51 protein-coding genes and 1 tRNA gene are annotated in these 57,671 nt (G+C 42.8%); 26 read left to right on the top strand and 26 right to left on the bottom strand.

The annotated features are described in order from the left end of the window. Positions 1 to 506: 506 nt before the first annotated feature. Entirely contained in the window at positions 507 to 2,564 is a 2,058-nt protein-coding gene (locus R7O12_RS10195; RefSeq protein WP_262656639.1) for a hypothetical protein, read from the top strand. A gap of 1,289 nt (positions 2,565 to 3,853) precedes the next feature. Here the strand turns inward: R7O12_RS10195 and R7O12_RS10190 are convergent. Continuing rightward, the gene (locus R7O12_RS10190; protein WP_140087459.1) at positions 3,854 to 5,038 is read right to left on the bottom strand and encodes a hypothetical protein; all 1,185 of its coding nucleotides are present in this window, start codon (positions 5,036 to 5,038) and stop codon (positions 3,854 to 3,856) included. 90 nt (positions 5,039 to 5,128) lie between these two features. On the opposite strand from R7O12_RS10190, the gene R7O12_RS10185 reads away from it, so the two are divergent. Beyond that, complete coding sequence (locus R7O12_RS10185) at positions 5,129 to 5,335, top strand: helix-turn-helix domain-containing protein (protein WP_318125796.1); 207 nt, start codon at positions 5,129 to 5,131, stop codon at positions 5,333 to 5,335. A 13-nt stretch (positions 5,336 to 5,348) separates the two neighbouring features. Further along, positions 5,349 to 6,140: a DNA repair protein gene (locus R7O12_RS10180; RefSeq protein ID WP_069504145.1), complete on the top strand. Its 792-nt coding sequence runs from the start codon at positions 5,349 to 5,351 to the stop codon at positions 6,138 to 6,140. A 544-nt stretch (positions 6,141 to 6,684) separates the two neighbouring features. On the opposite strand, the gene R7O12_RS10175 is transcribed toward R7O12_RS10180, so the two are convergent. Next, the gene (locus tag R7O12_RS10175; RefSeq protein ID WP_069504147.1) at positions 6,685 to 7,209 is read right to left on the bottom strand and encodes a DNA repair protein; all 525 of its coding nucleotides are present in this window, start codon (positions 7,207 to 7,209) and stop codon (positions 6,685 to 6,687) included. 142 nt (positions 7,210 to 7,351) lie between these two features. Between R7O12_RS10175 and R7O12_RS10170 the strand changes: the two genes are divergently transcribed. The 4 genes from R7O12_RS10170 to R7O12_RS10155 all read left to right on the top strand — a co-directional run bounded on the left by R7O12_RS10170 (position 7,352) and on the right by R7O12_RS10155 (position 12,892). Further along, positions 7,352 to 7,582, top strand: a complete 231-nt coding sequence (locus tag R7O12_RS10170; protein WP_069504150.1) for a helix-turn-helix domain-containing protein — start codon at positions 7,352 to 7,354, stop codon at positions 7,580 to 7,582. Between the two features lie 190 nt (positions 7,583 to 7,772). Continuing rightward, complete coding sequence (gene hsdR, locus R7O12_RS10165; protein WP_262656640.1) at positions 7,773 to 10,217, top strand: EcoAI/FtnUII family type I restriction enzme subunit R; 2,445 nt, start codon at positions 7,773 to 7,775, stop codon at positions 10,215 to 10,217. Between the two features lie 56 nt (positions 10,218 to 10,273). Next, positions 10,274 to 11,560 carry a hypothetical protein gene (locus R7O12_RS10160; RefSeq protein ID WP_318125795.1) on the top strand — a complete coding sequence of 429 codons (1,287 nt, stop codon included), beginning with the start codon at positions 10,274 to 10,276 and terminating at the stop codon, positions 11,558 to 11,560. Positions 11,561 to 11,563: 3 nt separating this feature from the next. Beyond that, the gene (locus R7O12_RS10155; protein ID WP_262656642.1) at positions 11,564 to 12,892 is read left to right on the top strand and encodes an MATE family Na+-driven efflux transporter; all 1,329 of its coding nucleotides are present in this window, start codon (positions 11,564 to 11,566) and stop codon (positions 12,890 to 12,892) included. An 82-nt stretch (positions 12,893 to 12,974) separates the two neighbouring features. Here the strand turns inward: R7O12_RS10155 and R7O12_RS10150 are convergent, their stop codons facing one another. Beyond that, positions 12,975 to 13,343 carry an elongation factor Ts gene (locus tag R7O12_RS10150; RefSeq protein WP_262656643.1) on the bottom strand — a complete coding sequence of 123 codons (369 nt, stop codon included), beginning with the start codon at positions 13,341 to 13,343 and terminating at the stop codon, positions 12,975 to 12,977. Positions 13,344 to 13,417: 74 nt separating this feature from the next. Between R7O12_RS10150 and R7O12_RS10145 the strand changes: the two genes are divergently transcribed. Then, positions 13,418 to 13,567 (top strand): hypothetical protein, encoded by a 150-nt coding sequence (locus R7O12_RS10145; protein WP_098416150.1) that lies wholly within the window; start codon positions 13,418 to 13,420, stop codon positions 13,565 to 13,567. A gap of 167 nt (positions 13,568 to 13,734) precedes the next feature. On the opposite strand, the gene R7O12_RS10140 is transcribed toward R7O12_RS10145, so the two are convergent. After that, positions 13,735 to 14,133, bottom strand: a complete 399-nt coding sequence (locus R7O12_RS10140) for a hypothetical protein (RefSeq protein ID WP_262656644.1) — start codon at positions 14,131 to 14,133, stop codon at positions 13,735 to 13,737. Positions 14,134 to 14,296: 163 nt separating this feature from the next. Here R7O12_RS10140 and R7O12_RS10135 point away from each other — a divergent pair, with 163 nt between their 5' ends. Further along, the gene (locus R7O12_RS10135) at positions 14,297 to 15,787 is read left to right on the top strand and encodes an N-6 DNA methylase (RefSeq protein WP_318125794.1); all 1,491 of its coding nucleotides are present in this window, start codon (positions 14,297 to 14,299) and stop codon (positions 15,785 to 15,787) included. After that, entirely contained in the window at positions 15,787 to 17,505 is a 1,719-nt protein-coding gene (locus R7O12_RS10130; RefSeq protein ID WP_262656646.1) for a restriction endonuclease subunit S, read from the top strand. The genes R7O12_RS10135 and R7O12_RS10130 overlap by 1 nt, the downstream gene beginning before the upstream one ends. Before the next feature lie 259 nt (positions 17,506 to 17,764). Here the strand turns inward: R7O12_RS10130 and R7O12_RS10125 are convergent, their stop codons facing one another. After that, the gene (locus tag R7O12_RS10125) at positions 17,765 to 18,667 is read right to left on the bottom strand and encodes a WYL domain-containing protein (protein ID WP_262656647.1); all 903 of its coding nucleotides are present in this window, start codon (positions 18,665 to 18,667) and stop codon (positions 17,765 to 17,767) included. Between the two features lie 173 nt (positions 18,668 to 18,840). On the opposite strand from R7O12_RS10125, the gene R7O12_RS10120 reads away from it, so the two are divergent. From R7O12_RS10120 to R7O12_RS10105, 4 genes are read left to right on the top strand one after another with little or no spacing between them, the layout of a single operon-like run. Next, positions 18,841 to 20,097, top strand: coding sequence for a nucleotidyltransferase (locus tag R7O12_RS10120; protein WP_262656648.1), 1,257 nt, complete (start codon positions 18,841 to 18,843; stop codon positions 20,095 to 20,097). Then, entirely contained in the window at positions 20,098 to 20,589 is a 492-nt protein-coding gene (locus R7O12_RS10115) for a hypothetical protein (protein ID WP_262656649.1), read from the top strand. Further along, positions 20,589 to 21,710, top strand: coding sequence for an SAVED domain-containing protein (locus tag R7O12_RS10110; protein ID WP_262656650.1), 1,122 nt, complete (start codon positions 20,589 to 20,591; stop codon positions 21,708 to 21,710). The genes R7O12_RS10115 and R7O12_RS10110 overlap by 1 nt, the downstream gene beginning before the upstream one ends. A gap of 11 nt (positions 21,711 to 21,721) precedes the next feature. Further along, positions 21,722 to 22,510, top strand: coding sequence for a competence protein CoiA (locus R7O12_RS10105; RefSeq protein ID WP_262656651.1), 789 nt, complete (start codon positions 21,722 to 21,724; stop codon positions 22,508 to 22,510). A gap of 197 nt (positions 22,511 to 22,707) precedes the next feature. Here R7O12_RS10105 and R7O12_RS10100 read toward each other — a convergent pair. Continuing rightward, positions 22,708 to 22,784 (bottom strand) — tRNA-Arg (locus tag R7O12_RS10100). Between the two features lie 203 nt (positions 22,785 to 22,987). On the opposite strand from R7O12_RS10100, the gene folD reads away from it, so the two are divergent. Then, on the top strand, positions 22,988 to 23,848 hold the full coding sequence (folD, locus tag R7O12_RS10095; protein WP_005382297.1) for a bifunctional methylenetetrahydrofolate dehydrogenase/methenyltetrahydrofolate cyclohydrolase FolD: 861 nt from the start codon (positions 22,988 to 22,990) through the stop codon (positions 23,846 to 23,848). Positions 23,849 to 23,916: 68 nt separating this feature from the next. On the opposite strand, the gene R7O12_RS10090 is transcribed toward folD, so the two are convergent. The 4 genes from R7O12_RS10090 to R7O12_RS10075 form a co-directional block, all read right to left on the bottom strand. Beyond that, positions 23,917 to 25,116 carry a NupC/NupG family nucleoside CNT transporter gene (locus tag R7O12_RS10090; RefSeq protein WP_005382298.1) on the bottom strand — a complete coding sequence of 400 codons (1,200 nt, stop codon included), beginning with the start codon at positions 25,114 to 25,116 and terminating at the stop codon, positions 23,917 to 23,919. A 257-nt stretch (positions 25,117 to 25,373) separates the two neighbouring features. Next, positions 25,374 to 26,318: a LysR family transcriptional regulator gene (locus R7O12_RS10085; RefSeq protein ID WP_017634801.1), complete on the bottom strand. Its 945-nt coding sequence runs from the start codon at positions 26,316 to 26,318 to the stop codon at positions 25,374 to 25,376. 87 nt (positions 26,319 to 26,405) lie between these two features. Beyond that, on the bottom strand, positions 26,406 to 27,377 hold the full coding sequence (locus tag R7O12_RS10080; protein ID WP_005388330.1) for a lytic transglycosylase domain-containing protein: 972 nt from the start codon (positions 27,375 to 27,377) through the stop codon (positions 26,406 to 26,408). 48 nt (positions 27,378 to 27,425) lie between these two features. Continuing rightward, positions 27,426 to 27,707 (bottom strand): YcgL domain-containing protein, encoded by a 282-nt coding sequence (locus tag R7O12_RS10075; RefSeq protein ID WP_005382303.1) that lies wholly within the window; start codon positions 27,705 to 27,707, stop codon positions 27,426 to 27,428. A gap of 197 nt (positions 27,708 to 27,904) precedes the next feature. On the opposite strand from R7O12_RS10075, the gene minC reads away from it, so the two are divergent. The 3 genes from minC to minE are packed head-to-tail and all read left to right on the top strand — an operon-like array spanning position 27,905 to position 29,663. After that, the gene (minC, locus tag R7O12_RS10070) at positions 27,905 to 28,567 is read left to right on the top strand and encodes a septum site-determining protein MinC (protein ID WP_005382304.1); all 663 of its coding nucleotides are present in this window, start codon (positions 27,905 to 27,907) and stop codon (positions 28,565 to 28,567) included. Positions 28,568 to 28,584: 17 nt separating this feature from the next. Continuing rightward, the gene (gene minD, locus R7O12_RS10065; protein ID WP_005388331.1) at positions 28,585 to 29,397 is read left to right on the top strand and encodes a septum site-determining protein MinD; all 813 of its coding nucleotides are present in this window, start codon (positions 28,585 to 28,587) and stop codon (positions 29,395 to 29,397) included. A 2-nt stretch (positions 29,398 to 29,399) separates the two neighbouring features. Then, on the top strand, positions 29,400 to 29,663 hold the full coding sequence (gene minE / locus R7O12_RS10060) for a cell division topological specificity factor MinE (protein ID WP_005388332.1): 264 nt from the start codon (positions 29,400 to 29,402) through the stop codon (positions 29,661 to 29,663). A 77-nt stretch (positions 29,664 to 29,740) separates the two neighbouring features. Here minE and rnd read toward each other — a convergent pair whose 3' ends face one another. The 7 genes from rnd to R7O12_RS10025 form a co-directional block, all read right to left on the bottom strand. Continuing rightward, a complete protein-coding gene (gene rnd / locus R7O12_RS10055; protein WP_031777213.1) occupies positions 29,741 to 30,859 on the bottom strand; it encodes a ribonuclease D in 1,119 nt (372 codons plus the stop codon). Between the two features lie 79 nt (positions 30,860 to 30,938). After that, complete coding sequence (fadD, locus tag R7O12_RS10050) at positions 30,939 to 32,630, bottom strand: long-chain-fatty-acid--CoA ligase FadD (RefSeq protein ID WP_005382216.1); 1,692 nt, start codon at positions 32,628 to 32,630, stop codon at positions 30,939 to 30,941. Positions 32,631 to 32,736: 106 nt separating this feature from the next. Continuing rightward, positions 32,737 to 33,591, bottom strand: a complete 855-nt coding sequence (locus tag R7O12_RS10045; RefSeq protein ID WP_318125793.1) for an alpha/beta hydrolase — start codon at positions 33,589 to 33,591, stop codon at positions 32,737 to 32,739. 6 nt (positions 33,592 to 33,597) lie between these two features. Further along, positions 33,598 to 34,155, bottom strand: a complete 558-nt coding sequence (locus tag R7O12_RS10040) for a Slp family lipoprotein (RefSeq protein ID WP_318125792.1) — start codon at positions 34,153 to 34,155, stop codon at positions 33,598 to 33,600. A 41-nt stretch (positions 34,156 to 34,196) separates the two neighbouring features. Next, entirely contained in the window at positions 34,197 to 34,502 is a 306-nt protein-coding gene (locus tag R7O12_RS10035) for a hypothetical protein (RefSeq protein WP_047102883.1), read from the bottom strand. 60 nt (positions 34,503 to 34,562) lie between these two features. Beyond that, entirely contained in the window at positions 34,563 to 35,264 is a 702-nt protein-coding gene (gene tsaB, locus R7O12_RS10030) for a tRNA (adenosine(37)-N6)-threonylcarbamoyltransferase complex dimerization subunit type 1 TsaB (RefSeq protein WP_104975959.1), read from the bottom strand. Positions 35,265 to 35,293: 29 nt separating this feature from the next. Then, complete coding sequence (locus R7O12_RS10025) at positions 35,294 to 37,234, bottom strand: ATP-dependent DNA helicase (protein WP_005382210.1); 1,941 nt, start codon at positions 37,232 to 37,234, stop codon at positions 35,294 to 35,296. Positions 37,235 to 37,452: 218 nt separating this feature from the next. On the opposite strand from R7O12_RS10025, the gene purU reads away from it, so the two are divergent. From purU to R7O12_RS10010, 3 genes are all read left to right on the top strand, one after another. After that, on the top strand, positions 37,453 to 38,286 hold the full coding sequence (gene purU, locus R7O12_RS10020) for a formyltetrahydrofolate deformylase (RefSeq protein WP_005382206.1): 834 nt from the start codon (positions 37,453 to 37,455) through the stop codon (positions 38,284 to 38,286). Positions 38,287 to 38,492: 206 nt separating this feature from the next. Then, complete coding sequence (locus R7O12_RS10015; RefSeq protein WP_005382202.1) at positions 38,493 to 40,112, top strand: S1 family peptidase; 1,620 nt, start codon at positions 38,493 to 38,495, stop codon at positions 40,110 to 40,112. A gap of 4 nt (positions 40,113 to 40,116) precedes the next feature. Next, positions 40,117 to 40,485: a hypothetical protein gene (locus tag R7O12_RS10010; protein ID WP_171343123.1), complete on the top strand. Its 369-nt coding sequence runs from the start codon at positions 40,117 to 40,119 to the stop codon at positions 40,483 to 40,485. A gap of 73 nt (positions 40,486 to 40,558) precedes the next feature. On the opposite strand, the gene R7O12_RS10005 is transcribed toward R7O12_RS10010, so the two are convergent. Beyond that, complete coding sequence (locus R7O12_RS10005) at positions 40,559 to 41,155, bottom strand: VOC family protein (RefSeq protein WP_017819945.1); 597 nt, start codon at positions 41,153 to 41,155, stop codon at positions 40,559 to 40,561. 220 nt (positions 41,156 to 41,375) lie between these two features. On the opposite strand from R7O12_RS10005, the gene argS reads away from it, so the two are divergent. The 3 genes from argS (at position 41,376) to R7O12_RS09990 (ending at position 44,314) form a co-directional block, all read left to right on the top strand. After that, complete coding sequence (argS, locus tag R7O12_RS10000; RefSeq protein ID WP_025517318.1) at positions 41,376 to 43,109, top strand: arginine--tRNA ligase; 1,734 nt, start codon at positions 41,376 to 41,378, stop codon at positions 43,107 to 43,109. 104 nt (positions 43,110 to 43,213) lie between these two features. Further along, the gene (locus R7O12_RS09995) at positions 43,214 to 43,642 is read left to right on the top strand and encodes an HIT family protein (RefSeq protein ID WP_005382194.1); all 429 of its coding nucleotides are present in this window, start codon (positions 43,214 to 43,216) and stop codon (positions 43,640 to 43,642) included. 150 nt (positions 43,643 to 43,792) lie between these two features. Next, positions 43,793 to 44,314 carry a YqhA family protein gene (locus R7O12_RS09990; protein WP_042523163.1) on the top strand — a complete coding sequence of 174 codons (522 nt, stop codon included), beginning with the start codon at positions 43,793 to 43,795 and terminating at the stop codon, positions 44,312 to 44,314. Between the two features lie 108 nt (positions 44,315 to 44,422). Here the strand turns inward: R7O12_RS09990 and R7O12_RS09985 are convergent, their stop codons facing one another. The 5 genes from R7O12_RS09985 to znuA all read right to left on the bottom strand — a co-directional run bounded on the left by R7O12_RS09985 (position 44,423) and on the right by znuA (position 52,453). Then, positions 44,423 to 44,653, bottom strand: coding sequence for a FeoC-like transcriptional regulator (locus R7O12_RS09985; RefSeq protein WP_005426709.1), 231 nt, complete (start codon positions 44,651 to 44,653; stop codon positions 44,423 to 44,425). Next, complete coding sequence (feoB, locus tag R7O12_RS09980; RefSeq protein ID WP_213893644.1) at positions 44,650 to 46,926, bottom strand: Fe(2+) transporter permease subunit FeoB; 2,277 nt, start codon at positions 46,924 to 46,926, stop codon at positions 44,650 to 44,652. The genes R7O12_RS09985 and feoB overlap by 4 nt, the downstream gene beginning before the upstream one ends. Then, the gene (locus tag R7O12_RS09975) at positions 46,926 to 47,153 is read right to left on the bottom strand and encodes a ferrous iron transport protein A (protein WP_005382190.1); all 228 of its coding nucleotides are present in this window, start codon (positions 47,151 to 47,153) and stop codon (positions 46,926 to 46,928) included. The genes feoB and R7O12_RS09975 overlap by 1 nt, the downstream gene beginning before the upstream one ends. An 832-nt stretch (positions 47,154 to 47,985) precedes the next feature. Further along, positions 47,986 to 51,363 (bottom strand): AraC family transcriptional regulator, encoded by a 3,378-nt coding sequence (locus R7O12_RS09970; protein ID WP_213893643.1) that lies wholly within the window; start codon positions 51,361 to 51,363, stop codon positions 47,986 to 47,988. A gap of 202 nt (positions 51,364 to 51,565) precedes the next feature. Continuing rightward, a complete protein-coding gene (gene znuA, locus R7O12_RS09965) occupies positions 51,566 to 52,453 on the bottom strand; it encodes a zinc ABC transporter substrate-binding protein ZnuA (RefSeq protein ID WP_176310841.1) in 888 nt (295 codons plus the stop codon). A 78-nt stretch (positions 52,454 to 52,531) separates the two neighbouring features. On the opposite strand from znuA, the gene znuC reads away from it, so the two are divergent. Both znuC and znuB read left to right on the top strand, forming a co-directional pair. Continuing rightward, positions 52,532 to 53,320, top strand: coding sequence for a zinc ABC transporter ATP-binding protein ZnuC (gene znuC, locus R7O12_RS09960; protein ID WP_017634809.1), 789 nt, complete (start codon positions 52,532 to 52,534; stop codon positions 53,318 to 53,320). After that, the gene (gene znuB, locus R7O12_RS09955; protein WP_005382183.1) at positions 53,313 to 54,098 is read left to right on the top strand and encodes a zinc ABC transporter permease subunit ZnuB; all 786 of its coding nucleotides are present in this window, start codon (positions 53,313 to 53,315) and stop codon (positions 54,096 to 54,098) included. Before znuC ends, znuB begins: the two co-directional genes overlap by 8 nt. A 119-nt stretch (positions 54,099 to 54,217) precedes the next feature. Here the strand turns inward: znuB and sucD are convergent, their stop codons facing one another. The 3 genes from sucD to odhB form a co-directional block, all read right to left on the bottom strand. After that, positions 54,218 to 55,090 carry a succinate--CoA ligase subunit alpha gene (sucD, locus tag R7O12_RS09950; RefSeq protein WP_005382181.1) on the bottom strand — a complete coding sequence of 291 codons (873 nt, stop codon included), beginning with the start codon at positions 55,088 to 55,090 and terminating at the stop codon, positions 54,218 to 54,220. Next, on the bottom strand, positions 55,090 to 56,256 hold the full coding sequence (sucC, locus tag R7O12_RS09945) for an ADP-forming succinate--CoA ligase subunit beta (RefSeq protein ID WP_005382179.1): 1,167 nt from the start codon (positions 56,254 to 56,256) through the stop codon (positions 55,090 to 55,092). The genes sucD and sucC overlap by 1 nt, the downstream gene beginning before the upstream one ends. Before the next feature lie 213 nt (positions 56,257 to 56,469). Then, the coding region (gene odhB / locus R7O12_RS09940) for a 2-oxoglutarate dehydrogenase complex dihydrolipoyllysine-residue succinyltransferase (protein ID WP_318074709.1) at positions 56,470 to 57,671 on the bottom strand (1,202 nt) is incomplete at its 5' end.

Raw genomic sequence — 57,671 nt, 5'->3', positions numbered from 1 at the left:
CAGTATATGAGCAGAAGTTAGTCAGAACTCTGTCCAGAGCACATATCATCCAAGAGTTTTATGTAAAACGACTTAGTGAAATAGACTAGTCGTAAATAGCCCAACGACATTGTTTGCGATATCTGGTGTAATGCTAAAACTCAAGAGCACACTATCGTTCGCAACTCAGAAGAGATCCTTCTTAGTTGCCTAAATCACCTTTGCCCCAATACGAGTTTGTATCGATGGATAGACTAAGCCTTACCAGCATTTTTACGATACATAAACTAATGAAAAAGCAAAATGCAAGTCTATTGATTGTTAATCAATAAAATCAGAAACCATTAAGAGATTTTAGTCACTTTAAACCATGATGCTTAAAGGATTCTATAGGTAGTGCTTTTCATGTTTTTTATGTATTATTTACTCTAACTTATTGTTTTAACTAGGTCATGAATAAGTGCGTCACTTTTGTAAGCTATTCAATTGATATCGCAGATTGTTCTTTAAATAGGAGACTTTTTACTATGAGTAGTAATGCTGGAGGTGCGGCTACAAATGCTGGTATAGACTTTCAACAACGAATATCTGCATTATTTTTGACACATATGTTTATGGATGTTGTATTTATTGATGATCTAGGTATGGATAAGAACTCGAAGATTGTTGAGTTAACATTTGAGTCTAATAACGAAATCGATGATCTTGTCATCAAAACAGAACAATCTACGATATTCATTCAAGCTAAGAGATCTATCACTTGTTCAGAGTCTGAAAGCTCTGAGTTTTATAAGGTCATAAAGCAGTTTGTTTCACAATATTTAACTAATACAAACAGTAACGATAGATTTGTACTTGCAACGACATCGAAATCATCATCGAAAATCACTGTCGAACTAAAAAAAATATTAGAAAGTATACGGTCTAATGACAAAGGTTTTCTAAATAACCCATTGAACAAATCAGAGCAAGATGTTCTTAGAATAGTTAAGAAAAACATTGCATCTAACTATAAAGACATTACGAATAAACCAGCCTCAGATGAAGTTGTAAATTCTATACTAGAGTTATCACATGTGTCTGTTATTGATATTGAAGAGGGAATGCCTCTAGAGAAAGCAATTCTTACTTTAATATCAGGAAAAGTTTCCGTATTGCCTGAGCTTTTTTGGTCGAACTTAATAAATATTGGACTAACGTTATCAAAAAAACGTTCTTCCATTAACCTAAAAGGACTTGAAGCCAGAATCGGTAAATTTATTGAACAAGAGAAAAAAGAAAACGGGCAAAACAACAGCCTTGATTTTACACTAAAAGGGGGTATCTCCTCAGGAAGGGAAGTTCTAATAATTGAGTCTTTTTCCGAAGATTTTGACTTTATGATTGTTGAATTTATTCGCTTTGAAGACGATGGGGAAAATAGACTTTCTTTTTCCAATAACAAAGTTGAATTGAAAAATGGAGATGAATGGAATGTAATTTATCGGGCTTCAACCTTTGCTGGTGTTGAGCGATATATAAAGGAAAATATAGGTATATTTGAAACCGCTAAAGTAGCTATTTTGGAAATTAATTCAGACGAAAGTGTTGACGAGATGAACGTTGCTAAAAGCCATTCTGAGTTATGCTTAAAGTTAATAAATGAAAACACAGCTCCTTTCGAATGTATAATTTGTGGTGATGACATTTCTGATGACAGCTCTCCGATAATTGAGATTGATGAGATAGGTTTACCTCATAATGTAGGATTAGCCCATAGGGGATGTTTATCTCCTTTGCATAGAATTTTAGGTGTAATAGACTCTGATTTATTCAGAAGCAATAAGAACTTAGTCAATTTTAACTATGATAAATGGTATTTATTGTCTGTTAAAGGGCAGGGATTATTTTCCAGTCTGGCTATGTTACCTAAAAGTCTAAAACCTCTATTCTGGAAACCTGATTATAATAGCCTATCTAAAGGGAAGTACTGTATAAAAATAAACTTGGATGACGGCAGCTCTAGATATGTACAAGATAGAGGCCGTATTCAAAGAGAGACGATTAGCTCCGCAAAAGATAAATCTCAGTGGTTTAATGAACGCTTTAAAGCTGCCTCTGATGAAAATAACCCACATTGCTACACTTCAGATAGTGGCATATTTACTACTTACTCACACGCATTACAATGTAAAAAAGACAATGAGAGTATACTTATATGTAAAGATGCTGAGCCAGTATTATTTACTCGAGCGATAGACAAATCACATTCAGTTTTTGAACGTTATTATGCACCACTAATGATTTTCCTTGATAAGGAAAATGGCCTTCCTATACTGATAAATGACGCAATGATATTTTTATCTAACCCTATTAATGTTGATTCTTTTATAAGAAACTGGGAGCTAGCTGGGGTTGCTTTACCTCCTTTCACAGTTTCAATAATTGAAAGTGACGAAGAATTTGACAAATTAATCATTAACCTAAAAAAAGATGAGGTTACCGTTTTAATTGACCCTGAAATTGACATGAATGGTCAATTAGTTTCAGGATTAATTGTCGAAGATTTTAATGACATGGAAACGTTAATCGAAAAATATAGTTAGAGGTTATCAATGTTTAAACCCTCTAGTTTTAATATGTTTGCACCTAATATTAATTAGGTGTAAACAAATATATTAGTTAAGGATCATTATTGGTTCAAAAATTCATTCAATAACTAGTCATATTAGTTACTGCTTTGATTTATATATCAAGCTAGATTTCAATAACCTCCCGATATATGATTTTTTGGTAACCCACTATAAATATAGTTATAAAAATTCAAATATTGATGTGGTAAGCTCAGGCAGTTAGTTCCATAAGAACAGGTTAGTTAATCTAACTCGAATAGGGTAGGTCTTTCATTTTACTATCTAGTTTAGCCAAACTTCAGCTAATCCGTATTTTTCTAAATTAGCAAAGCCACTGACACGTTTATGTCCAAACATGAGTTTGAATCTAGGCTAGGATTATCTAGGCTAGGATTAACTGACTAAGTAGAGCACTGGTCATTCTTAATAGAAAAGCTACAGAGCTAAGCTCTGTAGCCTAGCTAACTCTGCGCCAATAGATAGATTAGTAACTCTGAACAGGTGGGGAAATAGGCACTACAGGGCTTCTAGTGAGAACAATACCAAATTAAATCGTTATCGGTATTATCAAGAACACTGTTCTCGTAAATTCATAACTACATTAGTTTTTTGTTTTTTGTTTTTTGTTTTTTAATATGAAAAAACAAGTTATGTTTGAACACTGTTCTGAACATTTTCAGTCCTGAACTTACCTATTTACATCCCTAAAGTAATACTAGTCACCCTTATGGATAAAGGCTTTATGGAAACATAAACTACTTTAGTTATCCCTAAAAATCCGATGAAGAGCAAAGCGGATTTTTTCGATGCACGAAAAACCGCTTTGCGTGCAAACCCCAATGCACGAAAGTTCACTTTACGTGCGAAGCAATAGAAAATGTCACACGAAGCACTAAAACTGTCTTTTGCGACACAGCAATTGCTCTCTGCGACAACGAAAAAAAATCAACAAGAGCAAACTTTGCTCATTTATTTTTAATTTTTCGGTATTGCTCCTTATATTAAAGCTATAACCGTTATAATAGTTATAACAGTCATAATAGTTATAACATATTTTTTTGAGGGAATGTAGCCTTATTTAGGTCCAAGGATTAATAACTAATAAATAAAAACGACAATATAAAAAATTATTATTCAAATAAGAAAACTCAAGGCATTTAATAGAGACACTATTCCACGAAAAATCATGCTGCTTGCCAGCATGAATACATTTAGTTATTTACCTATTTGACAATCAAATTATTATAGTTGACCTTCTAGTGCTAAATAATTTTATTCTTCAATTTGTATACAGCAGTTCGTGACACACCTAATATTCTCGCAATCTCATTCATCGTAAGAGATGGGTCATCATCTCTTTCTTTTAATAGCTGTTTCAACTGTTCACGCTTCGCTATGTTAGGATTGGTGCCTTGTTTCGCTCCGCTTAAAACGGGGAAATTATTAACTATCATAAACGCTTCATATCTGCGTATACAGTTTAGGAGTGTCAACGATTTTTGAATGTTATTCGCACTCTTTAACCAGATCAGAGCATCCTTAATTTTCCACAAGTTTGCCTCAACGTCCCCTCCTAGCACCCTTGCAACGTTTACAATCCAATCGTCGTAGCAAGAAGTAATGTTGTCGATATCATTAATTTGCTCGTAAGCATGTGGGTAATGCTCCCGTGCAAATGCCAGTATAGCTTTCGCATAGCTTTGCCAGCCTGCGTTGTCTCGATCCAGTTTGAGTAGCTCAGACATCACCAATCGCGGCTCTACTGAGAATAAGTTGAGCCAAGAATAAAGAGTTCTTGCATCCAAGCGTTCTTTACCTTGTTTATAGTCTTCTAGCTTACTTTGCGCATCTTCATTATCACTATGGCGATAGACGGCAGAAATCAATCTTCTTGTGGCTTTCTTATATGCTAGAGCACTCCTAGAAGAGTGATGATCTCGACAATAGTATGGAGACTGATTCACTCGTTTGTAGCAAAGCGCACAGAAAGGTAAAGCCAAAGTAGTGTGTTTTGTTTGAGTATTGTCAGATGATGGCCTTTGAGGTGTCAATCCCTTCGCTTTAACGAGCATTTGCTCAATCACATCAATGTATTCGATAACTTCATCGTTTTGATCTTGAAGTAATCCTTTTGGTGAGAGATTCGATGTTGGGGTTCTGAAGCTAATAAGCTTATCAATTGATGCAGACAACCCTCCTGCAAAACGAACGAACTCCTTAATGGTATTCGGCTTTCGATCCGCAAAAGTCTTTAGAAAACGAAGATTTAACATTAACACTTCAGACACTTCTAACTCTAAATCAACATCAAATGCTTCAATAACAGATATACCATTTGGACTCTTCTTTTGAGTTAGCTTTTTGTTTTCACTTCTAGATCGTGCTTCAAGTTTCTTAAGGTTGTCCTCCAGTTTCTTTTCAAGTACTACCGCAGCTACCTTATCCATCAGTGTAAACCCCATTACGTCTTTTCTTTAATCTACAACACTTGCGTTTGTTTTCATACGATTACATCAAACAGAAACATAAAAACAAAAATGAGAACAATAAAAATGATAGATAGTAATTTTATAAGAGTTAGTGAGTTGGCTACGTACTTGAACATAAGCAAAGTAACAGTCTGGAGATGGAGGAAAGAAGGTCGCCTTCCTGCTGCTCGTGCAATCAGCCCGAAAATTGTGGGCTGGAAACGAGAGACTATTGAAAGATGGCTCGAAGAACAAACAACAGAGCTACCGTACTAAGGGGTGTAAGTGAATGAACATACAAACTAACGAACGCACTTACATTACAGACTTACGTACCAAGCTTAAGCAGCAATTTATTCAAGAGATGCATAACGCGAACAAGGATCCCGATAAGGGCATTATCTTCGACGTGATGTTTGACGCTTACGAAGCTGCAAAAGCAGAAGGAAAATGTTTTGAGAACCCAGCACAGTTGCAAGCAGCCGTTGGAGGGAGATATGTAAAAGCTCAAATAGCATTTCAAATTCTCGATTCTGCTCAACCTAATACGAATCGATATAATCGAGAAGTTCCCCAGTGGTTTTCCAGCCCGCTAGAAACTGCACTAAAACTCGACATAGCGGCTTTGTGGCAAGCTGTAGAGAGTGACATTGCTAGTATTGTAGAAAGTCGAGTAAAGATAGCTGAACACTGTTCTGAACAGAAACGCCTACAAGCATTACAATCTAGTGAGCTAGTCGAAGAGCTTCAAGACAAACTTGATGAGCTGAAAGAACTACCAGGACAACTGAGTGAACTAAAGATCGACAATGAGCGCTTAAAAACCGAAGTGAGCGTACTTGAAAACAGAGCCTCAACTTTGCAAGCCAGTTCAGACTCTTCATTTGCCTTACAGCGTGAAAACGCGATTTTAGAAGACAACAATGCGAAGCTTAAATCTGAAAATCAGAATATGAGAAAAGAACTTGAGCGAACTGCTGCCCTCTTGCAAGAAACGCTTATCAAGAAAGCTAACTTAGAAGGTCGCTTAGAAGAGCGCGGCGAGTTTTCTAAAACTACCAACAAACGGCATCCAAGCTAAAAATAATACACTTTGCATCACGATAACCTATTCCCACGATTGGGAATAGGTATGATATCTTCTTATCTATTCGAGATAACTGAAATTAGCAATGCCTCAATGCCGTAAGAAGTTAGCCCCACCTCCACAGATGAACACAAGCGAAATATTGAATGTTTTATCTAGGACGAAGTTTAATGCACTGAATGCTGTTCAGTGCGATCGCAAAGGTCAACTTTATGTGGATATTGGAATGAACAATGTTCGCGCTATCATTAACAGCGAGAAGACTCATGTTTCGTTTTTCTGTCGCTATTCCAACTACGTCGAAATCGTCGACTCAATTCTCGAAGCGTTTGCAGCCGAACAAAGCTTAGTCATTGAAAGCAGAGAAAATTCCCCCACAAATTAAAGCAAGATCCCATAGCACCTCACAAATCACTATCGAACCGCTGACTCATTCCCACGCATGGGAATGACTACAAAGAGAGTCCAATTCCGAACCTGGTTCTAGTTCCTAAAGTACGGACCGCAAGTCAAGAACCACCCTTATGTGTATGTAAGCTTAGCGCTTATCTTGACTAATAATCTTCTCCAAAATTTCTTGTTTATATTCAGTAAGTAATGCTTCACTCTCTAGCTTTTCTATTTCGTTGTTCAAATGTTCACCATGAACTGGAAACAGACCCAACAGTTCTTTATGTGCGACTATTTGAACATTAATTTCAACGATTTTGGTGTTTAACTGATCTTGGTATTGTCGCTCTTCGCTAACAGGCTCTGACTCTAAATACCCTTGGCCTACTCTATGCTTTTCTTGTGTGACTTTTGTGCCTCCGACTGCAACAAATTGAGCGTTATTTATTCGAGGGGGACTTAATCGCACAACCTTCCCTTCCTGTTCTAGTATTTTCAAAATTCGATAAGACTGATTATTAAAACGCTCAATATGTTCATCAATGCAGTAATGCGTCTCGAGAAAAGGCCTCAATAGCTTTCGGTAACTAAACAAACTGAAGTACTCTTCTTGCTCATAATGCTGAAGAGTTTCCAAACCGATTTTGTACAACTCTTTAGTACCTACTCTCATATACTTCCTTATCAAATGAGTAATATATTATCCAATCTACGAGTGGGTAATATATTACTCGCTCGTATTTAAGTCAAGTGATTATCATGGAGTCAATTCAATCACTGATGTAAACTGAAAAGAAACTTCGTCATGTAACGGTATGAATAATTTAGCGAAAGAAATAGCTCAAAATATCATTGATAAACGAACAAAAATCGGACTATCAAGCTCCGATGCGAGTATCAAGGCGGGCTTTAGTCGTGGCTACTTAGGTAAGGTAGAAAGAGATGGCGTTCGAATCACAGTTGAAAAGCTTTATCAGCTAGCTCGAGTCCTCGATTGTGAAGTGACTGATCTTTTACCCAAAGATCGATCTGACTTACTGGATTAGGAGAAGCTTAAGCCCTTAAGCTTTTTCACGAACAACTACACTGCTCTCGCAGTGTAGATTTCTACCTGTGTATTTCCTTTGCCAACTTTAGAAAACACCATCCACTTCACTGATAAGTCAGTATCTTTTCTGCTTTTATGCATCCTTTGGTATAGTCATGAAATGCATTTGTACTGAGCTGGCTAATCGCATGGAATCGACAATCAATAAATCAAAGCTATCTGAAACCGACATCATCACGAAATTCATTCTTCCTGCTATCAAAGATGCAGGATGGGATGATATGTCTCAAATCCGTCAAGAGGTTAAACTGCGTGACGGTAAGGTCATCGTTCGTGGTCAGGCAGCAGCGAGGAAAAAGGTAAAATCTGCGGACATCGTCCTTTACCATAAACCGAGCATGCCTCTAGCAGTTGTCGAAGCAAAAGCGAATAAGCATGAAATCGGCAAAGGTATGCAACAAGGACTAGATTACGCCAGCCTACTTGAAGTCCCTTTTGTCTTTGCCTCAAATGGCGACGGATTTATATTCCACGACAAAACCAACCCTGCTCAGCTCGAAACTGAAATTCGACTCGAAGATTTTCCAACACCTCAGCAACTATGGGACAAATACTGCGTTTGGAAAGGTTATAAAACCGAGCACCTTCCAGTCATTACTCAAGATTACCACGATGACGGTAGCGGAAAGTCTCCCCGCTACTATCAGCTACAAGCGATAAACAAAACCGTGGAAGCGGTGGCCGCAGGACAAAACCGTGTACTGTTGGTTATGGCAACGGGTACGGGCAAAACTTACACTGCATTCCAGATTATTTGGCGACTATGGAAGTCCCGAGCCAAAAAACGCATCCTGTTTTTGGCGGACAGAAACATTCTAGTCGATCAAACTAAGACCAACGACTTCCAACCGTTTGGCACCGCAATGACTAAAGTCACTGGGCGAACAGTCGATCCAGCTTACGAGATCCATCTAGCGCTGTATCAAGCTCTGACAGGCCCAGAAGAGCACCAAAAAGCATACAAACAGGTCGATCCTGATTTCTTTGACCTTATTGTTGTTGACGAGTGTCACCGTGGCAGTGCCGCTGAGGACAGCGCATGGCGCGAGATTCTTGAATATTTCGGTTCAGCGACTCAAATAGGGCTAACCGCGACACCAAAAGAAACCGACATCGTGTCTAACACCGAGTACTTTGGCGACGCCATTTATACCTACTCTCTAAAGCAAGGTATTGAAGACGGTTTCTTAGCACCATACAAAGTTGTGCGTGTAGATATTGATGTTGATTTGCAAGGTTGGCGACCAACCAAAGGGCAAGTCGATAAGCATGGTGAAGTCATCGAAGACAGGATCTACAACCAGAAAGACTTCGACAGAACCATGGTAATTGATGAGCGAACAGAGCTTGTTGCACAGACCATCACCAGCTACCTCAAGCGCACCGATCCTATGGCGAAGACCATTGTATTCTGTAATGACATTGACCACGCAGAGCGTATGCGCCGAGCACTAATCAACTGCAACCCTGAGCAAGTTGCTAAGAATGAAAAATACGTAATGAAAATTACAGGTGATGATGAAATCGGCAAAGCTCAGCTTGATAACTTCATCAACCCCAAAAAGGCTTACCCTGTTATCGCGACCACTTCAGAACTTATGACAACAGGTGTCGATGCAAAAACTTGCAAACTGGTTGTTCTTGACCAGGGCATTCAGTCGATGACTAAGTTTAAGCAGATCATCGGTCGTGGTACTCGTATTGATGATCGTTATGGAAAGCTATGGTTTACCATTCTCGACTTCAAAAAGGCAACTGAACTGTTCGCTGATGAGCGCTTTGATGGTGTACCTGAGCGAGTTAAAGAGACAAAACCAGAAGACTTCGATACCGATGAAGGACTCGATGAGATCATCGATGGTGAGGATGAGCTTGAACAAGATGATCCATTTGAAGGGGAAGATATCGACCCTGAAAGCATCCAAGAACCAGAAGCTTCATATGACTCTAGTTCATCTCCTTCAGGTGCTAGCAATGCCGATGATGATTGGCAGGATGAAAACCGAGTTAGAAAGTTCCATGTCAACGGTGTAACGGTGAAAGCCATTGCCGAACGTGTTCAATACTACGATGCCGACGGTAAACTCGTAACCGAATCGTTCAAAGACTATACCCGCAAGACGATGGCAAAACAGTTCACCTCGATGGATGACTTTGTTAAGCGCTGGCAAGATGCCGATAAAAAACGAGCAATCATTGATGAACTGGCAGAGGAAGGCATCATCTGGGAAGCGTTAGAGCTAGAAGTTGGCAAAGATCTCGACCCATTCGACATGATTTGTCATGTCGTGTATGACCAACCAGCACTCACCAGAAAAGAACGCGCTGACAACGTCAAAAAGCGCAACTACTTCACTAAGTACGGTGAAACGGCTCAGCAGGTGTTGAACAACTTACTAGACAAGTACGCAGACGAAGGCGTTCAAGAGATTGAAAATATTCATGTACTCAAAGTTAAGCCTTTTGACGAGATGGGACGCCCTGCTGAAATCGTCAAAAAGTGCTTTGGTGGTAAAGAGCAGTATTTAGAAGCAATTTCTGAGTTGGAAGCTGAGATTTATCAATTAGCCTAATCACCATTTAAACCAAGCTAGAGTTTCTTTAGCTTGGTTAACGACCTCAAGTCACAATGCATATCTATATTTTTGGTAACCTAAATTCAGGTAAAACAACGTTAAGTAAACAAATACAAGGACGTTTGCCTGAGTTCCTTTATTTATCTTTAGATGAGTATCGAATTCGCTTTGGCGATGGAACCGAGCAAGGTGAGCAACTTGCTTGTGAGCATTTCCTTGCTGCGGTTAAACAACAGGAAAACGCTATTGTTGAATTTACAGGATACGGTCAAACGGCTAGCCTTCTTACTAATCAATTAGATAGAAAAACAGGCATATTAATCTGTTGCACTAGAGAAATTGAGCAGAGCATCAATGCAATAGGTGGCGAGAAATACGCAGAAATCCCTTACACATCATCCTACAAAAAACTGCAAGCTGTTGATGAAACTATTAGATTTTTGAAAGATAAAATCATACCGACAGAGCTAGAAGCTCACTGGCAAAGACAGATTTGGCAGTCTTACTGTTTTGACTTCTCTGATAACTTTGATGCCTTCTGGGCGGCCTTCCCATTATCTCAACACACTTGGGTCAGTAAGCTGAATAAAGTATTAAGCACAGATACAAACGTACCTACAGCTCTACTTTACGGAAGCTTGGGGGCTAATCAGTTAACAAAGCGCTCTGATATCGATTTATTTATTCAGTCATCGATTTCGGTTCAGGAGTGGCATAAAAGGCTCCTCAGATTGTTCGGTGAACAATTGGCTCATACCGATATTTTGGGGTCGAAAATCACTCTTAGAACACAAGACCGTTTGCTTATAGAAATCGTTGTAGGCCAATCGCTGTCTGACATTTCTCTTTATTATCGTGAGTCACAAATCTACAACGTTCACTTCACTATTTTAAAGGGTGAACTTGGTCTTGCAGAACAATTAGACGCCGTTACCAAAACACATACAAGCGAGCGAAAGCAAGCCAAAGAGTTGGCCGCTCAGGTTTACTTTTTATTTTGCTCCTTACCGAACCTTATCGCTAACAACGACAGTTACAAGTACCACTTTCACTGCTCTATCATCCAGCACTATTGTGTTCAGCTAGAACATTTATTGCTAAGTGAGTTTAAACACAACTACCTTCCCAAACACGCTGCTACAACATTGATTGACTTCCCATGGCAAGTATTTAAAGGCTCAGCAACTCATATCAGTACAGTGCAATATACTGAACTTTATCAGTACCTCATCACACTGTTCGAACGGCTTAGAAAGAAACAACTGATTAAAAGTAATGGCTATTTCTCTGTGGAGAGTCGCTTTCTCCACGAGATCCCTAGTGAAGATAACAAGGCTTAAAAATTGAAAAATCATCAAATAAAAACAATCAACTACCAACTGTGGCTAGTGCTGATTCTGACAAGCTTAATACCATTAATCTACTCAACTACACGAATCCATTTCTTGGGCAGCATCCCTAGCCCATGGACTTTTAGCATTGCAGCACAAGTTGCATGGCTAAATGTAGGATATGAAGTCCTCAGCGAAGCATTACTTATCCCTCTAGCATTTATTCTAGGCAGAGTTATTCATAGTAATGAAGCTTTTCGCGAACGAGCCAGTCTATCTCTTTTGGTTACCTTAATTTGCTACTTTGTGGTGACCTTAATGGTATTGTGGCTAGCCCCGAACTTTGTAGATGCTATGCAGCAACAGGCTGAATTATTGACCCAAACGATCCAATACATTCGATTGGAATCTGCCGCTATTTGGTTCTCCAGCTTCTATGCTTTTTTGTCTTTGGTTATCGTCCTAAGAAATGAACGAAAGGCGCTGTATGGTCTCCTAATAGTACAAATGCTAATGACGGTCATTTGTGACAGCGTCTTCGTCAGTCAACTACCTTACTCCCTTCAGTTAGGAGTGAATGGTATTGCTCTGAGTAATATCGTAGTCAATAGTCTTCTCGCACTGTTTGCCCTGATTTATTTATCGAAATCAGGGATCACTCTGAGCTTCAAGTTTTCTAAAGGAGATCAATCGCAATGGCTCAAAGAATGGGCAAAGATTGGATGGAAGTCAGGGCTTGAATCGCTCGTTCGTAATACCGCCTTTATTGTCATGATTCTTCAGCTTATTAATCAAGTACAACACGCAGGAACATTCTGGGTTGCTAATCAATTTATTTGGGGCTGGCTACTACTTCCCGTTTTGACATTAGGACAACTGGTTAAGCAAGATGCTGCGACAAACAATGGATTAACATCTGAGCGAGTCAATGGCTACCTTTGGATAACGTTAGGAATTATTACTGTTTGGATACTCACCGCACCGCTTTGGAACAGCTTTATAGCCAATGTCATGGGGATAGAGAACCCAGAATCAATCACCAGTCTAGTTTGGCTAATGGTTGGATTCTATGTCATTTTCAGTTTAAACAACGTCATCGACAGTTACTTTTATGGTATTGGACGCACGGATTTAATGCTGTATCAATCACTTATCGTAAACACCTTGTTTTACGGTTGTGCTTTTGTGCTTTATCAAATCGGTATCTTTGTACCGACGCTTGAACGAATCGCCATAATGTTCGGCTTGGGCATTACTGCTGATGCGCTAATCACTTGGGTGTTGTACCTAGCTCTACGTAGCAAAGCGGATGATATACAAGCTGCTGAAATCCAATCGTGACAACAGTTTGTCTAAATTTCGACTTCACTGGGCCAACCAACAAACTCAAGAAATTAGAACAAAACGGCTATTTAGCCGTTTTTTAACCTACCTGCTCCCTATCATCCAACCAACTGGATATCTCTGCTAACTCTGTAAGTGAATCGTCACTCAAGCAGCTATGGTTAACGTATTTTGGAACCACGACATTCAACCCCAATGCAACAAAGTCTGGGTGCTCTGAAATGACTTTTACATACTGCTCAAGCCGACTCGCTGGAGTAGAGTCCCTTTGCAAATGCTTCTTAAGAGCTTCTCTGAACTTACGAATTTCGTCAGGGGAAGCATCTTCTATGTCTTCATATTCAGAACACTGAAGTTCTTCGTAAAGAACATCGGCCAGTTGCTTATGGCTCCAGCCTAACGCATCCAACATAGTTCGAATTTGCTTTTGTTTTTGGGTTGTCCCCATTTGTCCCTACCCTACTAGTTACTATGCAATGGTCTCAGCGGAGACAATCATTCATAAACGAAAAGGAAAATACTATGTCTAAAAACAAAACACCAATGACCACTGAAGCCGCTGCTCGTATTCAATCACATGAAGCGAAGAATAATGGCGGAAAAGTCGAAAAAGGCTCCTTTACAGGCCGCGCTCAACGCGCTGCTGACCACAACCAAAAACAAGGTAAATAGGAGTGATCATCATGGCAAAACCAAGTTCTGCACCAAAGACTGCGCCGAAAGGTAATCCAAACTACCCAAGCACAACTGGCAAGCCTTCAGGCAAAGGTCGTGGCAACACACCTAAACGCTAAGCACATTAGATATAAATGAGGCAGTCTAGCTGCCTCACTTTTCTATTATGAACAACTTCTTGCATTCAGCTTGAAGTTACTCAAAAACAAGTTTTGATCAGATTTGTAATCGGAATACGGCACAGACTTTTCCGTTTGTGAAAGAGCGCATAAACACGTTTCTCGCTTACTCTCATACCAATTCACCGACACCATATTTTTTGCTGAGTTTATGCAGGTATCAACGATGGCATACTCTACTTCTAATGGGTAACGCTCTTCATCAAAAGCACCATTCACCTTATAACCACCAACCACGCCCACGACCAATGCAGTACTAGCAGATACCAGTTTCCGTTTACTAAATTTGAAGCCTTTGAAGCTTTTTTCACACTTCTCACACGAGATATGCTCTGCATATTCAATAACATTGTCAGTGTGACAATGGGGACACTCAACCTTCATTTTCTAGACAACCTGGTTATATTTTTTATTATTTCATTTATATCACTGATTCATTATTAAACCACAATTACAAACATAGTTTCATAGCGATAAGTTAATTTTCTTCGACCCATTTCTGCTATAATCTGCCCCAATTTTTTCAGTCAGTTAGTAGTAGAACTCCATGTCAATCAGTTCAGTTATCAAGTCTATTCAAGACATCATGCGTAAAGATGCAGGTGTTGATGGTGACGCGCAGCGTCTAGGTCAAATGTCGTGGCTTTTATTCCTTAAAGTGTTTGATGCTCAAGAGGAAGAGCTAGAGTTCGAGTTAGATGATTACCGCGAACCCATCCCAGCCAAGTACCTATGGCGTAACTGGGCGGCAGATAACCAAGGCATTACAGGTGACGAGCTGCTGGAATTTATCAATGATGACCTATTCCCGACGTTAAAAAACCTAACCGCACCGAAAGACACCAACCCACGCGGTTTTGTGGTGAAAGAAGCTTTTAGTGATGCCTTCAACTACATGAAAAATGGCACACTGCTTCGTCAAGTGATTAACAAGCTCAACGAAATCGACTTTACTGACTCTAAAGAACGCCACCTGTTTGGTGATATCTATGAACAAATCCTACGCAACCTACAAAGTGCAGGTAATGCGGGTGAGTTCTATACCCCTCGCGCGGTGACTCGTTTTATCGTCAATCGTCTTGACCCTAAACTGGGTGAGCAGATTATGGATCCCGCCTGCGGTACGGGCGGATTCCTGGCTTGCTCGTTCGATCACGTTAAAGAGAACTACGTGACAAGCGCAGCCGACCACCAAACGTTGCAAAAGCAAATCCATGGTGTAGAGAAGAAACAACTGCCACATTTGCTGTGTATCACCAATATGATGCTCCACGGCATCGAAGTCCCTGTGCAGATCAAGCACGGCAACACGCTCAATAAGCCGCTTTTAAACTGGGATAGCAATATCAATGTGATTGCCACTAACCCACCGTTTGGTGGCACAGAAGAGGACGGGATTGAAAAGAACTTCCCTGCCGAAATGCAAACTCGTGAAACGGCTGACTTGTTCTTGCAGCTTATTGTCGAAGTATTGGATAAAGATGGTCGCGCTGGTGTGGTATTGCCTGATGGCACCTTGTTTGGTGAAGGCGTAAAAACCAAAATTAAAAAGATGCTGACGGAAGAGTGTAACCTGCACACGATTGTTCGCTTACCGAATGGCGTGTTCAACCCATACACAGGTATTAAGACCAACATTCTGTTCTTTACCAAAGGCCAGCCTACCAAAGAAGTGTGGTTCTATGAGCACCCTTACCCTGAGGGCGTGAAGAACTACAGCAAAACCAAACCAATGAAGTTTGAAGAGTTCCAGCAAGAGATCGATTGGTGGGGCAATGAAGCTGACGGGTTTGCTAGCCGCATCGAGACCAAGCAAGCTTGGAAGGTATCGATTGAGGAGATCATCGAGCGCAACTTTAACCTTGATATTAAAAACCCTTATCAGGATGAAGTAGTCAGCCATAATCCTGAAGAGCTGCTGGCGAGCTATCAGCAGCAGCAACAAGACATTAAAGCACTGCGTGACCAACTGAAAGGCATTCTCGGAGATGCGCTTAGCTCTACCATTCAAGGTAAAAAGCAAGGTGGAGAGCAATAATGGCAGTCGAAAACCTAATCACCGAGCATATTGATATTTGGACTTCGGCAATAAAAACCAAATCGACCTCTGGTCGCGGCAGCAGCAAGAAACTAGAGCTTTACGGTGTTAAGAAGCTGCGTGAGCTGATCTTAGAGTTAGCGGTGCGAGGCAAGCTTGTTCCTCAAGATGCTAATGATGAGCCTGTTGCAACCTTACTCAAACAAAATCATATAGAGCAGTCAAGATTAACTGTTGAAGAAAACCTTAAGACAAAAGCTAGTCAGAGTATTCTTGATAGTGAGGAATATATTTTAGTTCCTGAAACTTGGGGCAGAATTAAACTAGGAAACTTAGCAAAATTTATCGATTACAGGGGCAAGACACCAAAAAAGTTGAGCGCAGGTGTGCGCCTAATTACAGCCAAGAATGTTAAGTTTGGTTATTTATCCCTACAACCTGAAGAGTTCATATCAGAGGCAGAATATAAAACCTGGATGACAAGGGGCTTTCCTCGCATTGGTGATATTTTGTTTACTCCTGAAGCACCACTAGGCAACGTAGCTCAAGTAGATCTAGAAGAAAAGTTTGCATTAGCTCAGCGAGCAATCTGTTTGCAATTTCACTTAAGCGATATTTCGAATTATCTACGGTTATTTCTTATGTCTCCAAGCTTTCAGAATTTATTATCCGAAAAAGCGACAGGAACAACAGCAAAAGGAATCAAAGCTTCTGTTCTCAAAGAGTTAGTCGTTTATATTCCTCCGATTGAAGAACAACACCGCATCGTCGCCAAAGTCGATGAGCTAATGGCGCTCTGCGACCAGCTAGAGCAACAGACCGAAGACAGTATCGGAGCGCATCAAGTGCTGGTAACAACATTGTTGGACACACTCACTAACTCTGCCGATGCTGATGAGTTAATGCAAAACTGGGCGCGAATCAGCGAGCATTTCGATACCTTATTCACCACTGAAGAGAGTATCGACCAACTTAAGCAAACCATCCTGCAACTGGCGGTGATGGGTAAGTTGGTTCCGCAAGATCCAAGCGATGAGCCTGCTACTGAGTTACTGAAAAGAATTGCGGAAGAAAAGGCACAGTTAGTTAAAGAGAAGAAGATCAAAAAGCAAAAAGCACTACCGCCGATTGCTGAAGATGAAAAGCCGTTTGAACTGCCGAATGGGTGGGAGTGGTGTAGATTTGGAACTCTGATTAATGTTAAAGCCGAATTAGTTAGACCTGAAGAGTTTTCCTACTTTGACCAAGTAGGCCCAGACTCTATTGAAAAAGGGACAGGCAAGCTGATCAAGCGAAGAACTGTTCACGAATCAGGTGTCACAGGGCCTAATAGCCGCTTCTACAGTGGTCAGATTCTGTATTCTAAAATTCGTCCATCATTATCAAAAGCAATCATAGCTGAGTTTGACGGTTTATGTAGTGCTGACATATATCCATTAGAATCAATGACCAATACCAGTTTCTTACTTAATCTAATCTTGTCTGAGGTATTTTTAGAGCAAGTTCGAGCCGCTGAAAACCGAATAAAAATGCCTAAACTAAATATCGATAGTTTATCCAACATTATTGTTCCAATAAGTCCTGAACAAGAAATGGAAAAAATTAACTCCAAGCTGAATAAATTAATATCTGTTTGTGATGCTCTAAAACAAAGTCTTCTTGAACGACAAGACACCAAACTCCTGCTTACTGATGCAATTATTGAACAAGCGGTGTAACCATGAGCCTATACAATATCGCCAATAAAAACCTCTCACGCTAACATCGACAACTCTTGCAGCCCTCGGCTGCAAGAGACTTCTATCTAGCAACGATACCACCGTATCTATCTCCCGATACAAAGTCGTCAACATCACGGCTTTACAGATTCAAATAAGTCTAAAGCCATTGAAGTAAAAAGAAATTCAATCAACAGGTCGAAAAGTTGTTTTTAACCGAACAATCTCAAGCTATCGGATTCAAATTTATTGTTGTGGTTTAGGCCTGCTCCATTTGTTTTATCATTTCCAAATTGCTTAGCTCGAACTTATAAAAACGACTTTGCTTATCTTCTCGCTTTTCTTCATTTGAGCGAGCATCGATATACCACTTTTTCTCAACAATCCATCTAAATGCAGCTCTCTCTGTAACATAAACCTCATCTTTATCTTCAGGTATACCAAAGTCAGTTCTTACTTTTTGCTTATCCATATCTGTCAACGAGGGGTGGAGTTTTAAGATCAAAGGTAACCTTAAGTTCCACAGCTTATCTTGAGCTAAAGCCTCATGATCATGCTGCCTAGACTCCTTAGAGTCATGCTCTTCGACCACATTCCTAACACGAGCAAAATGGAAGTTTTTAAATTTATTCTTTTTGACTTCTGAACGATCAAATGCTCTGAACATCCAACTGGTTCCATCATACATAATTGCCAACGGAACCAAGGTTCTAATTTGATGATTAGAGCTGTTTTCAGAAAGATAGTTGCAGGAAATCGCATACTTACCCGATATCGCCCTAGTAATCATAGCGACTTCATTAGTGTTCATTTGGTTGGGAAACTTGCCAATCTTTTCATAGGCAAGCTCAGTAACGCCGAAGATCTTGTTGCTATTAAATCCATTGGCGAGCATACCAAGCGCCAATTCACCATCTATATCTGTCAATGGCTCGAAAGATTTCCTGATAATCGTATTCGTTTTTTGAGTTTTGTTGTTTGGCCTACGTTTGGAGTATTCAGTAAGAACTCGGGAAGCGGCTGCTTCTGCAATACCAAACGCATCTTTAAGATCAGCCCGACTAACACGCCCTGTAAAAAACAACTTAAAGTCAATATAAGCTAAACGAGCGTTAATAGAGGTTGTCTCTGATGTGATGTCTGCTTGAGAACTGTTTTCCATGATGCGTATCCATTGTTCAATCTAGCCAAATCGTAGCAAAAAAATCATTACGTGTAATTACAATACACAATAAATATACAACAAGATCATTGACACGTATCATTTCGATCTATCATAATAATCTCAATCGGTATAATCGGTCATTAACCAACCAAGACCACCAGGAGCTAGCTGTGCAAGATCAAGGTTTCAAATCACTAAGACAACTAAGTGCAAGCGACAAAGAATTTTGTTTCGGGATGATCTCTCATATCACATCGAACCTAGACTTGACCGAAACACAGTTGTCTCAATTGAAGACGGCTTACCGAGCAATCGGATCCTACTTGGCAAACCAAGGGGGCGAGCTAGCGGAATGCCACATTTATGCTCAAGGTAGTGTTGGTATTGGCACATCCGTAAAACCGATTGATGAAGACTCAGACATGGATATAGATCTGGTGCTGCACTTACCAAGTCAGCACTATCCAACAACTACTGATGAAGCCAACGAGCTACTCTTCAATTTGATACGAGTGCTGAAAGACTCTCAACGATACGGTGACAAAATAGAGAATATGCCAAAACGCAGATGTGTCACTCTGCAATATGGAGGTATCGAAGGCCAGGGGTTCCACATGGACATCACCCCTAGCATGCCTGAAGATATGGACTCGCCAAACCATAAGAGCAAAGTAAGAGTTGCAGACATCAAGGATGCCAATAGTCCTTCTCATCCATACGGATATAGGAAGTGGTTCCGAAGCGCGTGTAGTAAAGAGATTCGCTGGAATAGAAAAAGCAACTACAGATCTAATAGTGATATATATGCGGGGACAGTAGAACCGTTACCTGGTCAGGGTCGAAAGACTGTACTTCAGATTGTAGTTCAGCTTCTCAAGCGACATAGAGACATGTGGAAACAAAATAAGCAGAACGTTTATGGCGATTGCGCTCCAATAAGCATAATTATTACGACTCTAGCAGGTCTAGCTTATGAAAAGTGCTCAAACTCTAACAAGGAGTACCACAACCCATTTGATCTGATGTTAGATGTACTTGAAGAAATGCCAAACTTCATTTCCCATCAATATCAGTCTGACGGTACTGTAAAGTACACTATTCGCAACCCAGCACTTCCTACGGAGAATTTTGCAGATAAATGGCATGAGAAACCGATGTTACCCCAAGCATTTAAAGCGTGGTATACGCAGGTTACTGAAGACTTAGCAAAACTACTTGAATTAGATCAAGGGCTTGATAAAACCATTGAGCGCTCAAGAGAAATGTTTGGTTCTCAAGCAGCAAGAGGCATCCAAGCCAAACTTGCAGACACTCTGACTGAACGACGAGCGCAAAATCGTGCGGTAGTTTCTTCTATTGGTTTAGGAGTATCTAATGCAGCCACTGCCACCCCCGTTCCTAAACACAACTTCTACGGTGATGTATAGATGTGCCATCACCTCCAAAAGCAGCTTAACGCGCTACAAAAACGTTACCATGGTGGCAAAGGTAGAATACTCAAAGGTAAAACAGGTCTAAAACTGGAATGGAGACAAGTACTACAACCTTCTCGGCTTAGCCGAGAATACCTAATTCTTGTTAAATGGGCAGGGTTAGGTTGTATTCCTGAGGTCGAGGTGTTGTCCCCGAATCTAAGAGATCTAGCAGGAGGGAAGCGCTCACCTCATGAGTTCTTCTCCAAAGAGAATACTAAACCCTGCCTAATGTTTAACAACGGTAGCTCCAAAGACTGGGTGCCTAGTATGTTAATCGCTGAATCAATCATCCCATGGACGCAAGAATGGCTGTGGTACTGGGAACTTTGGTTATCAGATGGAGAATGGCGTGGTGGTGGTGTTCACCCTGGTGAACTAACTATTGAGCAATATATGGATCAAATCAACAACTCTCACCATCAACCAGCAAACAAAGGAAAGTAATGAACCTTTTGACTTATATCGTTGTTCAGACCATCAACTGGCTATTCAGAAAACGCTCTCCTGCCTTGTTAATTTTCAGGACAGGAGCCTATTTCTTCCCGATAACATTGATGGGAGGCGTAGCATTCAATGTTCAATACGTAACAGCTAGCCAACTCATTAACCTTGACGTTGCTGGTTCTGATGTCCCTGCTCTACTCGTTTCTATCGGTTTTTATTTCAGTATACTCCTAATGGCAATTGGGCTAGCTTGGGAGATAGTCCGCTCAGTTATAGAACAGCGACAATTGGCTAAACAAATTGTATTCGCTATTGAGCAAAGAGGACTCGTAAACACATCTGACTCCCCACTATCAGAGCATGTTCAGAAAAAATACAAAGGCCGAAATATTTCCAATACAGTAATAGATATCCGAGACAGTCTTGCTAATGGCACTGTAAGCCAACCCAAATTAGCACTTAAGAAATTCCTCAATCTAGAGCACTCTATAGAAGAGCGAAGAAATAGTGTTGCTGCTGAAGATTTTCACATTGTTTATGGTGGTTTAGTTCCTGTTCCTTTTGCTTTCCTATCAGGATATTTGTTGGATGATGAGTCTCATATTGAAGTGCTCGACTGGGATCGACAACTATCAAGCTGGAAAGAACTCGATCCTATTAGTGACGACAATGAGAAGTTTGAAAAGACAATAAAGCATGCTGATAGCAAAGAATCTATCGTTCTTGCTGTATCTTTCTCTTACCCTGTTGATGAGAAAGCTATTGACCTCTGTTTTCCAAAGATGCCACAGATACATTTGAAACTGAGGGAAAAGCGTTTTGATAATCACTGGTCAAGTAAAAAGCAAAGTCGTTTAGCTTATGATTTGATCGAAGAAGTTAAAAACCTCATGGAAGAAGGCTATAACGATATACACCTCGTATTAGCTTCTCAAAACAGCGTAGCATTCAAATTTGGTCAAGCGTACGACAGACGGAACCTTCCTCACATTACGATTTACCAATACGAAAAAGATAACAAAACCCCTTACCCTTGGGGGGTATCAATTACTAACTTACCCCACGCAGAGCCATCTATTAGACTGACTGAGTTTAATGATGACTTAGAGCAAGCCGTATAAGAGGTCTTTATATGTCTTCATTTCAAGTCCTTATGCCTTTCGCTCGCAGTAACAGTTCAAACCGAATAGTGGGGATTGAGCAAGTGGAGCGTGGTGATGATTGCAACTGTCATTGTTTATCATGTGGAACCCCAGTTACTGCGAGGTTGGGAAGTATCAACCAATGGCACTTTGCACACCGTACCGATAAAAATACAACAAGTTCTGAGTGTGAATTCTCCCCCGTTACTGCATTGGCACTGATTATAAGGCAACAGCTCCCAACTCTAGTTAACTTTGATTTAGATGAGTGGGATTTTAATGATGTGCAATGGGAGGTTGAATGTACCAAATCTGGAGTTCAAGTTGATGCATACACTAAAGACTTACCCTCTAACATATCGGTAGTAATGGATATCCCTTTCGAGAGCAGTCCTCATTTACTACCAGAAGCAGTACCTCACGATATCGACATTATCCTGAGAGTAAATACGCATAAGTTGGCTAACGATCTTTACCCAACTAAAAGTCCTATCAGGCTTCTTAACTCTGAAGGTGTTTTTAGCTACCTTTTAAAACACTGGGAAGAACTTGTCGAAATGCTTCGTTGGCCTCAGTCAACCATAGAACAACCATATGAAGATACAGAGGTTGCAGAAAACAGTATAAAGACCAATGATCCTATCTGCCTATGCTGTGGTGAGAAAACAGCAAGATATGGACGAGGGCTTCTTTGTGAAGAGTGTGTTTGGAAAGAGGTTGGTAGCCAATTTAATTCAATCAGTGAGATGATTGTGTTTTATAGGAAAAACTCTAATTAAATAGATCAATCAGCCTCACAGTGGGGCTGATTTGCATTTTTAGTCTCAAATACCTAGCCGCGAGAAGAAAGCGAACTTATATATTCATTACAGATGATTACATTAAGCTACAAGCTTAACCGACTACTTAGCCGACTATAAACACCCAAAACGACAAAGGCCTGACAACTTAATAAGCTGTCAGGCCTTATAGAATATGGCACGCCCTATTGGATTCGAACCAATGACCACATCCTTAGAAGGGACGTGCTCTATCCAGCTGAGCTAAGGGCGCGCTACAGGGACAGGATTATACGAGTTCAAACGGGTAAATCAACGGGTTTTCATAACATTCTGATCTGAATGCCTAAAAAAAGTCCATTAAAACGCTTAATGTTCAAAAACACCACAAAGCAAACGTTTGCGTATGGATGTTAACAAGAAATTCTGCGACAATGCGCCGCAGATAATCTGCCTTCTTAATTTATAAGGAAAGTCATGACTGCTCAAAATATAGACGGAACTCTCATTTCCCAAACTGTTCGATCCGAAGTGGCTGCACGTGTTAAAGCACGTGTTGAAGCTGGGCTACGTGCTCCTGGTTTAGCAGTGGTTCTAGTTGGTGAAGATCCTGCTTCTCAGGTTTATGTTGGTAGCAAACGCCGCGCATGTGAAGAAGTTGGGTTTGTTTCTAAGTCTTTTGACCTTCCTGCGTCTAGCTCAGAAGAAGAGTTACTAGCTCTGATTGATGAATTAAACAACGATGATGAAATTGACGGCATTCTAGTGCAATTACCCCTTCCTGCGGGCATAGACACAACACATGTTTTAGAGCGCATTCACCCAGAGAAGGACGTGGATGGCTTCCATCCTTACAACGTTGGTCGTCTTGCGCAGCGTATTCCAAAGCTTCGCTCTTGCACGCCAAAGGGCATAATTACCCTACTCGACCGTTACAACATTGAGCTACGTGGTAAACATGCGGTTGTGGTTGGTGCATCAAACATTGTTGGTCGTCCAATGACACTTGAGCTGCTGCTTGCGGGCTGCACAACAACAACATGTCACCGTTTTACCAAAGACTTAGAGAGTCATGTGCGTCAAGCTGACGTTGTCGTGGTGGCGGTTGGTAAGCCTAACTTCATCCCTGGTGAGTGGATTAAAAAAGGCGCAGTGGTGGTCGATGTCGGTATTAACCGTCTTGATTCAGGCAAACTAGTTGGCGACGTGGAATACGACAAAGCACGTGAAAGTGCGAGCTTTATTACTCCTGTTCCTGGTGGCGTTGGCCCAATGACCGTCGCAAGTTTAATTGAGAACACGATGCTCGCTTGCGAACAGTTCCACACAGACAAATAACGTAAAACTTCAGATACGAAAAAGGCTCCGCAAGGAGCCTTTTTGCTAATTGTTGATATCTATTTCAATTACAGACTTAAAATCACGCCCGCAATCGAAGCGCTCATTAAGTTCGCCATGACACCAGCGATAATCGCACGGAAACCATGCTTAGAAACAAATGCACGCTTTTCTGGTACCAATGAGCCCAACCCACCAATCAGCATCGCCATGCTTGAGATGTTTGCAAAGCCACACAAAGCAAACGTCACGATTGCTTGTGAGTGTTCACTAAGTTGAGACTTCACTTCTGCAAGCTGGATGAAAGCGACGAACTCATTCACCACAATCTTGTTACCAATCAGCGAGCCTGCTGTGGTTGCTTCTTGCCATGGTATACCCAACAACCAAGCGACTGGCGCAAACACAAAACCTAGGATGAGCTCAAAACTTAATGGTGTCCCAATAAGATCACCTATCCAGCCTAACATGCCGTTTAGCATTGCAATGACACTAATAAACGCCAGTAACGTACCACCGACCGATACAGCAATGCGTACACCCGCCATGGCACCATCGGCTAATGCTTCTACTACGTTGGTTGCACGTGGAATTTCAACTTGGCTAATGTCGATATCTGCTGCTTTATCCGTATCTTCTGGCATTAAAATTTTTGCCATCAACAAGCCGGCAGGTGCTGACATAAATGCAGCAGCAATAAGATAGTTGAGGTCGACACCCAGTGATGCGTAACCAACCAACGTTCCGCCAGCAACTGACGCTAAACCACCTGTCATAACTGCAAAGAACTGCGAGTCAGTCATGTGTTTTAGGTAAGGCTTTACCATTAATGGTGCTTCAATGGTGCCAACAAAGATATTCGCCGTAGCAGACAAAGACTCAGCACGACCGATACCCAGCAGCTTTTGAATACCACCACCGATAAAGTTAATGATTTTTGGCATCACACCAATGTGATAAAGACCTGAGATAAGAGAGGAGAAGAAAACGATGATACCCAGAACATTGATCGCAAAGGTGAAGCCCCCTGTCGCCAAATTACCGAATAAAAACGCAATGCCCTCTTGACCATAGTTGATCAAATTCGACACAACACTGCTCACTGAATTCAGCGCATCTCTTCCTGCTGGTACATATAAAACCAACAACGCAAACAGTACCTGCAAAGCAAACGCAAACGACACCGTTCTCAGCTTTATATTTTTTCTATTTGTAGAAAGTAGCCATGCTAGGAATAGTATGGCTACGATACCAATAATTGAGTTCATAAAATGAATCCGACAGAAGGGGGATATGGAAGGCACCGGATTGTATAGCGGACTCAAAATGCTGCAAGTTGAGGATGTTAACAGTGTGAAAAGTTTAAGCGACCAATAACTGACCAACAAAATAACCAATTGAATTTATTGAAGATAAACGTTTGCTTATTTTAATTATTTCCATATAGAAAATATGTTTCTGGTTCAGGAAAAATTTTTGTGAAGTGAATCACCTTATGTGTCGTTCTACAACGTCATTGATCCTGTTATTTAGGAATAGAGATGTAAGGTGCCAAACGTTGGTCCCAATGACAAGGGTTGCCGATCTTCTGTTTGATAAAGTTAATCACTGCGGATATTTTTTTTGGCATATGCTGGCGGCTTGGGTATACCGCATAAAACGGCATCGACTGGCTGGCTTTCCAGTCAGGTAACAGCTGTATTAACTTACCCGTTCTAAACTCATCCCCCAGCAAGTAAGTGGCAAGGTAGGCAATACCCCAACCTGCAATAGCCGCATCCCGAACGGCTTCTGCCAGATCTACTGAATAGTTACCCGAGACTTTTACGTTCAATTCTTGCTGATCTTTGGTAAACGCCCACCCCGTATAGTCACGCTCCCAGCTTCTGTATATGAGGCAGTTGTGAGCAGATAGGTCATCCGGTTCTGTTGGCGTGTCATGTTTCAATAAGTAATCTGGCGATGCCGCAACAACAAACTGGCAATCCGTCAAACGCTGCGCAATGTAACCTTCAGGCAAATGCTCATTGTTGGTTACCCATAAATCGAGCCCTTCGGCTAACATATCGACCTTATAGTCAAACAGATGTACTTCCACTTGAAGTTGAGGATACAGTTCGCGTAACTCTTGAATCGCTGGAATAATGTGTAAGGTACCAAATGATTGCGACAACCCAAGACGTACCAAACCTGCTACTTCATCCCGCTGGGTTTCCATCTCTAATGTGGCGCTGCTCACCGCTTGTACCACTTGCTCACAGTGATGAAAAAAGGTTTTCCCTGCCTCTGTCGGCGTAAAGCTTCGCGTAGTGCGTTGAACAAGCTTGATACCAAGAGACGCTTCTAACTGACTCAACTGTTTACTCACATGAGACACCGACACGCCTAAGCTCTTTGCAGCAGCTGTGAAGCTTTTGTGTTTAAGAAGAGCGGAGAAAATCACCATTTGTGCGGCACGTTCAGATAACACGCTTTACCTCGATTTGGTTATAGAAAAAACAAAGGGCTCCGAAGAGCCCTTGTATTGAAGACTGGATGCCGAATTGTTTGTGGCAGATCAGTATTTAATGCGGTCAGCCAAGTGGCTCACAGCAAGTGCGAAGTAGTAAGAGCGGTTCCACTTCATCAATACGTTGTAGTTATTGTAAACCAGATACGTACGACCATTCTCGTCGTCCGGCATGATCAACCATGCTTTGATGTCTTCATCCAGTTTTGGCAACGGGCTACCGTCATATTTTGTGATACCTAATTGGCTCCACTCTTGAAGGTATTTGCCTTTTTCAGCCGTGCGCCCTTCCAGGCTGCGATCAATATTTTTAGGAACCTTAACTTGGCGACCCCAAGTATATTTATCATCCCAACCAGACTTGCTCAAATAGTTAGCGGTTGATGCAAACACGTCCGCTTCAGATTGCCATATGTCTTTTTTACCATCACCGTTGCCGTCAGCAGCAAAACGAAGGAAAGAGCTTGGCATAAACTGGCATTGACCCATCGCACCAGCCCATGAGCCTTTAAAGTTCTCTAGCTCAATATGGCCTTGATCGAGGATCTGCAGTGCCGACATGGTCTCTTTACGGAAAAACTCTTCACGACGGCCTTCAAATGCCATTGTGGATAGTGCATCAATCACTTTAAAGTTGCCGGTAAACTTACCAAAGTTACTTTCAACTCCCCAAAGTGCCACAATAAAGCGCGGGTGGACACCGTACTCATCGCCTATACGCTTTAGCTCAGTGTAATGCTCTTTGTAGAGTTGTCTGGCTTGCTTCACCTTCCATTCAGGCACCGCGCGAGGAATGTACTCATCCAATGTCAGTTTCTTTTCTGGTTGGTTTCGGTCCGCTTTTACTGCTCGCGGCTTGTACTCAACATTAGCAAAAGCAGCACTAATGACCTGCTCTGAGATACCTTTATCACGAGCTTCAGCACGCAGCTTATTCAAGTATTCATCAAAACCCTCGCTACTTGCAAAAGCCGAGGTACACATACCAACGCTAAGCATGGTAGCCAGTATCTTTTTCATATTGCCCTCCTTGAGCAAGGCAGAAATCCCAGATGAAAAACGATGACGTTATTCGCCTTTCTGCTGGGCTTTTTGTTCTTTGTACTTTTCTAATAGGTTCTCCGGCGGCGGTGGAACCTGAAGAAAGAAGCCATCATTTTGTAATGAAGCCTTCACTTTTTCGATATCAACTTGTGCCAATTTACGGCCATCAAGTTTAATCGTCATGACAGCGATAGGCTTACCGAACATCTGCATTAAGGTGTCAGGAACCTGTGAAAAATCATCCTTTTTCGGAATATAGAGATAAGTACCTTCTTTTTTCGAGCTTTTATAAATAGAACAAAGCATGACACGCCTTTTATGCTGATTTAGCCGCGTTGAGTGCGGATTAGGTTGAAAACGTCAAATTCTCGCAAACTTAATAGCAAATTTGAGATTAATTCACCTATTTGCCCACGAGAGAACTTGCTGCGTCAAAGGATGAAATATAACATGACATACCTAGTTTAAGGCAACGCTCTTTCAATAAAGGCAAGAAGTCCACGATGACCCATTCACCAGACCTTAAAGGTAGCAGTTTTACATTGTCAGTTTTACACCTTTCTGACAATGAGATCGCAAAGACTGTCGAATTTTTGCAAGAAAAAGTTTCTCAAGCACCTTCTTTTTTTGCATCCGCGCCTTTGGTAATCAATATAGCAAAAGTACAAGGCGACATTGATTTCCCTAAGCTTAAACAAGGCATCTCAGATGCCGGTTTTATTCCGGTCGGTGTAACGGGCTGTAAAGACAAGCGTGTACAAAACCTTGCTTCCGAAGCTGGCTTCGCCATTATGTCGGCGAGCAAATCGCCAAGCCAAGCACCTGCCAAAATGGCACCAACGAAAGTAGTTCGTACGCCTGTCCGCTCAGGACAACAGATCTACGCAAAAGATGGTGATTTGGTGGTGCTAGCGCACGTAAGTGCAGGTGCTGAAGTCATTGCTGACGGCTCTATTCATATCCATGGCACACTTCGAGGTCGTGCGATTGCAGGAGCAAGTGGTCAGCAGGAAGCGCGTATTATTTGCCACGATTTACAAGCAGAACTGGTATCCATTGCGGGTGACTACTGGTTAAGCGATCAAATTGAAAGCGAGTACTGGCAAAAGAAAGTAATGATCAGTAAAGCCGATGAATCATTACATTTAGAAGTTCTCGCGATTTAATCTAAAAAGGAAAAAAAATGGCACGCATTATTGTAGTAACGTCTGGTAAAGGTGGCGTTGGTAAAACCACTTCAAGCGCAGCCATCGCCTCTGGTCTAGCTCTTAAGGGAAAAAAGACCGCGGTGATCGATTTTGACATCGGTTTGCGTAACCTCGATCTAATCATGGGCTGTGAGCGCCGCGTCGTGTATGACTTTGTAAACGTCATTAACGGCGAAGCGACATTAAACCAAGCGCTGATCAAAGATAAGCGCACGGACAACCTATTTATTCTTCCTGCTTCTCAAACTCGTGATAAAGACGCACTGACAAAAGATGGTGTTCAGCGCGTATTCGGCGAACTTGATGAAATGGGCTTTGATTTCATTATTTGTGATTCACCAGCAGGTATCGAGCAAGGCGCGTTAATGGCCTTGTACTATGCCGATGAAGCCATTGTCACAACGAACCCAGAAGTCTCTTCTGTGCGTGACTCTGACCGCATTCTCGGTATTTTAGATTCTAAGTCACTGCGTGCAGAACAAGGGCTAGAGCCAGTAAAACAGCACCTGCTACTGACTCGCTACAACCCATCTCGCGTCACTCAAGGCGAAATGCTAAGCGTTGAAGACGTAGAGGAGATCTTACATATTCCACTACTGGGCGTGATTCCAGAAAGCCAAGCCGTGCTTAACGCGTCAAACAAAGGTGTGCCAGTCACTTTTGACGATAACACCGATGCGGGTATGGCTTATTCTGACACCGTTGATCGCTTATTAGGCAATCAGGTTGAATTTCGTTTCCTTACTGAGGAGAAGAAAGGACTCTTTAAACGACTCTTTGGAGGCTAGACATGTCATTATTAGAATTTTTCCGTCCACAGAAGAAAACTTCTGCGAATCTAGCTAAAGAGCGTTTGCAAATCATTGTCGCAGAGCGCCGCAGCCAAAATGATCCTGCGCCGTCTTACTTGCCTCAATTAAAAGAAGACATCTTGAAGGTGATCAGCAAGTACGTGGCAATTGATCCAAATATGGTTGACTTAACATTTGAGCACAAAGACGACGATATCTCAGTTCTTGAGCTAAATGTGAAGCTACCAGACGAAGAAAAGTAATCAGTTTCTCTCGCCAGACGAATGCTCTCATTAGAACGAAAAAGGTTGGCATCGAGGCCAACCTTTTTCATCTTTCATTACTTTAATGCTTTGTTCATCTTGTCGCCGAGTAAATCCAAACGCCACCCTTGCATCAAATCAGGCAACACTTCTGGGTCACGATCTTTTTTCCAAACCCAACTGATCAACTGATTGATCTGCTTTTTAGAGGCAAGGAACTCCGTGGCTAAACCAGACTTCTGCGAAGCCGATTTCACCAAGTCTTTCATATTTTTGAAGACCTGCTTGTAACCCGGATAGTCCATTAAACGCTCAATTTTCGCAGGATACTCTTCAGAAGGTGTTTGCTTCGCTTGTTTAACAATCGCGGCAATCTTCGCGCCATGGCGGTTAATCGCTCGGATATCAATATCTTCTGCTTCCATCTTCTTAAAGTTCGTTAAACCAAGACGAGCGACCGTTAATAGATCACCTTCTTTGAAGATAAAGTTCAGCGCTAAATCTCGTTTGATTGCTTCACGATAACGCCACGTCGCCAATGGCTTTAAAATCGCCAGCTCAGAAGGTTTTAATTGCCAAGCGCCCTTAATATCAAGGTAGGCATTCTCTTCATTGGTTACGCGAATACGTTTCGAAACGAGTAAATCACTTTCTTGCTGTACAGCTTCCCACCAACCTGCTTGCGTCACCTTATCGAACAGCTTTTCGTATAACGGTAACAAGTAATGAACATCTGCGGCAGCATAATCTAATTGCTTTTGTGTCAGTGGACGAGCCATCCAGTCGGTACGTGATTCACTTTTGTCGAGCTCTACGCCTAAATATTCTTCCACCAGCGATGCGAAGCCTGTCGATAGGCCGTGACCGAGAAAAGCGGCCATCAGCTGCGTATCCACCATAGGGAATGGTGTACAACCAAAAGCGTTTTGGAAAACTTCTAAATCTTCACCACATGCGTGCAGCACTTTTAGCACAGAAGTATCTTTTAATAGCGCTACAAACGGCGTCATATCCGTTAATTCAGTCGGATCAATCAGCGAGAGGCGATTACCATCGAAAAGCTGAATCAGACCTAACTGCGGGTAGAAAGTGCGAATACGAACGAATTCGGTATCCAACATCACTACGTCTGCCTCTCGGGCATGAGTGCAAACCTCTTCTAGGTCTTTGTTTTTAGTAATAATTTGATAGTTCACATACTTCTCGCTATAAAAAATGCCAGCAAAACGCTGGCATTCTATCATTTTTTAAATCTCTCGACTCGACGAAATCGGCTTATGCGCTTTTCTTCGCAAGTTCAGCGTCATTCTCTTCGCGTAAAACACGACGCAAGATCTTACCGACATTGGTTTTAGGTAAGTCTTCGCGGAACTCAACCAACTTCGGAACTTTGTAGCCAGTTAAGTGTTCTCGACAATGCGCGATCACTTCGTCTTTGGTCAAGCTCGGATCGCGTTTCACGACATAAATCTTCACTAATTCACCAGACACTTCATGCGGCTGACCAATAGCAGCAACTTCAAGTACTTTGCCGTGAAGTGCTACAACGTCTTCGATTTCGTTCGGGTAAACATTAAAGCCTGATACTAAGATCATGTCTTTCTTACGGTCAACGATATGCAGGAAGCCTTCGTCATCGAACTTAACGATGTCGCCAGTTGATAGCCAGCCGTCTTCGTTAATCGTATCTTTCGTTGCTTCAGGTCGTTGCCAGTAACCTTGCATAACCTGAGGACCACGAACTTGAAGTTCGCCAGTTTCAGTATTCGCAAGAGCGTTACCTTCTTCGTCCACGATACGAACTTCTGTTGATGGTACCGGCAGACCAATAGAGCCATTGTATTCAACAAGATCATGCGGATATGCCGCCACCAACGGAGAACACTCTGTTAGACCGTAACCTTCGAGCAAATAGCAACCCGTGGTCTTTTGCCATCTTTCTGCCACTGAGCGCTGCACTGCCATGCCGCCGCCAACGGCTAAACGTAGATTACTGAAATCCAACTCGTGGAAATCTTCATTATTGACCAATGCATTAAATAAGGTATTCACGCCCGTAATCGCAGTAAACGGATGCTTTTGTAGCTCTTTCACGAACCCTGGAATATCTCTAGGGTTGGTAATAAGTAAGTTACGACCACCCATTTCAACAAACAGCAGACAGTTTACGGTAAGAGCAAATACGTGATACAGCGGTAATGCTGTCACGACTAATTCACGCCCCGGAGATAAAACCGGTCCGTACGCGCCTTTTGCCTGTAGAACGTTCGCAATCATGTTGCGGTGAGTCAGAATCGCGCCTTTCGCGACACCTGTCGTCCCCCCCGTATATTGCAGGAATGCAATGTCATCCCCAGACATAAACGGTTTAACGTATTGTAGACGACGACCTTTACGTAGAGCCTGACGCATTGAGATTGCACCAGGTAAATCGTACTTAGGCACCATGCCCTTAACGTACTTCACGACAAAATCGACAATCGTACCTTTCGCTCGTGGCAGCATTTGACCAAGACTGGTTAACACTACGTGTTTGACTGGTGTTTTATCGACGATTTGTTCTAGCGTATTCGCAAAGTTAGACACAATCACAATCGTCGTCGCACCTGAGTCATTCAATTGGTGTTCAAGTTCACGAGGAGTGTAAAGTGGGTTAACGTTTACGGCGATACAACCTGCACGCAAAATACCAAATAATGCTACTGGGTATTGCAGTAAGTTTGGCATCATCAGAGCAACGCGGTCACCCTTTTGCAGTTTTAACTCGTTTTGCAGATACGCTGCGAATGCGCGACTACGCTCTTCCAATTTACGGAAGGTCATAACCGAGCCCATGTTCATGAATGCTGGTTGGTCTGCATATTTTTGTACAGACTGTTCAAACATTTCTACCAAAGACTCATATTGCTCTGGATTAATGGTTTCAGGTACGTCACTTGGATAACGTGAAAGCCATGGTTTATCCACGATGTTACTCCTCGTTTATAACTGGCTAAAAAATAGCGTCCTTTTTATTTTGAAAGCTATTACAGCACAGCGAACGTGCTTGAGCACGCAACTCTCAAACACTTGTTTAAATTTTGTTAACTACACCAAGAATTCGCGTTGCGACCTCGAGTATTTGCTCTAAATGACAGTGATGACCACCCTTGACAGACACCACTTGCGGTGGGTTCTCTCCCCAATCAGCTTGGTTAGATGGTAAATTCTGAAATCCTTGATCGCCTAATACAATCAAATGAGGACAACGTATTTGGCTGGTAATCGAGTTAGCATGCGCTTGCGCCATTCGGTAAAGCGACGCACATTTTAACTTGGCGTCATGCCGCCAATACCATTTATCTCCTCGCTGCTCTGTTCCACGCTCGACTATCGGTAGAAGCTGCTCAGCGGTTAATTGGTTGGCTTGCATGCGTAATTTTAACGCCAGATCGAAAGAGGCAATGGCTCGCTCTGGCTTGTTTTGCTGTCTTATTCGACTTAAAACGCCATCGCGAAGACGAGGCAAACTGTTAGTAGGCTCTTCATTAAGAGGTCCTGCCCCCTCAATTTGCACAAGAGCTTCGACCTGCTCTGGAAACGCAGCACTATAGCAACTTGCGATTAAAGCACCAAGTGAATGCCCTACTAATATCAGTCTGTTTGGTGATAATTCATCCAAAAACTGATACAAATCGGCAATATAGTCGTGAAAGGGGTAATAATTATCGTGAGATTTATGACTCGATAAACCGTGACCAAAATGATCGATGGCGAGGAGGTGTAAGTGAGGATTAAGTTTATTCAACTGCTCCATGAGCGCTTTAAAGCTGCCCGCATTATCTAACCACCCATGAAGAAAAACGACTGACAAGTCAGCCGTTTTCTCGTTCCCTATCTCAAGGGCTGCCATTTTGCCGGCAGGAAGCTCGAATTGACGCTCATGCATCGCAGATTATTTGACCTGTTTTATCACTTTACCGTCTTGTGGGAAATCATTACGCCACATGCGGCAGTTAATCGAGTAACATGGGTAAAAGTAGGTTGGCGAGTCATACATGCGTACACGTTCTTCAATTTTCCATAAACGGTACCCTTCCCCCTTAATTACCGGGAAGATGTAACCGTGCTCACCGATCTTTCCTTCTTCTTCCCCTGCTCCTTTGCCTACAACCGTCACCAAACGGCCTTCACTAAAGGCGACAGGCTCTAAATAGCCATCAAAATAGGCGAAAAAACGCCCCGTAGGCTCTTCATCAATATCAGGTTTACCAGACTTACTGATAGGAAGGTTTACAATCTCTAGACGCGTTTTATCTTTAAAGTTATCCACTTTAGCGATGATTCCACCAAGGCGAACATCTTCACTCACTTGCCCCTGAGACTCAGCAAAAGCTTTATAGTCTGTAACGACCAATTCTGTGCTTGCATTTAGCTCCTCTGGCAACGAGCTACACGCATACAAACCAACCGTAGCAAATAATGCGAGAAAAAACCGTCCAAAAACCTTCATAAACCACCTTTCAATATTAGTAACCCCAAGCTGGGGAGATCTCACACGTAAATATCGACACCAAGTAATTGAGCCAGTTCCTCTTTTTTAGCTCGATTCATGACATCCATGTACTGCTCCATTGCTTTACGTGCGCCTCCTTCAGGAAGGTCATATTGCACTTGAGCTCGGTGAATTTGGGACTCATCCACGTGTTTTATGGAGTGCGCCACGGCGTTAGCAACCTTTGAAGGCTGACCTACAGGCTGCTTTGTTTGTGATTTATTTACCTGCTTCTTTTGACTGGCTTTATTAGTGCGATTTGCACCAGGAATCAAAGAAGGAGGCAAGCCATTAATCGACGCCATAGCACTCCATAAAAATACAGGGCAAACGCCCTGCTTTTTGTCAGGTTAATGAAAAACGGACTATTCGCGACCAGGAAGTTTTTTCCATGTCACATTATCACGTAAATAAACAGGGCTCGAATCTTCGACCGGCACGGTATTACCCTTTTTAAATTCTTGTTCAGCAAGAATCACGATGTCTTGTGAATCAGGGTACAGAACGTCACCATGCGTCAAATTAAACGGTAGGCCTGCTAATACTTCTTGGTAAGCATCCCAACCAGTACCTGCTGTCGTCCACGTTTTGTCGTCTGCTTGTGCTTCTTCAACGAGACGTGCTGGTGGAATTACGCACTCTGCATCCATCTCTGCCCACTCACCGTTTGCTTGGCGAGTGTAACGTGCCCAGTAAACTTCACCCATACGTGCATCAATGGCCACAGCGACATCGGTCACACCATGTAAGCGATAGCTACCTTGAGCCATTGCAGCCAGCGTTGAAACGCCGATCATAGGTAAGTCAGCACCGAACGCCAAACCTTGTGCGATACCAATACCGATACGAACGCCAGTAAAGCTACCTGGACCACGTCCAAACGCTAACGCATCCAGCTCTTGTAGAGTCAGGCCAGCTTCTTTGAGTACTTCATCAACCATTGGCAGTACTTTTTTGGTGTGATCGCGTGGTGCAACCGCGCTACGTGAAATCACTTGATCATTAGCCAACAACGCAACTGAACAGTTTTCAGTCGCTGTATCGATAGCAAGAATTTTTGCGCTCATTTAACTCTCTACAACTCTCATTTATTGGGTTATGCCTCAGCACTTGCGTCTGTGACAGATTGTTCTGCTTTCAGGAATGCTTTGATTCCATCTAAGTCTCGCGTCCTTGGGATAGGTGGTAGACTTCCGAGGAAAATACCACCATAGTCTCGCGTGACAAGGCGATTATCACAAATGATCAACGCACCGTGATCCTTCTGATCTCGAATTAATCGCCCGACTCCCTGCTTTAACGTAATCACTGCATCCGGGATTTGTACTTCAGCAAATGGTTCACCGCCACGTAATCGACAATCCTCGATACGGGCTTTGAGTAACGGATCGTCAGGGGCGGTAAACGGTAATTTGTCGATAATAACACAGCTCAGCGCATCACCTCTAACATCAATCCCTTCCCAGAAAGCGCCCGTCGCCACGAGTAAAGCGTTACCCAGTTCCATAAACTCCGCCAAGGTTTTCTGCTTACTCATCTCCCCTTGCATTAACACAGGCAGCTCAAGTACTTCTCGGAACTTCTCACCCAGTTCACGCATCATGCTGTGCGAGGTACATAAAAAGAAGCAGCGACCATCATTTTCTTCAATCACCGGAGCAAGCATTCGGACTAACTTATCCGCTAAGCCGTTACTGTTTGGCTCTGGCAAATACCTTGGCACACAAAGGCGCGCTTGTTTTTGATAATCAAAGGGGGACGGCAGAGAAAATTGCTTTGTAGGCTTGAGGCCAAGGCGCTCAGTAAAGTGCTTGAAGTCGCCCGATACAGCTAGGGTTGCTGACGTGAAAATCCACGCGCCTTGTTTAATCTCTATTTGCTCATGGAACTTGTCCGCGACAGAAAGAGGCGTAATGTGCAGAGCGAAATGACGAGGCGAGGTATCGTACCAGTATGAGTAACCGGTAATATCGACATCACAGACGCGGTCGATGCGGCCTTTGATCAAATTGGCTCGTTCAAAAGCGGTATCCAGTAATTGACTGCGCCCTAAAGCTATTTTGAGTACATCAATCGCCAATTCGAGGCTATCAGTTAAGCGCAATAATTCTCGCTTAATAGAACCTGATTGCAACGCCTCACGCCAGTTGCCACGAAAGCCTGGCTCACCCAAGACAATCCGCATGTCCATTGCGCTTTGCATGAGTTTGTCGCCCACTTTTTGCAATTGACGCATATCTTTGGCTTCGGTGCGGTAGGCTATTTCAATGTCTTTGGCAAGATCGTGAATTTGGCGGCTTGAAACTGACTGGCCGAAATATTCGCTCGCAATATCTGGCAACTGATGAGCTTCATCAAAAATAAACACATCGGCTTCTGGAATCAGTTCACCAAATCCTGTCTCTTTGATCGCTAAATCAGCAAGAAATAAGTGATGGTTCACCACAACAATGTCGGAATCCATGGCTCGCTTACGCGCTTTCAATACAAAGCAATCGGTGTAGCTCGGACACTCTTTACCTAAACAGTTATCATTGGTTGAGGTGATGGTCGGAATGATCATGCTGTCTTCTGGCAGATCATCACAATCACCAAGGTCACCTGTTTTGGTTTCTGATGACCAAGCACGCACTTTAACCAGTTGAGTTAATAACGTCGGGTCAGATTCATTAGTGTGGCTTTCGACCATTTGGCGGCTCAAACGATCCAAACACAGATAATTAGAACGCCCTTTTAATAACGCCACTTGGCCATAAAAACCAAGCGCATTGACCATGAGCGGTAAGTCACGATGGTACAACTGCTCTTGCAAGTTTTTCGAGCCTGTACTGATGATCACTTTTTTACCGCTCAACAGCGCAGGGACTAGGTATGCGAAGGTCTTACCGGTTCCGGTTCCTGCCTCCACCACCAACTGGGTTTGATCTTTGATCGCACTGCTGACGGCTTCCGCCATATCGATTTGTGGCTGGCGAGCTTGAAAGCCAGGAATGGCCTTACCTAACGCGCCATCAGAGGAAAAAGTTTTTGCGATCATGCTTGGTATTGAGTTTGAAAAATTATCGAGAGTATATCAGAGGAATAGGAGTGACATCAGCCCACAATCTGACCAGCTTGCGGCGACACGCGGATATTTTGTTGAAACCAACGTAAGAATAGATTATTTATGGTGAAACATGGCAGTACAGTTACACCCGCTAGGGAATAATAACAAATTCGTACGCTAAAATATTAATGCATGGAAGTACCTGATTTATGGAAAAGAAAACACTGTTGACCCACTGTTCTGACGCCCCGGGCCTCATCTCGAAAATTACTAATATCTGTTACAAGCACCAACTCAACATCGTTCACAATAACGAATTTGTTGATAATACCAGTGGCCACTTTTTCATGAGGACGGAGCTGGAGGGATACTTCAACGATCAAACGTTTCTTGCCGACTTGGACCAAGCTCTCCCGCAAGGTGCTAAGCGTAAATTGGTTGGCTCTCGCCGTAAGCGCATCGTCATTCTCGTCACAAAAGAAGCGCATTGTTTAGGCGATATTCTGATGAAAACCTACGATGGAAGCCTAGATGTTGAGATCGCTGCAGTGGTGGGGAATTACGACAAACTGCAAACTCTCACTGAACGCTTCGACATTCCTTACCACCACGTGACCCATGAAAACCTTAGCCGTGAAGAACACGAGCAGAAGATGCTAGAAGTGATCGATCAATACGATGCTGACTTTTTGGTGCTAGCTAAATACATGCGCGTATTAACGCCGACGTTTGTTGAGAAATATCACCACAAAATCATTAATATTCATCACAGCTTCTTACCTGCTTTTATTGGCGCGAAGCCATATCAACAAGCTTACGATCGCGGTGTGAAAATCATCGGTGCAACAGCACACTTCGTGACTAATGATTTAGATGAAGGGCCGATCATCAAGCAAGACGTAATTCCTGTCGACCATACATTCAATGCCCAAGATATGGCGCAAGCGGGACGCGATGTAGAGAAGAACGTATTGAGTAAGGCTTTGAATAAAGTGATCAATGACCACGTCTTTGTTTATGGGAATAAGACAGTGATCCTGTAATCCCTCCGTACTAGTTACAACGATAGTGAAACCCGTCCAACTTGGCGGGTTTCATCTTTTCAGAAGATCCCCCCTCCAATTCTAACCATCAAAGTTAAACCGATACGTTATAATTTTTCATTTCTCCACAACTATTTACTGAGAGAATGATTCCGTTTATCATTTGCCCTCCTTATAATAAACCACGTTAATATTACGGAATTAAAATGAAAAAAACGTTAGTGGCTTTTCTGATTGGGCTGACTTTACCAGCAACCACAATCGCAGATACTCTTGAGCCTGTTCAGAATGATGTATCCACTCGCATTATCGGCGGCGAACCTGCCAACACTTCCGACTGGAAATTTATTGCTTCACTGGTACGTAAAGGACAACCTACATCTATTGGTCACTTTTGTGGTGGCAGTTTCCTAGGTGGAAAATACGTATTAACTGCTGCGCACTGTGTGGAAGGTCTTAATGCGGACGATCTGGATATCGTTCTTGGTCTTTATGACAAAAACAGAGAGTCTCAAGCACAGCGCATCGCCATTAAAAATATCTATTCACATGATGAATATAACAACATAACAACGAACAATGACATCGCTCTTATTGAATTAGAACGCAATATCGATAGCGCAACTATTGACCTGGCAACGCCAGAACTTTTAGATAGCGTACGCGTAGGAGACAAGTTGCACGTGGCTGGATGGGGAAATACGTCCACGACAGACCGAATATACCCAACCGTTTTACAACAAGTAGATTTGGAATACGTAGATCGAGCTACCTGCCAAAACCTACCAGGAAACTACTCTAATGTATCAGATGACGGTATTTGCGCCGGATACTATTGGGGAGGTAAAGATAGCTGCCAAGGAGATAGCGGCGGTCCACTCATCGTTGATGATAACGGTATCAACAAATTGCTAGGCGTGGTCAGCTGGGGGGATGGATGTGCTCAACCAAACGCTTATGGTGTTTACGCCAACGTCGCTCATTTTCAACACAATGGATGGATAGATAGCCATCGCAATACTATCAGCTTCACTAAGTACCGAGATCTTCGTTTCGTTGAGCGAAAAGCGCAGCAAGAGACCTTTACTATTCGTAATGACGATACTATCCCATTCAACATCTACCAAAGCACAATATCATACGGAAGTACCATCGAGAAAAGCACTTGTACTGGTACCTTAAAGCCTTCGCAAAGCTGTCAAATTACCGTCGGCTACCAACCTAGCTATTCGGGATCAGAAACAACGATAGAGCTCTTTACCGATCATCCGAAACTGTCCAGACTCACAACAACTTTCGAGTATTCAGGTGTAGATAAAGCAAGCAGATCAGTGCGTAATGCCATTCCGCTAGCAGACGCAAATGTTTATACCGGTCAAAACGCTTGGACGGCTGAAAATGGTGAACTGCAATCAGCGGATATGGGAGCTTATCCTGGTGTATCTGAGCTGGTTTTGACCGATCTTCCGAAGGGCAAACTTACCATGGATCTCAAAGTAATGTCCGATGGTTTTGATTACTTGTTCATCTTAGTTAATGGTGAAATTTACGATAGCACCAACCAACTCCTCGATTATAAAGAGATCCAGATCGATCTTTACAAAGCATCTAATACGATAACGTTTGAATACGTCCAACACCCGTTTTCAAGTGGCATTTACAGCGCGCAAGCATTTGTTCGCAACATAAATATGTCAGTCAGCACAGATAATACGGGCGATGCTGGTAACGACGTTAATAAAAAGTCTAGTTCAGGCGGCAGTTTATCTATTGGCCTACTGGTGTTAATGGCTGCAGGTTCATTCGTACGACGCAAAAAAAGGTAACGAGATGAAACATAGACTCAAGATATTCCTACTTGGTTTGGGCACTATCAGTTTAACTGCATGTTCAGCAAACGCAGGACTGCAAACAAACCAGACGTCTGAGCACCAAGCAATGATGGTAGAGACTTATAGGACAAGTGAGAGTCAAATTTCATTTATCACAGAGTCTAACGGCTGCAGTGAAAACGAGGACTTTAGCCTAAAAATAGAGCAAAGCTCACAGACAGAAGCTCTTATTACTATCGTTAGAGACAAGGCGGATCATTGTAAACGAATGCCGTTTCCAAAGACTTTCACACTCACTCTAAATAAAGAGTTGAAAGGCAAAAAACTTTCCATTACCAACCCAAAAAGCAAATCACCGGCTAAATAGTGATTCGCTTACGAAAAGGGAGCCTCGGCTCCCTTTTTACCTCTCGCAACTCAGCAATTCTCACTCTAGCGTTTTACGCCTGCTCAGACTCCACAATACGCTTAAGTGAATGCGGGTGCAGTTTGATACAAATGCCTTGGTACTTAAACGCCACGGTTGGGTTGTTCAAGCGTTCGCCATCCCCTTTCGGGCTCGACAGTTTGATCTTCACACCTAGCTCTTCCAACTCATTAAAACGCGCGCCAAACGCTGGGTAAGTGTGTTTCAAATCAGCAAGAAACTCGTCTGCAGTTTCGGCATGAGACGGAATCACAAACTCCACATGTTCCCAGCTTTCATTTGGGTAGATTTTGCCTTCCGCAGGGTATGGCAATTCCAGACACTCAATCTTCCAACCACGGCTTTCCAACGCTTTGTCGAATTCGATAACGATGATTGGACGACCGTTGATTTTCGCTTGTGAAATCACCTTACCGTATTGATTCCATGCTTCATGCGCGGCTTTTGCTGTTTCAGTATCATTAATTCGCAGCGCAATATGGTCAGCTTGAGCAAAGCTCAGATCCAGTTTTAACAGGGATGCAAGCTCTTCAATCTTCGCCATAAATGCATCCAGATCTTGGATCATCAATTTAGGCGCTAGGCGTTTTTCAACTAGTTGAGTCGTCATTGTGGTTCTCTTTTGGGGCGATTTATCTCATTACTCTGAGCGCAATAGTAAACGCAAACCAAACCACATTTCCATTCAATCGAAAAAGTATAAATTTCCCCAATTCCTCTCTGTATGAAAAGCAATAAAGTTGTTATCATTAGCCCCATTTTTGTGAACTCCAACAGAACTCGGCACTTACTTCGCCGAGTTCTTCGTCCTTGAATTGAAGGAAACGCGTGTGAATATCCAAGCACTTATTAATGACAAAGTATCTCAGGCTCTAGAAGCCGCTGGCGCACCTGCAGGCAGTCCTGCGGCAGTACGCCAATCAGCAAAGCCACAATTTGGTGACTACCAAGCAAACGGCGTAATGGGCGTTGCTAAAAAACTGGGTACTAACCCACGAGAATTTGCACAGAAAGTACTGGATGTTCTAGACCTAGATGGTATTGCAAGCAAGACAGAAATCGCTGGTCCTGGTTTCATCAACATTTTCCTAAGCGAAGAGTTCCTAGCAAAACAAGCGGAAGCAGCACTGGCTGACTCACGTCTTGGCGTTGCAGCAGACGAAGCTCAAACTATCGTTGCTGACTACTCTGCACCAAACGTAGCTAAAGAAATGCACGTTGGTCACCTACGTTCAACCATCATCGGTGATGCGGTAGTACGTACTCTTGAGTTCCTAGGTCACAAAGTGATCCGTGCGAACCACATCGGCGACTGGGGTACTCAGTTCGGTATGCTTATCGCAAACCTTGAGCGTGTACAACAAGAGTCTGGCGAAGTTTCTATGGAACTGGCTGACCTTGAAGGCTTCTACCGTGAGTCTAAGAAACTGTACGACGAAGACGAAGAATTCGCAGTGAAAGCGCGAAACTACGTTGTGAAACTGCAAAGCGGTGACGAGTACTGTGCAGAAATGTGGAAAAAACTCGTTGATGTAACCATGATCCAAAACCAGCGCAACTACGACCGTCTAAACGTGTCACTGACTCGTGACGACGTGATGGGCGAGAGCATGTACAACGACATGCTTCCTAAGATCGTTGCAGACCTAAAAGAACAAGGTCTTGCCGTTGAAGATGATGGCGCGCAAGTTGTATTCCTAGATGAATACAAGAACAAAGATGGCGAACCAATGGGCGTTATCGTTCAAAAACGCGATGGCGGTTTCCTATACACAACAACAGACATCGCATGTGCAAAATATCGTTATGAAGAGCTAAGCGCAGACCGTGTGCTTTACTTCATCGACTCACGTCAACACCAGCACCTAATGCAAGCTTGGACAATTGTTCGTAAGGCAGGCTACGTACCTGAGTCAGTATCTCTTGAGCACCACGCGTTCGGCATGATGCTTGGTAAAGATGGTAAGCCATTCAAGACTCGTGCGGGTGGTACCGTTCGCCTTGCCGACCTTCTAGATGAAGCAGAAGTTCGTGCAGCACAACTGATCGAATCTAAAAACCCTGAGCTAGATGCGGAAGAAAAAGAGAAGATCTCTAAAACAGTTGCAATGGCAGCGGTTAAATACTCTGACTTATCTAAACACCGTACGACTGACTACGTGTTCGATTGGGACAACATGTTAGCGTTTGAAGGTAACACAGCACCATACATGCAATATGCATACACTCGCGTAGCTTCTATTTTCGCTAAAGCTGGTGTTGCTATGGACGCTCTCCAAGGTGACATCAAAATCACTGATGAGAAAGAGAAAGCACTTATTGCTAAGCTTATGCAGTTCGAAGAAGCGGTTCAATCTGTCGCTCGCGAAGGTCAACCACACATCATGTGTAGCTACCTATTCGAACTAGCAGGTCAGTTCTCTAGCTTCTACGAAGCGTGCCCTATCCTAGTTGCTGAAGACGAAGCAGTGAAACAAAGCCGTCTGAAACTAGCAGCGCTAACAGCGAAGACCATCAAGCAAGGTCTGTCTCTACTAGGTATTGATACTCTAGAGCGCATGTAAGCGATTCTAGAATCGAGACGATTTAGAAAGGTTGACGTGAAAGCGTCAACCTTTTGTTTTATCTGGCGTATACTGATGTCATTCAATTCAAATCGGACAACATAATGAGTTTTGAACTGCACCCTCAACTGGCAAAAGACACCACCGTTATCGGCCACTTCCCACTGTGTGTGGCGCTTCTGCATAAAGATAACGCCGTGCCATGGGTTATCTTGGTCCCTAAACGTGCAAACCTAAAAGAGCTTCACCACTTGCCAATGCAAGAACAGCAACAGTTTTTGCTAGAGTCTCAAGCGGTAAGCCAAGCACTGGAAGCAACATTCCGTCCAGACAAGCTAAACCTTGGTGCGCTAGGTAATATGGTGCCACAGCTGCACATTCACCATATTGCTCGCTTCAAAGATGACGTAGCATGGCCGGGACCGGTTTGGGGGAACACCAAAGGTGAATTCCGTACAGAAGAAGAGCAAAACGAATTGCTTGGTCGCATTAAAAATGTGCTGTCACTGAGCTCTATTTTCCAAAAAGCATAAGCACTGCTAGCGAAAATAATTCGCCTTTGAATACGGCTGAAATAGACAGAGAAAGATTAATACGTATTTGTAACAATCTTTCTCATTTTTCTGGGATTATCACTAAAATAAAACTTGTTTAGACTACCAGCTCAGTTAGAGAGGGTCATCATGAAACAAGTCTTCAACACATTCCGATACGTCAGCTGGATCGCCATTATCTGTTCTATGGCTGCTTCATTCTTGCTTTTTCTTATGGGTGCAGCAAAAACCTATTCGGCATTTGCGGTCTTCATTCTCAATCAAACACCTCCAGAAGCACTCGCACATTTAGATAAAGCAGACATCGCGATCGCTTATTTGATCAAGTCACTGGATACGTTTCTTGTCGCACTAGTTTTGTTCATCTTTGCTCACGGCATCTACACACTATTTATTTCCAACAAAGCTAAAGCGAAAACACAAGAGCAGTCGGTTTTGCATTGGATCAGAACCCCAAACATCGGCCATCTAAAAAACATTTTGGCTGAAGTCATCATCGTGATCTTGTTTGTGAAGTTCTTAGAGCTCGTGCTGATTAACTTCGACAGCTTAGATTGGACGATCTTAACATTACCTATTTCGATTTTAGTTTTAAGTCTTGGTTTAAAGTTCCTAGGGTTAGGCGCGACTAAACACTCTGAAGAACATTAATTTCGCTGTATTCACAAACAATAACCAGCAAAATAAAAGCCGCATCATTGCTGATGCGGCTTTGTCGTTTTTACGTGATAATTTTTAGGTGACTAATTTTGATAGTCGCTACATGGTGACTGTCAGAGACAAACCATCTTGTTTAGTCACTGAGTAGCGAACTCGAGTCACGTCATGAGCTTTATTGGTGTCAACTAGGCGGCTAATTTTGCCCTTCTTAATCCACACACTTAACATCGCGTCAGCACCATCTTCACTCATCCCAAACTGCTTAGCCAGATCTGACTGGGAAACGGTTCCTTTGTCTGCAATGTATTGATAAAGCTCTTTTAAAATCATGCTACTTGCGCCTCTAATGCACCGTTTTGTTTCTTACCAACTCGTTTGAACACACGGTATGTGCCAAAGAAGATAGCTACGATCACTGCCATCCAAATGCCACTTGTCACTGGGCTATCTGCGAAATGCGTCAATTGGTTGTAGAACGTCGCACATAGGTAAGCCAAGCCCATTGTCCAAACCGCGATAAAGCGTGCGAACTTATGACCAAACTCACGTACGTAAGCCCCCATCGCCGCCACACAAGGTGTGTACAGTAGGATAAAGATTAGGTAAGCAAATGCGGCATTGCCAGAAGCAAACTGCGATTTAATGTTACCGAAGATAGAAGCATCGACTTCTTGTTCTTCGGCAACGGCATTTGAGTCAGTTAAGTCACCCACTTCAATGCCTAGTGGATCTGAGTAGCTCAAACCGGCTAGGTTTTCAGGGATACTCATTACTGCCTCTTCTAGGCTGCCCATTAGATCAAATTCTGCGTCTTCACCGTCGCTTGGCGTGGTGTATAGGCTGTTAAGCGTACCAACTACCGCCTCTTTTGCGAAGATACCGGTAATGATACCAACCGTCGCTGGCCAGTTATCTTCTTGAACACCGATTGGCGCGAATACTGGAGTCACAACTTGCGCAGCTTTAGAAAGCACCGAGTTTTCGCTGTCTTCGTTACCAAAACTGCCATCAGTACCCAATGAGTTGAAGAAACTCAGAATAGCAACAACGATAACGATGGTTTTACCTGCACCAAGTACAAAGCGCTTTAGCTTTTGCCAAGTTTTGATCACCACGTTTTGTAGCGTCGGAAGCTCGTAATCTGGCATTTCCATCACTAGGCTGTCGCTGCTACCTGGGTAAAGCGTGTGCTTAAGGAAAAGACCTGTGAAGATCGCTGCCACAATACCAAGTAGGTAAAGTGCGAATACAATGTTCTGGCCAGAACCTGGGAAGAATGCCGCAGCGAATAGCGCGTATACAGGCAGACGAGCACCACATGACATAAATGGTGCCATAGAGGCAGCCAGTTTACGCTCACGTTCTTGGTCTAGAGTACGAGTTGCCATGATTGACGGTACGTTACAGCCAAAACCAAGAACCAACGGTACAAATGCTTTGCCCGGTAGGCCGATCTTCTGCATCACTTTATCTAGTACGAATGCTGCACGAGCCATGTAACCTGAGCTCTCAAGTACCGCTAGGAACAGGTACAAACACGCGATAACCGGAATGAAGGTTGCAACCGTCTGGATACCACCACCGATACCATCAGCAAGAACCGTCACTAACCACACAGGCAAATGACCGTCTAACAAGTGATGCCCACCATCAACCAACAATGCGCCCACACCAATGTCAAAAAAGTCGATAAATGCACTACCGATGTTAATCGAGAACATAAACATCAGGTACATAACAACAAAGAAGAAAGGAATTCCAATCCACTTGTTCAAAATAAACTGGTCGAGTCTTTCAGTCACACTACGACTTAACTTGCCTTCGCTTCGGCGAACTTTTTTACACTGTTCATGCAGATGCGTGTACTTAGTATCCGCGACATGCAAATCGATATCCAAATCTAACGTCGTAATGACTTCCAAGACTTTGCTTCTATCAATATCAGAAAGACTATTGAGCACCATTGTGTCTTTTTCAAGCGCACGAATCGCTAGTGCACGATGAGCGACGTTTTGGTCGTTAAAAAGTGCGGAAACCGTTTGAATTGCCGACTCCATCTTCTCACCGTAATGCAAAGACAATTCTTTAAGTGGCACTCCTTGAACGATGGATTTATGGAGCTTTTCTCTAAACTCTGCCACTTGAGTTTTATTGGTTGCAGATAAACTGACAACCGGACAACCTAACGTTTTCTCAAGCTCTGCAACGTTAATCATCTGACGTTCACGCTTTAGCGCATCCATCTTGTTGAGGACAACAATCATAGGGCGACCAAGTTCGCGAAGTTGCAGCGTCATATATAAGCTGCGCTCTAAACTTGTAGCATCCACCACGTTAATAATGAGATCAGCAGGATGAGTTAGAACCGCACGCGATGCGATGGATTCATCAATACTATTACTATCATTACCACTGTCTAATGAGTAAATACCCGGAAGGTCAGTGAGCAAAAACTCATCCCCAGCATGCTTGAATTGTCCCGTTTTCTTTTCAACCGTGACGCCTGCCCAGTTACCAACTTGCTGTTTTGCGCCAGTTAAACCATTAAATAGCGTCGTTTTACCACTATTAGGGTTACCTACGGTTAGCACTTGATATTGCATTACACTCGCTCCACTTCAATTTTCTGAGCAATTGTTTCTCGCAATGCGACAGACACACCACGGACTTCGACTTGTAAAGGATCGCCCATTGGCGCACGTCGAATCACTTTGACTTCTGTATTGGGAAGCAGCCCCATTACCATGAGTTTCTTTCTGATATCTGATGAAAGACCATCTAACAACCGAATCGTCACCGTATCGCCAGGATTAATCTCTGATAACTTCATAGTGGCCCTTAAGAGTATTGCTAATGAGAAATATTATTATTTAATAAGTTTAGGTTGCCAATATTACTCCCCTATACCCCTTCAATCCTTGTGTGAAATCAAAGATTCCGTAAATGTTTTCACGCTTTCAAACGTTAACTTCGTAAATTTCCTCTCGTTATTTACGTCAAAATTAACAATTAAAAATGACACCTAACGAAACAAAAATGTCACAAACCAAGATAGAAAACAAAAAATGCAAATTAAAACAGTGGGTTAATTAAAAAACAAAACGTTGTCGCTTTTCTCATATAAACATGGCGTTATTTTTATAAGAAAAATAAGTAACCTCTCGTATAGTTACTCCATCGAGAGGGCAACCTCTCTAATAAATTCCAGAGGTGGCATGGCAACATGTCACTCCGGCAGCAAGCGAAGGTGTCCTTGACACCCGTGGTATAGTCCCCCCGGCTATACCACGATATTTTTTTCACCTCTTTCAAAACTTCTTTACCTTATCCATCTTTTCAACACAGTTTTCGTTTTCACGAATGTCGCATGCCATCACTCCCCCAAATGAACAACGCTCTTTTGATACAGCAATACAACTGTCATTTATTTGTTGCAACTATCAGTAAATCATTCTCTTGAAGCCATTTATGCTTATTGCTATGAACATCGCGACTAACAGATAGAACGTGATCGTGCTTACGTGTTGAGAATGGATTTGTAGGCTAGATGTGATGAAGAAACAATGAAACTTACTGCGTTAGCAACTGCAGCAATAATAGAGCACTGTATGCAGCTCCCCAGCATCTTAACTATTAATTAGGGAGCGTATAATGAAGGTTTTCTAGTTAATTTCTTGGCTTTCTTGAGTCAAAGCAAACTTGGAAGGGGGCAAACCAAAATGCAGCTTAAACTTTTGGCTAAAGTAAGATGGATCATTAAAGCCACAGTTAAAGGCGACTTCACTGATTTTCTCACCCGCCAATAACTTTTCACACGCCGTTTCCAAACGAACCTCTGTGACATAGTCTTTTAACGTTCTTGACGAGGCAGATTTAAAACGTCTCTGTAAAGAGCGTTCAGACATATACAGCATTTTAGCGGCTGACGCAGTGCCAAATTCAGGATCATGGTAATGCTCTGCCACTAATTGATAGACTTTTTGCAACCACTCTTTCTCTGGTGTGACTTGATCTTCTGCAATAGTTACAGGATTGAGTTCTTGCTGCGGTTCATCCAGATAACTCCTTTCCTTCGCAGATGGCCATGTAATCTCGACTTTGTTTTGAGCATCAGAAGAGAAGACAGCCAAATAACCACCACTCGTTGTCACTAGTTGGGCAAGGTGGTCAATACTCAACTCAGAGTGATTTAAGTTAGATGGAAGCCCAGTCGCGACTTTATTAGGTAATTGCGTCCCGTAATCAAGAAAGCTCAATGACACAATATCATGTCCCTCTTCTAGCATAATTCTAACCGTTTGACCTCGGAAAGAGCGCTTGATGATATTGGCAAAAATGCTATTGAAAATAACATCAAGATTAAAACTTTCCAGAGCAACCCGGCTCTGCTTGCTCTCATCTTCTAGCTCTACCAAAATACCCGCTTTTGCAAAGTCATCTTGCCATACATCAACCACTGACTGAGTTATCTGACTCAAGTTGTAGTTCTGACTCCCACCACTTACATCACTTGGAACACTTTTGAGTTCATTTAACTGCCAATTCGTTTTAGCCAAATGATCCTCTGTCGCAGTATCCAGAGGCATAGGTAGTTTCGCCACAATAAAGTCGACGCTTGATTTTATGGATAGAGCTACATGGTCTACGAGTAGGTTTCTAACTTGAATCTGTTTACGTAATTGCTGGTTGCTCGTAAGCAACACTCTACTTTGATGTCTTAACTGATTCGTTTTGAGAGTCACTTGAGCTGCTAGATCACGGTTAGCCTGTACAACGTAGCGAGAGCGCCAGAAAACAAGTAATGCGACGACCGCAATACTAGCTACGACAAAGCCTAAAATAGCAAATCGCGATAGATACCAAGGATGAAGGACGATAAAGTGAGATTCTAAACCAACGACTCCAGTGGCAACTTGAGACTCATTACTGACCTGCAAGTGATATTCACCGGAACTAAGGTGCTCGAGTGTCAGTTGGCCCCCCTCTAACGTTTGCCATGGGTCATCGTTGTTCAATCGATAGTACAAATTTTGACTGTCTGGTTTTGGCATCACACCGAATAAAAAACTCAGCGAAGATCCATATGGCAGTGTGAGCCCATTCAGATCGGCACTACCAACTTGCAGAACTTCATTTTCAAGCACTACTTGGCTAACAATAAACTTAGACTCTGGGGGATTAGATACAAGCAGCTTGGATGCTTCTGCTTTTACGAGTCCGTACTTCGACCCCAGAACAAGCTCTCGCTCACCAATTTCTGTCTGCTGTATAACGCTACAAATACCAGGGAGGAACTCATTGTTCATTAAGCCTGATGACGATGAGTAATGTTTCACTAACTCACCCGAAAGGTGGTAATAGCTTAAACCGACAGAGGAAGCTAACCATACACCTTGCCTGTCTCTGATCAAGCAAGCAGGTCTGGCGTTGGGCTCACTCATTTCAACAACACGTTTTTCATCGCTTCGTGTATCAGTTTTAAACACACCATAAGATGAAGCAAACCACTGGCTGCCATCAACCGCCGTGGTCATGTCTAATGATTCACCAAACTTTTCTGAAAAACGGATAAACTGGATGTTGTCATTACTGTATTGGTATACGCCATGATCGGTGCCTATTAATAGGGCGTCTTCAGTATCATATAGGCGCGTAACCTTAGCAGGCAAATACTGACTTACTAGCCACTCACTTCCAAAGTTTCGTACGCTTTGTGCAGCAGTATCAACATTGTAAAGATGGTATCCGCTTGATACCCAAAGACGGTCATCACCATCAACGGTCACATGCTCTACGGCATGTCCAGCCATAACCTGTAAATAAGGAAATGTAATCTTGTTGAGACCATTTAGCTCAAATATTTCCAGCCCTTTTGAGGTTGCAAGCCAAAGCATGCCGTTTTGAAACGCAAATTCATTGATCTGCGACTCCAACTCTAAGACTTGGTTAATCCCACTCTTTCCTGAACGATAAATCTTTCGGTCATCAGCAAACCAAAGCGCACCATCAGGACCTTCAATAGTTTGCCGAATTCGTCCTGATAGGGTGTGTGAGTCATAACTACTAAAGGTCACTCGTTCAAATTTTTTACTAAATAGCGAGTAATAACGAATACCTTGGTTAGTCGCAATCCACATCCCTCCCATATTGTCGCTCAACAACGAATAAATCTTCGTGTTATCTAACTCTAACTCAAGAAAGCTTGCAGGCGCGACTTCGGTGACCTCACCTGAAAAAAATGAGTACAAATAAAGGCCATGCTCTGTCCCCACCCAATACTCTTGATTTGTCTCTGCGAATGTCAAAACATGTGAGCCGCCAATTCTAATCACTTCTTTATCAGGCTGGTAAATGTTGAAAATTAAAGCGCCACGCAATGTACCTATCAAAATTTCTCTTCGCGTGTGTGAATAATAGACTTTCTCAATGTAGTTTTGACCTGAGGCAGCGACATGGTCAAACTTATCACCTTCAGAAAGATAGAAGCCGGAAGTCGTTGCTAGTGCCCACTTCGTTTCAACTAGCACCGCATCATTAATGTAAACGTAGCTATTATTACTATGTTGATAGAGCTGCAATAGAGAGAAAGAGTTTAACTCGCTAGTGTCGATATTGTAGGTATAGAAATGCGCGCCATCACTCACCCAAATATAGTTCTTTGAAGACCCTATTTTTCTTATTTGTGAGCCTGGATTTAAACTAAAGACTAAACGTCGCTCCTGATTTGGATAAGTTCGATAGACCTCATTTTCAATAAAGGTCCAAAAAGCACCTTTATGATAAGCCAACTGCTTGGCCGACGTTTGTAGGAAGCTACCTGATTTAGGCAATATAGTTTGACCATCGTAAAACAGGACTCTCCCGTGTACGTCATGAATCCACAAACCGCCCTTTTCACCCAAGAACAACTTTTTAGCCGCGATAAAAGTACCCTTTGCCTGAGTTGGCAAAGGGTAAAAGATTGCATTTGCATTATGAAGCGCAAATGCTTGGTAGGATAAGATAAAGCCCAACAGAGCAAGGGCTAATTGGCGTAGCAAGACGAAAACCTTTTGTATCAATTTGTGCTCTGAAAGTGACCGTTCATCGTTTGTAAAACATGGATTTATACGGTTATTTTGAGCTGATAATTATTGGTAATGATATCTCAATTACTTTCTGAGAAAAGGCTCGCCTTACCAAAGGTTGTAATTCTTACTACTGGATCACGTTAAAAAGACTACTCCTACATTACGACAGCACTTAATCTGACTTTTTGTTCAAGCATTGCTCAAAACTATTCGCCATATTGTTGAGAAAAGTAAAGTAACTGCCAGGTTTTGCTTCAATTGTACTCCCTAACGGGTCAAGCTCGCCTTTAGCAACATCACTGCCTCTCATTACGCTCTGAACGACAGCCGGGGTAAACTGAGGTTCAGAAAATACACAAGCCACATCTCCACCACTTAGCTTTTGACGAATTTGAATTAAGGTCTTCGCTCCTGGCTTGCGTTCTGGGCTCACAGTAAAATGCCCCATTTGATTTAGTTCATAACGATCTTCGAAATAACCGTAAGCATCATGGAATACAAAGTAACCTTTGCTTTTTACTGGTGCCAGCTTCTGCTTTATCTGTTGGTCAGTGTCTTTTAGCTCGAGTTCAAACTTTTTGAGGTTCGCTTGATATTGAGCTGCATTTTCCGGATCAAGTGATACAAGTTGATTCACAACAGCCTTGGCCACTTGTTGTGCTTGGCTTACACCTAGCCAAAAGTGCGGATCATGTGAGCCATGATCGTGCCCATCATGGTCATGGTTGTGCTCACTATCAAATTCACGCAATTCTAGATTTGGAATTTGACTAATAGTCAAAGTATTCGATCTATCCGAAACAACTTTCTCTAGAAACGGTTCAAGATCATGTCCGTACCAGATAACCAAATCAGCCGAAGCGACCTTTTTAACATCCGATGGACGCAAAGCATAGTCATGGGGTGATGTGTTAGACTGCAATAGCACGTCTGGTGAAGTTACTCCTTGAGTAAGCTCTGTTACTAACAACTGAATAGGTTTGATACTCGTCAGTACCGTTACCGCCTGTGCTGGCAGTGTTAACATTGCTGAGGCAGCAAGAATTAATGCTCTTTTCATAGTTTTACTTGGGATATGGCGTGGAAAGTGAGATAATGTTACATTATAACATTATTGATTTGCAAATGAGTTTCATTCATGTCTTCCTTAGTCCATCTTGAGCAGTTATGCGTCGAGTTCGATGGCCGCAGAGTTCTCGATAACATTAGTATGGAATTAGAAAAGGGCAAAATAACTACCCTAATTGGTCCCAATGGAGCGGGAAAATCAACGTTAGTCAAAGTTATCTTAGGTCTTCAAAAGCCAACTAGCGGCAAGTTGAACCGACAAAGAAAACTGAAAATTGGTTACGTTCCTCAAAAGTTGAAGCTCAATGACTCCCTTCCATTGAATGTAACCCGCTTTCTAAATTTAGCAGGAAAATACAGTAAGCAGGAGTGCATTGATGCATTACGGCTTGTTGGCGCTGAACATTTACTTAATAGTAATATGCATCGCTTATCCGGTGGTGAAAACCAACGAGTGTTACTGGCTCGCGCTCTGCTTCAACGTCCTCAGCTATTGGTATTAGACGAACCAGCTCAGGGGGTGGATATCCAAGGTCAAATCGATCTCTATGACTTAATTGAGAGCATTCGTCACCGCTTTGATTGTGGCGTATTTATGGTATCGCATGACTTACATTTAGTGATGGCGAAAACGGACGATGTTATTTGTCTGCATCACCATGTTTGCTGCTCAGGTTCACCTGCCACTATTACTCAGCACCCTTCTTACATCGCACTATTTGGCAATGCAGCGAGAGAGTCTCTCGCGTTTTATCATCACGACCATGAGCACCATCATCACGATTTATCCGGAACGCCAGTAAGCGGTGATGCGATATCATGCTCCCACCATAAACACGGACATCACCATCATGATTGAGTTTCTCCTACCTTCTATTCTTGCTGGTATTGGTATCGCGATCATTGCCGGTCCACTTGGGTCATTTGTCGTTTGGCGTAAAATGGCTTACTTCGGAGATACCCTAGCTCATGCATCGTTAATGGGCCTAGCGCTGGGCTTCTTGCTCAACGTAAATCTCTACCTTGCGCTACTCGTCTGCTGTTTAGCTCTGGCCGTTTTGCTTGTCACTCTGCAAAAGCAACAACTTGTGGCTACAGACACGTTGTTAGGTATCTTGGCACACAGTGCACTCTCTATCGGTTTAGTATCGGTTAGCTTTTTGGAAAACGTGCGCGTCGATTTAATGAGCTACCTATTTGGGGACTTACTTGCCGTCTCTCCACAAGATCTGATGTTTATTTACGCAGGTGTTGTTGCGGTGAGTGCGTGTTTGTACGTCTTCTGGCGCCCACTGCTTTCTAGCACTGTTAGTGAAGAACTTGCCGCTGTTGAGGGCGTGAATACAGACTTAGTTCGATTGGTGTTAATGCTAATGGTGGGTGTAGTAATCGCAGTAGGTATGAAGTTCGTTGGCGCGTTGATCATGACTTCGCTCCTAATTATCCCAGCAGCAACAGCACGTAAAGTCTCTTCATCACCAGAGCAAATGGCATTGTTCGCATCTATTATTGGCTCAGTGGCAGTACTGATGGGGCTTAGCCTATCATGGCACTTCGATACACCGGCCGGCCCTTCTGTAGTGATCAGCGCAACATCCTTATTTATGCTGAGCCAGCTGATTAAAAGCAAAGCATAATCGCATTGAGCATTAAACGCGAAAGACCTTGCTAACAACAAACATAAACCCACGGAAACGGAAAAAGAAAAGCCTGCGAAGTCGCAGGCTTTTTAATACTTATTAAGTAGTGTGGTCGATTACCAACCCGTCACTTCACGTAGACCTTGGCCAATCTCTGCTAGAGATTTCACAGTTTTAACGCCAGCCGCTTCTAGTGCAGCAAATTTGTCTTCAGCAGTACCTTTACCACCAGAGATAATCGCACCAGCATGGCCCATACGCTTACCAGGAGGTGCAGTTACACCAGCAATGTAAGAAACCACTGGCTTCGTTACATTTTCTTTAATGTATGCTGCTGCTTCTTCTTCTGCAGTACCACCGATCTCACCGATCATAACGATCGCTTCTGTCTCAGGGTCTTCTTGGAACAGTTTTAGGATATCAATGAAGTTTGAACCCGGGATTGGGTCACCACCGATACCAACACAAGTAGACTGGCCGAAACCTTCGTCAGTGGTTTGTTTGACTGCTTCGTAAGTTAGAGTACCGCTACGAGATACGATACCTACTTTACCTTTCTTGTGAATGTGACCAGGCATGATACCGATCTTACACTCATCAGGAGTGATAACACCCGGACAGTTAGGACCGATCATGCGAACGCCAGTTTCTTCTAGCTTCACTTTTACGTCGATCATATCTGTAGTAGGGATACCTTCAGTAATCGTTACGATTAGCTCGATACCCGCGTCAATCGCTTCTAGGATTGCATCTTTACAGAAAGGTGCTGGTACGTAGATGACTGTCGCTGTTGCGCCAGTCGCTTCTACTGCTTCGCGTACTGTGTTGAATACAGGTAGACCTAGGTGAGTTTGGCCGCCTTTACCTGGAGACACACCACCAACCATTTGCGTACCGTATGCGATAGCTTGCTCTGAGTGGAAAGTACCTTGACCACCAGTGAAACCCTGACAGATTACTTTAGTGTCTTTGTTAATTAATACAGACATTATTTAGCCTCCGCAGCAGCAACAACTTTCTGAGCAGCGTCAGTTAGCGACTCAGCAGCAATGATATCAACATCAGAATTAGCAAGAACTTCGCGACCTAGGTCAGCGTTAGTACCTTCAAGACGAACAACAACAGGTACGCTTACACCTACCTCTTTAACCGCACCGATAATACCTTCTGCGATCATGTCACAACGTACAATACCACCGAAGATGTTAACAAGTACCGCTTTCACATTGTCATCAGATAGGATGATCTTGAATGCTTCAGCAACACGCTCTTTCGTCGCGCCGCCACCTACATCTAAGAAGTTAGCTGGTTTGCCGCCGTGTAGGTTTACGATATCCATCGTACCCATTGCTAGGCCTGCACCGTTAACCATACAGCCAACGTTACCGTCTAGTGCTACGTAGTTCAGCTCCCACTGAGCTGCGTGTGCTTCACGCTCATCTTCTTGTGAAGGATCGTGCATTTCACGAAGCTTAGGCTGACGATACAGTGCGTTTGAGTCGATGTTGATCTTACCGTCAAGACATAGCAAGTTGCCTTCGCCAGTAATCACAAGTGGGTTGATCTCTAGCAGAGCAAGATCGTACTGAGAGAACATAGTGCCAAGACCCATAAAGATCTTAACGAATTGTTTGATTTGGTCGCCTTCAAGACCAAGTTTGAACGCTAGCTCACGACCTTGGTAAGCTTGTGGACCTACTAGTGGGTCAATTGCTGCTTTGTGGATGAGTTCCGGCGTTTCTTCCGCAACTTTTTCAATTTCCACACCACCTTCGGTAGAAGCCATGAAAACAATCTTACGGCTAGCACGGTCAACTACCGCACCTAGGTATAGTTCGTTCGCAATATTTGAAGCTTCTTCAACAAGGATTTTTGTTACTGGCTGACCGTTAGCGTCAGTTTGGTAAGTCACTAGGTTTTTACCTAACCACTTCTGTGCAAACTCTTTAACGCCTTCTTTTGTATCGTGTAGCTCTACGCCACCCGCTTTACCACGGCCACCAGCGTGAACCTGACATTTAACTACTTTCTTGGCTGTACTAATACGGCCTGCGGCTTCAAAAGCTTCTTGTGGTGTATCACACGCGTAGCCTTCTGGCACAGGCAAACCGAATTCTGCAAACAGCTGTTTGGCTTGGTATTCATGCAAATTCATTTCGATATTCCGTTTGTTTTTCCCTTAAGGGATTTATTATTTCCATAACGCTGCAGTCTTGGCTGCTTGTACGTCTGTAGGGTCTTCTCAAATAAATCCTTCATCATGAGTTCTCATACTGAAGGATTCAAATGAAGGCCAAACGTTGAGCTAGTCTAGCCATTGAAATTTTTAACGTCTAGCTACCTACGATAACTAGACGTTTTAGCGATATTAAACGTCTAATAGGAGACGTGCTGGGTCCTCTAGTAACTCTTTAATCGTTACTAGGAAACCAACTGATTCACGACCGTCAATTAGGCGGTGATCGTAAGATAACGCTAGGTACATCATCGGCAAGATTTCAACTTTGCCATCCACTGCCATCGGACGCTCTTGGATCTTATGCATACCAAGAATCGCTGATTGAGGTGGGTTGATGATTGGTGTAGACATAAGTGAACCAAACACACCACCGTTTGTGATAGTGAAGTTACCGCCCATTAGCTCGTCTACCGTTAGCTTGCCATCACGACCTTTGATAGCCAGCTCTTTGATGCCTTTTTCAACATCAGCGAAACCAAGCTTGTCACAGTCTTTTAGGACAGGTGTAACTAGACCACGTGGCGTTGATACCGCCATGCTAATGTCGAAGTAGTTGTGGTAAACAATGTCATCGCCATCAATCGAAGCATTTACTTCTGGGTAACGCTTAAGCGCTTCTGTTACTGCTTTCACGTAGAAAGACATGAAGCCTAAACGAATACCGTGACGCTCTTCGAACTGATCTTTGTACTGCTTACGAAGGTCCATGATTGGTTTCATGTTCACTTCGTTAAACGTCGTTAGCATTGCCGTGTTGTTCTTCGCTTCTAGCAGACGGTTAGCAACTGTCTTACGAAGGCGAGTCATTGGAACACGTTTCTGACTGCGAGCCGCTGCCGGCACGTCAACCACTGCTGGCGAGTCTTCTTTTGACGCAGATTTAGCGTTCGCAAGATGCGCTTCAATATCTTCGCGCGTAATACGACCACCAACACCAGTGCCTTTCACTTGGCTTGCTTCTAAGCCATGTTCAGCCAATAAACGGCGCACTGCTGGGCTTAGTGCGTCATTACTTTCTTCGCTAAGCGCAGCTTTGTGACGCTTATCAGGAGATGCTTCAGTACCTTCTGTTTTGTCTGCAGTTGGTTCACCTGCAACTGCGCCTGGCTTCAATTTAGCAATGATTTGTTTAGAAAGTACTGTCGCACCTTCTGCTTCAACAATAGCTTCTAAAACGCCAGCTTCCGGAGCTGGAACTTCTAGCACAACTTTGTCTGTTTCGATGTCAACCAAAACCTCGTCACGCTCTACTGCGTCGCCTGGTTGTTTGTGCCATGTCGCTACGGTTGCATCAGCAACTGATTCAGGTAAATCTGGAACCAGAATTTCAA

It is taken from the genome of Vibrio sp. Vb1574 (assembly GCF_033338675.1).
The sequence above is the reverse complement of the archived record's forward strand: the minus strand, read 5'-3'. Positions and strand labels throughout refer to the sequence as shown.

Excerpts from the sequence above, each read along its gene's own strand:
- R7O12_RS10195 (WP_262656639.1), top strand. The coding sequence starts at position 507 with ATGAGTAGTAATGCTGGAGGTGCGGCTACAAATGCTGGTATAGACTTT.
- R7O12_RS10190 (WP_140087459.1), bottom strand. The coding sequence starts at position 5,038 with ATGGATAAGGTAGCTGCGGTAGTACTTGAAAAGAAACTGGAGGACAAC.
- R7O12_RS10185 (WP_318125796.1), top strand. The coding sequence starts at position 5,129 with ATGAGAACAATAAAAATGATAGATAGTAATTTTATAAGAGTTAGTGAG.
- R7O12_RS10180 (WP_069504145.1), top strand. The coding sequence starts at position 5,349 with ATGAACATACAAACTAACGAACGCACTTACATTACAGACTTACGTACC.
- R7O12_RS10175 (WP_069504147.1), bottom strand. The coding sequence starts at position 7,209 with ATGAGAGTAGGTACTAAAGAGTTGTACAAAATCGGTTTGGAAACTCTT.
- R7O12_RS10170 (WP_069504150.1), top strand. The coding sequence starts at position 7,352 with ATGAATAATTTAGCGAAAGAAATAGCTCAAAATATCATTGATAAACGA.
- hsdR (WP_262656640.1), top strand. The coding sequence starts at position 7,773 with ATGGAATCGACAATCAATAAATCAAAGCTATCTGAAACCGACATCATC.
- R7O12_RS10160 (WP_318125795.1), top strand. The coding sequence starts at position 10,274 with ATGCATATCTATATTTTTGGTAACCTAAATTCAGGTAAAACAACGTTA.
- R7O12_RS10150 (WP_262656643.1), bottom strand. The coding sequence starts at position 13,343 with ATGGGGACAACCCAAAAACAAAAGCAAATTCGAACTATGTTGGATGCG.
- R7O12_RS10145 (WP_098416150.1), top strand. The coding sequence starts at position 13,418 with ATGTCTAAAAACAAAACACCAATGACCACTGAAGCCGCTGCTCGTATT.
- R7O12_RS10140 (WP_262656644.1), bottom strand. The coding sequence starts at position 14,133 with ATGAAGGTTGAGTGTCCCCATTGTCACACTGACAATGTTATTGAATAT.
- R7O12_RS10135 (WP_318125794.1), top strand. The coding sequence starts at position 14,297 with ATGTCAATCAGTTCAGTTATCAAGTCTATTCAAGACATCATGCGTAAA.
- R7O12_RS10130 (WP_262656646.1), top strand. The coding sequence starts at position 15,787 with ATGGCAGTCGAAAACCTAATCACCGAGCATATTGATATTTGGACTTCG.
- R7O12_RS10125 (WP_262656647.1), bottom strand. The coding sequence starts at position 18,667 with ATGGAAAACAGTTCTCAAGCAGACATCACATCAGAGACAACCTCTATT.
- R7O12_RS10115 (WP_262656649.1), top strand. The coding sequence starts at position 20,098 with ATGTGCCATCACCTCCAAAAGCAGCTTAACGCGCTACAAAAACGTTAC.
- R7O12_RS10110 (WP_262656650.1), top strand. The coding sequence starts at position 20,589 with ATGAACCTTTTGACTTATATCGTTGTTCAGACCATCAACTGGCTATTC.
- R7O12_RS10105 (WP_262656651.1), top strand. The coding sequence starts at position 21,722 with ATGTCTTCATTTCAAGTCCTTATGCCTTTCGCTCGCAGTAACAGTTCA.
- folD (WP_005382297.1), top strand. The coding sequence starts at position 22,988 with ATGACTGCTCAAAATATAGACGGAACTCTCATTTCCCAAACTGTTCGA.
- R7O12_RS10090 (WP_005382298.1), bottom strand. The coding sequence starts at position 25,116 with ATGAACTCAATTATTGGTATCGTAGCCATACTATTCCTAGCATGGCTA.
- R7O12_RS10080 (WP_005388330.1), bottom strand. The coding sequence starts at position 27,377 with ATGAAAAAGATACTGGCTACCATGCTTAGCGTTGGTATGTGTACCTCG.
- R7O12_RS10075 (WP_005382303.1), bottom strand. The coding sequence starts at position 27,707 with ATGCTTTGTTCTATTTATAAAAGCTCGAAAAAAGAAGGTACTTATCTC.
- minC (WP_005382304.1), top strand. The coding sequence starts at position 27,905 with ATGACCCATTCACCAGACCTTAAAGGTAGCAGTTTTACATTGTCAGTT.
- minD (WP_005388331.1), top strand. The coding sequence starts at position 28,585 with ATGGCACGCATTATTGTAGTAACGTCTGGTAAAGGTGGCGTTGGTAAA.
- minE (WP_005388332.1), top strand. The coding sequence starts at position 29,400 with ATGTCATTATTAGAATTTTTCCGTCCACAGAAGAAAACTTCTGCGAAT.
- R7O12_RS10045 (WP_318125793.1), bottom strand. The coding sequence starts at position 33,591 with ATGCATGAGCGTCAATTCGAGCTTCCTGCCGGCAAAATGGCAGCCCTT.
- R7O12_RS10040 (WP_318125792.1), bottom strand. The coding sequence starts at position 34,155 with ATGAAGGTTTTTGGACGGTTTTTTCTCGCATTATTTGCTACGGTTGGT.
- R7O12_RS10035 (WP_047102883.1), bottom strand. The coding sequence starts at position 34,502 with ATGGCGTCGATTAATGGCTTGCCTCCTTCTTTGATTCCTGGTGCAAAT.
- tsaB (WP_104975959.1), bottom strand. The coding sequence starts at position 35,264 with ATGAGCGCAAAAATTCTTGCTATCGATACAGCGACTGAAAACTGTTCA.
- R7O12_RS10025 (WP_005382210.1), bottom strand. The coding sequence starts at position 37,234 with ATGATCGCAAAAACTTTTTCCTCTGATGGCGCGTTAGGTAAGGCCATT.
- purU (WP_005382206.1), top strand. The coding sequence starts at position 37,453 with ATGGAAAAGAAAACACTGTTGACCCACTGTTCTGACGCCCCGGGCCTC.
- R7O12_RS10015 (WP_005382202.1), top strand. The coding sequence starts at position 38,493 with ATGAAAAAAACGTTAGTGGCTTTTCTGATTGGGCTGACTTTACCAGCA.
- R7O12_RS10010 (WP_171343123.1), top strand. The coding sequence starts at position 40,117 with ATGAAACATAGACTCAAGATATTCCTACTTGGTTTGGGCACTATCAGT.
- R7O12_RS10005 (WP_017819945.1), bottom strand. The coding sequence starts at position 41,155 with ATGACGACTCAACTAGTTGAAAAACGCCTAGCGCCTAAATTGATGATC.
- R7O12_RS09995 (WP_005382194.1), top strand. The coding sequence starts at position 43,214 with ATGAGTTTTGAACTGCACCCTCAACTGGCAAAAGACACCACCGTTATC.
- R7O12_RS09990 (WP_042523163.1), top strand. The coding sequence starts at position 43,793 with ATGAAACAAGTCTTCAACACATTCCGATACGTCAGCTGGATCGCCATT.
- R7O12_RS09985 (WP_005426709.1), bottom strand. The coding sequence starts at position 44,653 with ATGATTTTAAAAGAGCTTTATCAATACATTGCAGACAAAGGAACCGTT.
- feoB (WP_213893644.1), bottom strand. The coding sequence starts at position 46,926 with ATGCAATATCAAGTGCTAACCGTAGGTAACCCTAATAGTGGTAAAACG.
- R7O12_RS09975 (WP_005382190.1), bottom strand. The coding sequence starts at position 47,153 with ATGAAGTTATCAGAGATTAATCCTGGCGATACGGTGACGATTCGGTTG.
- znuA (WP_176310841.1), bottom strand. The coding sequence starts at position 52,453 with ATGAAAAGAGCATTAATTCTTGCTGCCTCAGCAATGTTAACACTGCCA.
- znuC (WP_017634809.1), top strand. The coding sequence starts at position 52,532 with ATGTCTTCCTTAGTCCATCTTGAGCAGTTATGCGTCGAGTTCGATGGC.
- znuB (WP_005382183.1), top strand. The coding sequence starts at position 53,313 with ATGATTGAGTTTCTCCTACCTTCTATTCTTGCTGGTATTGGTATCGCG.
- sucD (WP_005382181.1), bottom strand. The coding sequence starts at position 55,090 with ATGTCTGTATTAATTAACAAAGACACTAAAGTAATCTGTCAGGGTTTC.
- sucC (WP_005382179.1), bottom strand. The coding sequence starts at position 56,256 with ATGAATTTGCATGAATACCAAGCCAAACAGCTGTTTGCAGAATTCGGT.